The organism is Pseudomonas sp. F01002 (genome assembly GCF_004402115.1).
Classification (GTDB): Bacteria; Pseudomonadota; Gammaproteobacteria; order Pseudomonadales; family Pseudomonadaceae; genus Aquipseudomonas; species Aquipseudomonas frigoris.
On record NZ_SOPU01000003.1, the window covers coordinates 93,300 to 139,723 of the forward strand.

39 protein-coding genes and 1 pseudogene are annotated in these 46,424 nt (G+C 58.7%); 32 read left to right on the forward strand and 8 right to left on the reverse strand.

Annotated elements, in window-relative coordinates:
* Positions 1-1,102 (forward strand): annotated as a pseudogene (gene ltrA, locus E3W21_RS01060) (group II intron reverse transcriptase/maturase); the annotation flags it as partial.
* Positions 1,103-1,390: 288 nt separating this feature from the next.
* Here the strand turns inward: ltrA and suhB are convergent.
* Positions 1,391-2,206, reverse strand: coding sequence for an inositol-phosphate phosphatase (gene suhB, locus E3W21_RS01070; protein ID WP_008147729.1), 816 nt, complete (start codon positions 2,204-2,206; stop codon positions 1,391-1,393).
* Between the two features lie 146 nt (positions 2,207-2,352).
* Here suhB and trmJ point away from each other — a divergent pair, with 146 nt between their 5' ends.
* The 21 genes from trmJ to E3W21_RS01175 all read left to right on the forward strand — a co-directional run bounded on the left by trmJ (position 2,353) and on the right by E3W21_RS01175 (position 21,235).
* Positions 2,353-3,123: a tRNA (cytosine(32)/uridine(32)-2'-O)-methyltransferase TrmJ gene (gene trmJ, locus E3W21_RS01075; protein WP_010457884.1), complete on the forward strand. Its 771-nt coding sequence runs from the start codon at positions 2,353-2,355 to the stop codon at positions 3,121-3,123.
* A gap of 2 nt (positions 3,124-3,125) precedes the next feature.
* On the forward strand, positions 3,126-3,902 hold the full coding sequence (gene cysE / locus E3W21_RS01080; RefSeq protein ID WP_134417297.1) for a serine O-acetyltransferase: 777 nt from the start codon (positions 3,126-3,128) through the stop codon (positions 3,900-3,902).
* A 237-nt stretch (positions 3,903-4,139) separates the two neighbouring features.
* On the forward strand, positions 4,140-4,631 hold the full coding sequence (gene iscR, locus E3W21_RS01085) for a Fe-S cluster assembly transcriptional regulator IscR (RefSeq protein ID WP_007903581.1): 492 nt from the start codon (positions 4,140-4,142) through the stop codon (positions 4,629-4,631).
* Positions 4,632-4,681: 50 nt separating this feature from the next.
* Positions 4,682-5,896: an IscS subfamily cysteine desulfurase gene (locus tag E3W21_RS01090; RefSeq protein ID WP_074873944.1), complete on the forward strand. Its 1,215-nt coding sequence runs from the start codon at positions 4,682-4,684 to the stop codon at positions 5,894-5,896.
* A gap of 84 nt (positions 5,897-5,980) precedes the next feature.
* Positions 5,981-6,367: a Fe-S cluster assembly scaffold IscU gene (gene iscU, locus E3W21_RS01095; protein WP_003443374.1), complete on the forward strand. Its 387-nt coding sequence runs from the start codon at positions 5,981-5,983 to the stop codon at positions 6,365-6,367.
* Positions 6,368-6,401: 34 nt separating this feature from the next.
* A complete protein-coding gene (gene iscA / locus E3W21_RS01100) occupies positions 6,402-6,725 on the forward strand; it encodes an iron-sulfur cluster assembly protein IscA (RefSeq protein WP_007903589.1) in 324 nt (107 codons plus the stop codon).
* Between the two features lie 8 nt (positions 6,726-6,733).
* Positions 6,734-7,255 (forward strand): co-chaperone HscB, encoded by a 522-nt coding sequence (hscB, locus tag E3W21_RS01105; RefSeq protein WP_008070981.1) that lies wholly within the window; start codon positions 6,734-6,736, stop codon positions 7,253-7,255.
* Between the two features lie 51 nt (positions 7,256-7,306).
* Complete coding sequence (hscA, locus tag E3W21_RS01110) at positions 7,307-9,169, forward strand: Fe-S protein assembly chaperone HscA (protein WP_134417299.1); 1,863 nt, start codon at positions 7,307-7,309, stop codon at positions 9,167-9,169.
* A gap of 2 nt (positions 9,170-9,171) precedes the next feature.
* Positions 9,172-9,513, forward strand: a complete 342-nt coding sequence (gene fdx, locus E3W21_RS01115; protein WP_033061467.1) for an ISC system 2Fe-2S type ferredoxin — start codon at positions 9,172-9,174, stop codon at positions 9,511-9,513.
* A 14-nt stretch (positions 9,514-9,527) separates the two neighbouring features.
* On the forward strand, positions 9,528-9,728 hold the full coding sequence (gene iscX / locus E3W21_RS01120; protein WP_116581898.1) for a Fe-S cluster assembly protein IscX: 201 nt from the start codon (positions 9,528-9,530) through the stop codon (positions 9,726-9,728).
* A 204-nt stretch (positions 9,729-9,932) separates the two neighbouring features.
* Entirely contained in the window at positions 9,933-10,358 is a 426-nt protein-coding gene (gene ndk / locus E3W21_RS01125; RefSeq protein WP_007916882.1) for a nucleoside-diphosphate kinase, read from the forward strand.
* A 28-nt stretch (positions 10,359-10,386) separates the two neighbouring features.
* Positions 10,387-11,535, forward strand: a complete 1,149-nt coding sequence (gene rlmN, locus E3W21_RS01130; protein WP_033061468.1) for a 23S rRNA (adenine(2503)-C(2))-methyltransferase RlmN — start codon at positions 10,387-10,389, stop codon at positions 11,533-11,535.
* 12 nt (positions 11,536-11,547) lie between these two features.
* Positions 11,548-12,306: a type IV pilus biogenesis/stability protein PilW gene (gene pilW, locus E3W21_RS01135; RefSeq protein ID WP_134417301.1), complete on the forward strand. Its 759-nt coding sequence runs from the start codon at positions 11,548-11,550 to the stop codon at positions 12,304-12,306.
* The gene (locus tag E3W21_RS01140) at positions 12,306-13,331 is read left to right on the forward strand and encodes a RodZ family helix-turn-helix domain-containing protein (protein ID WP_134417303.1); all 1,026 of its coding nucleotides are present in this window, start codon (positions 12,306-12,308) and stop codon (positions 13,329-13,331) included. Before pilW ends, E3W21_RS01140 begins: the two co-directional genes overlap by 1 nt.
* 3 nt (positions 13,332-13,334) lie before the next feature.
* Positions 13,335-14,444, forward strand: a complete 1,110-nt coding sequence (gene ispG, locus E3W21_RS01145) for a flavodoxin-dependent (E)-4-hydroxy-3-methylbut-2-enyl-diphosphate synthase (RefSeq protein ID WP_008147751.1) — start codon at positions 13,335-13,337, stop codon at positions 14,442-14,444.
* Positions 14,445-14,468: 24 nt separating this feature from the next.
* On the forward strand, positions 14,469-15,758 hold the full coding sequence (gene hisS, locus E3W21_RS01150) for a histidine--tRNA ligase (protein WP_134417305.1): 1,290 nt from the start codon (positions 14,469-14,471) through the stop codon (positions 15,756-15,758).
* Between the two features lie 40 nt (positions 15,759-15,798).
* Positions 15,799-16,440 carry a tetratricopeptide repeat protein gene (locus tag E3W21_RS01155; protein WP_129438184.1) on the forward strand — a complete coding sequence of 214 codons (642 nt, stop codon included), beginning with the start codon at positions 15,799-15,801 and terminating at the stop codon, positions 16,438-16,440.
* The gene (gene bamB / locus E3W21_RS01160) at positions 16,433-17,584 is read left to right on the forward strand and encodes an outer membrane protein assembly factor BamB (RefSeq protein ID WP_134417307.1); all 1,152 of its coding nucleotides are present in this window, start codon (positions 16,433-16,435) and stop codon (positions 17,582-17,584) included. The genes E3W21_RS01155 and bamB overlap by 8 nt, the downstream gene beginning before the upstream one ends.
* A gap of 140 nt (positions 17,585-17,724) precedes the next feature.
* Positions 17,725-19,194, forward strand: coding sequence for a ribosome biogenesis GTPase Der (gene der / locus E3W21_RS01165; RefSeq protein WP_129438180.1), 1,470 nt, complete (start codon positions 17,725-17,727; stop codon positions 19,192-19,194).
* A gap of 113 nt (positions 19,195-19,307) precedes the next feature.
* Complete coding sequence (locus E3W21_RS01170; RefSeq protein WP_134417309.1) at positions 19,308-20,456, forward strand: pyridoxal phosphate-dependent aminotransferase; 1,149 nt, start codon at positions 19,308-19,310, stop codon at positions 20,454-20,456.
* Positions 20,444-21,235 (forward strand): amidohydrolase, encoded by a 792-nt coding sequence (locus E3W21_RS01175; RefSeq protein WP_134417311.1) that lies wholly within the window; start codon positions 20,444-20,446, stop codon positions 21,233-21,235. The genes E3W21_RS01170 and E3W21_RS01175 overlap by 13 nt, the downstream gene beginning before the upstream one ends.
* Positions 21,236-21,440: 205 nt before the next feature.
* Here E3W21_RS01175 and leuA read toward each other — a convergent pair whose 3' ends face one another.
* A complete protein-coding gene (leuA, locus tag E3W21_RS01180) occupies positions 21,441-23,120 on the reverse strand; it encodes a 2-isopropylmalate synthase (protein ID WP_129438174.1) in 1,680 nt (559 codons plus the stop codon).
* 398 nt (positions 23,121-23,518) lie between these two features.
* Between leuA and E3W21_RS01185 the strand changes: the two genes are divergently transcribed.
* On the forward strand, positions 23,519-23,875 hold the full coding sequence (locus E3W21_RS01185) for a hypothetical protein (protein WP_129438172.1): 357 nt from the start codon (positions 23,519-23,521) through the stop codon (positions 23,873-23,875).
* A 136-nt stretch (positions 23,876-24,011) separates the two neighbouring features.
* On the opposite strand, the gene E3W21_RS01190 is transcribed toward E3W21_RS01185, so the two are convergent.
* Together E3W21_RS01190 and xseA are read right to left on the reverse strand one after the other, a co-directional pair.
* Entirely contained in the window at positions 24,012-24,833 is an 822-nt protein-coding gene (locus tag E3W21_RS01190; protein ID WP_134417313.1) for a peptidoglycan DD-metalloendopeptidase family protein, read from the reverse strand.
* A gap of 3 nt (positions 24,834-24,836) precedes the next feature.
* Complete coding sequence (gene xseA, locus E3W21_RS01195; RefSeq protein ID WP_033061484.1) at positions 24,837-26,216, reverse strand: exodeoxyribonuclease VII large subunit; 1,380 nt, start codon at positions 26,214-26,216, stop codon at positions 24,837-24,839.
* A 147-nt stretch (positions 26,217-26,363) separates the two neighbouring features.
* Here xseA and E3W21_RS01200 point away from each other — a divergent pair, with 147 nt between their 5' ends.
* The 4 genes from E3W21_RS01200 (at position 26,364) to guaA (ending at position 31,208) form a co-directional block, all read left to right on the forward strand.
* Positions 26,364-27,131 carry a sulfite exporter TauE/SafE family protein gene (locus E3W21_RS01200; RefSeq protein ID WP_134417315.1) on the forward strand — a complete coding sequence of 256 codons (768 nt, stop codon included), beginning with the start codon at positions 26,364-26,366 and terminating at the stop codon, positions 27,129-27,131.
* 162 nt (positions 27,132-27,293) lie between these two features.
* On the forward strand, positions 27,294-27,842 hold the full coding sequence (locus E3W21_RS01205; RefSeq protein ID WP_129438159.1) for a sugar ABC transporter ATPase: 549 nt from the start codon (positions 27,294-27,296) through the stop codon (positions 27,840-27,842).
* A 225-nt stretch (positions 27,843-28,067) separates the two neighbouring features.
* Complete coding sequence (gene guaB / locus E3W21_RS01210) at positions 28,068-29,537, forward strand: IMP dehydrogenase (RefSeq protein WP_123368331.1); 1,470 nt, start codon at positions 28,068-28,070, stop codon at positions 29,535-29,537.
* A gap of 93 nt (positions 29,538-29,630) precedes the next feature.
* Positions 29,631-31,208, forward strand: a complete 1,578-nt coding sequence (gene guaA / locus E3W21_RS01215; protein ID WP_134417317.1) for a glutamine-hydrolyzing GMP synthase — start codon at positions 29,631-29,633, stop codon at positions 31,206-31,208.
* A 79-nt stretch (positions 31,209-31,287) separates the two neighbouring features.
* Here guaA and E3W21_RS01220 read toward each other — a convergent pair whose 3' ends face one another.
* The 3 genes from E3W21_RS01220 to treR all read right to left on the reverse strand — a co-directional run bounded on the left by E3W21_RS01220 (position 31,288) and on the right by treR (position 38,398).
* Positions 31,288-34,365: a membrane-targeted effector domain-containing toxin gene (locus E3W21_RS01220; protein ID WP_134417319.1), complete on the reverse strand. Its 3,078-nt coding sequence runs from the start codon at positions 34,363-34,365 to the stop codon at positions 31,288-31,290.
* Between the two features lie 108 nt (positions 34,366-34,473).
* A complete protein-coding gene (locus E3W21_RS01225; protein WP_134417321.1) occupies positions 34,474-37,560 on the reverse strand; it encodes a membrane-targeted effector domain-containing toxin in 3,087 nt (1,028 codons plus the stop codon).
* A gap of 133 nt (positions 37,561-37,693) precedes the next feature.
* Entirely contained in the window at positions 37,694-38,398 is a 705-nt protein-coding gene (gene treR / locus E3W21_RS01230) for a trehalose operon repressor (protein WP_134417323.1), read from the reverse strand.
* Positions 38,399-38,635: 237 nt separating this feature from the next.
* Between treR and treP the strand changes: the two genes are divergently transcribed.
* The 5 genes from treP to E3W21_RS01255 all read left to right on the forward strand — a co-directional run bounded on the left by treP (position 38,636) and on the right by E3W21_RS01255 (position 46,059).
* Positions 38,636-40,078 (forward strand): PTS system trehalose-specific EIIBC component, encoded by a 1,443-nt coding sequence (treP, locus tag E3W21_RS01235; protein WP_129438150.1) that lies wholly within the window; start codon positions 38,636-38,638, stop codon positions 40,076-40,078.
* A gap of 114 nt (positions 40,079-40,192) precedes the next feature.
* A complete protein-coding gene (gene treC / locus E3W21_RS01240) occupies positions 40,193-41,839 on the forward strand; it encodes an alpha,alpha-phosphotrehalase (RefSeq protein ID WP_129438148.1) in 1,647 nt (548 codons plus the stop codon).
* Between the two features lie 106 nt (positions 41,840-41,945).
* Positions 41,946-43,169, forward strand: coding sequence for a carbohydrate porin (locus tag E3W21_RS01245; protein ID WP_129438146.1), 1,224 nt, complete (start codon positions 41,946-41,948; stop codon positions 43,167-43,169).
* 62 nt (positions 43,170-43,231) lie between these two features.
* On the forward strand, positions 43,232-45,766 hold the full coding sequence (gene ptsP, locus E3W21_RS01250) for a phosphoenolpyruvate--protein phosphotransferase (RefSeq protein WP_134417325.1): 2,535 nt from the start codon (positions 43,232-43,234) through the stop codon (positions 45,764-45,766).
* Between the two features lie 2 nt (positions 45,767-45,768).
* The gene (locus E3W21_RS01255) at positions 45,769-46,059 is read left to right on the forward strand and encodes a PTS transporter subunit EIIB (protein WP_134417327.1); all 291 of its coding nucleotides are present in this window, start codon (positions 45,769-45,771) and stop codon (positions 46,057-46,059) included.
* Positions 46,060-46,137: 78 nt separating this feature from the next.
* Here E3W21_RS01255 and E3W21_RS01260 read toward each other — a convergent pair.
* Positions 46,138-46,424, reverse strand: a 287-nt coding sequence (locus E3W21_RS01260; protein WP_134417976.1) for a hypothetical protein, incomplete at its 5' end; no start/stop codon positions are given.

Here is a 46,424-nt window from a genome sequence, read left to right on the forward strand (position 1 = left end):
GGGCGGCGATTCGTGAACAGCTTCTTTCGAGAGCCTACCGGCCCAGTCCGGTAAAGCGTGTAGTCATTCCCAAACCTGACGGCGGTGAGCGCGAGTTGGGTATCCCAACGGTCACCGACCGCTTGATCCAGCAAGCGTTGCTGCAAGTGTTGCAGCCTCTGCTTGATCCAACCTTCAGTGAGCACAGCTACGGTTTTCGTCCGGGGCGCTGTGCGCAGGACGCCGTTTTGGCGGCTCAGCGTTACGTGTCCTCGGGGCGCAAGGTGGTCGTGGATGTTGACCTGGAAAAATTCTTCGACCGGGTCGATCACGACATTCTGATCGACCGTTTACGCAAGCGGATTGCGGATCGGGCGGTTATCCGGCTGATTCGCGCCTATCTGGATGCGGGAACGCTGATCAATGGCGTGGTCGAGAAAAGCCGCTGCGGGGCGCCGCAAGGCGGCCCACGCTGTCGCCGTTGCTGGCGAATGTGCTGCTGGACGAAGTGGACCGAGAGCTTGAGCGCAGGGGACATTGTTTTGTGCGCTATGCCGATGATGCGAACGTGTATGTTCGCAGTCAGAAGGCGGGGCAGCGGGTAATGGCCCTGCTGAGGCAGCTGTACGAAAAGCTGCACTTGAGCGTCAACGAGAACAAGAGTGCGGTGGCGAGTGCGTTCGGCCGCAAGTTTCTGGGCTACGAGTTGTGGTCGGGCCGCGGTGAGGTCAAACGTGCTGCGTCCTATAAAGCGCAGAAGCAGTTCAAGCAACGAATACGCTGGTACACCTGACGCTCATGTGGCCGTAGCTTGCAGCTGATTGTCGACGACCTGCGACCTTACATTTTGGGTTGGAAAGCTTACTTCGGGTTGTCGCAAACTCCAGCCGTCTGGTGTGAGCTGGACGAATGGATACGGCACCGACTGCGAGCGATCCAGCTTAAACAATGGAAGCGCGGAACGACGACGTATCGTGAGCTGCGAGCACTTGGCGCGAGTAACCAGGTGGCGCAGAAGGTGGCAGGAAACACCTGCCGCTGGTGGCATAACAGTCGTCTGGAGCTGAACCGCGTGCTTACTATTGCGTGGTTCGACAGGCTGGGATTAGTACGTCTCTCATAACCTCAATCTCTCGAACCGCCCGGTGCGGACCCGCATGCCGGGTGGTGTGGCAGGGGCGCGGCCTGTGACGGCCGTCCCCTATGCCGATGCCTGCGATTTATGTACCGCCGCTAATCCCTTGTGGGAGCGGGCTTGCTCGCGAAGGCGATGTAATATTCAGCATTTATGTTGGATGACGCACCGCTTTCGCGAGCAAGCCCGCTCCCACATTGGACCTGTGGTGTTTTCGGCGATTGGATTTCAGGCATAAAAAAAGCACCCCGAGGGGTGCCTTTTCTGGCTGCTCGCTTAGCGTTTCAGCGAGGCCGGCAGGTGCGGCTGGATGGCCGTCAGTACTGCTTTGAAGCATTTGGTGTTACCGGCAACGACGTGGCCTTTCTCAAGGAAGTCGTGACCGCCGGTGAAGTCGCTCACCAGGCCGCCTGCTTCCTGAATCAGCAGGGCGCCTGCAGCCATGTCCCACTCGGACAGGCCTGACTCCCAGAATGCGTCGAAACGGCCGGCCGCTACGTAAGCCAGGTCCAGGCTCGCCGAGCCAGCGCGGCGGATGCCGGCAGTCTGACCAACCAGGGCGCGGAACATGCCCAGGTAGTTGTCGAGGTTGTCCATCTGGTCATCGCGGAACGGGAAGCCGGTACCCAGCAGAGCGCCGTCCAGGCTGGTGCGGCCGCTGACGCGCAGACGACGACCGTTCAGTTGAGCGCCGCGACCACGGCTGGCGGTGAATTCTTCCTGGCGAACCGGGTCCAGAACAACAGCGTGTTCAAGGCGGCCGCGGTATTTGCAGGCGATGCTGACAGCGAAGTGAGGAATGCCGCGCAGGAAGTTGGTGGTGCCGTCCAGTGGATCGATGATCCACAGGTATTCTTCGCCTTCGCCGCTACCCGGGTGCATGCCGGTTTCTTCGCCGAGAATGCCGTGGGTAGGGTAGGCCTTGCGCAGCGCGTCGATGATTTTCTGTTCGGCGGCGCGATCCACCTCGGATACGTAATCCTTGGCGTCTTTTTCGTCGACCTTGATGGTATCCAGGCGCTCGATGGAGCGGAAGATCAATTCACTGGCGCTGCGGGCGGCGCGCAGCGCGATATTCAGCATGGGCTGCATGGATTTGTCACCTAAGGTTGTTAAAGAAAGCCGGGCATTCTATCAGAAAGTTTCTACAGGTGAAGGTCAGTGTTCGCTTTCATAGCTTAACGGTAGGTTGAGCTGTAAGATTCTGCTCCCCATTAACGTGTTCGAGAGCGCCTCCCTTGCTGCATAACATTCGTGTCGTCCTGGTCAATACCAGCCATCCCGGCAACATCGGCGGGGCTGCGCGTGCCATGAAGAACATGGGCCTGTCGCGGCTGGTGCTGGTCGAACCGCGGTTGTTCCCGCATCACGAAGCCGATGCTCGTGCTTCCGGTGCCGGTGACATCCTTGAAAACGCGCAAGTCGTCGCCACCTTGGAAGATGCCTTGGTTGGCTGCAATCTGGTGCTCGGCACCAGCGCCCGTGACCGTCGCATTCCCTGGCCGTTGCTCGATCCCCGCGAATGCGGAGTGAAAGTGGTCGAGGAGGCCGCGTCGGGTGCCGAGATTGCCTTGGTCTTTGGTCGTGAAGATTCCGGTCTGACCAATGAAGAGCTGCAGCGATGTCATTATCACGTGCACATCCCATCAGACCCTGAGTTCAGTTCGCTGAACCTTGGGGCGGCGGTGCAGGTGTTGAGTTATGAAGTGCGCATGTCCTGGCTCGCGGCCCAAGGCCAGCCGAGCAAGGTCGAGAAGGATGAAGTGGCGTCCACCAAAAGTGGTGAGCTGGCGACTATGGATGAGCTGGAGCGATTCTATGAGCACCTGGAGCAAACCCTGGTGGCCATTGAATTCCTCGATCCGGAAAAGCCGCGGCACTTGATGGCGCGCCTGCGCCGGTTGTACGGACGCAGCTCGGTCAGCCGGGCGGAAATGAATATATTGCGTGGCATCCTCACGGAAACCCAGAAAGCGGCCCGTGGTGAGCTTCTTAAGCGGAAGGATTAAAAATGTTCGAGCGTTTGCGTGAAGATATCCAGAGTGTTTTCCATCGTGATCCGGCAGCGCGCAACGCCTTTGAAGTTCTGACGTGCTACCCGGGCATGCACGCCATCTGGATCCATCGCCTGTCGTCGGCTCTGTGGGGTATGGGCTGGAAGTGGCTGGCGAGACTGGTGTCGAACTTCGGTCGCTGGTTGACCGGGATTGAGATCCATCCGGGCGCCAAGGTAGGTCGTCGCTTCTTTATTGACCATGGCATGGGCATCGTCATCGGTGAAACCGCTGAGATCGGCAACGACGTCACCCTTTATCAGGGCGTGACCCTGGGCGGCACCAGTTGGAACAAGGGCAAGCGTCACCCGACTCTGGAAGATGGTGTAGTGGTAGGGGCGGGCGCCAAGGTGCTTGGCCCGTTCACGGTCGGCGCCGGGGCCAAGGTCGGTTCCAATGCCGTGGTCACCAAGGCGGTTCCGGCGGGTGCGACGGTGGTCGGCATTCCGGGGCGGATCATCGTCAAGTCTGACGATGAGCAGGACGCCAAGCGTAAGGCCATGGCCGAGAAAATCGGTTTCGATGCCTACGGTGTCGGCGAAGATATGCCGGACCCGGTAGCGCGTGCGATTGGCCAATTGCTGGATCACTTGCAGGCGGTCGATGGTCGTCTGGAGGGGATGTGCGGGGCGTTGAAGGATCTGGGCAGTAATTACTGTGCCAAGGATCTGCCTGAGCTGCGTGAAGAAGACTTTGCCTGTGTGAAGGACAAGGATCAGAGTCAGGCCAGTTAAACCGAGTTGGCCCCTTCGCGAGCAAGCCCGCTCCCACAGGATGCTCATCGTCCTTGTGGGAGCGGGCTTGCTCGCGAAGAACGATAACGCGGTACTGCTGGCTGTAAGCGGCCCGCCTTTGCTATGATGCGGCCGCTCTTTTGCGGGTAATCCTGACTAAAGTACTAGGTCTTATAGTTGACTTAAATACTCGGGAATTGCATACTCGCCCCATTCTGAACTCCGTGGTAATTGTCCATGCGACTGACTACAAAAGGCCGATACGCCGTAACCGCCATGCTTGACCTGGCGTTGCACGCGCAGCACGGGCCGGTGTCCCTGGCCGATATCTCCGAGCGCCAAGGCATCTCCCTGTCCTACCTCGAACAGCTCTTCGCCAAATTGCGCCGCAGCAATCTGGTGTCCAGCGTCCGTGGTCCAGGCGGCGGCTATCAGCTGTCGCGCGACATGCAGGGTATCCAGGTCGCCCAGGTGATCGATGCGGTTAACGAATCGGTCGATGCCACCAAATGCCAGGGCCAGGGCGATTGCCATCAAGGCGACACCTGTCTGACCCACCACTTGTGGTGCGATCTGAGCCTGCAGATTCACGAGTTTCTGAGCGGTATCAGCTTGGCTGACCTTGTCACTCGCCGTGAGGTACAAGAAGTAGCCCAGCGTCAGGATCAGCGCCGTTGCAACAGCAAAGCGCCGCGCCTGGACAAGATTGAAGCGTCCGCCGTCGAATGACAGCCAAAGAGCTAGCGGCACGCCAGCCAGCCTGATTTAGGAGATAGTCCATGAAATTGCCGATTTACCTTGATTACTCTGCGACCACCCCGGTTGATCCGCGTGTAGCGCAAAAGATGAGTGAATGCCTGCTGGTCGACGGAAACTTCGGTAACCCGGCGTCCCGTTCCCACGTGTTCGGCTGGAAAGCTGAAGAGTCCGTCGAAAACGCTCGTCGTCAGGTCGCTGACCTGGTCAATGCCGACCCGCGTGAAATCGTTTGGACCTCCGGTGCCACCGAGTCCGACAACCTGGCAATCAAGGGTGCGGCGCATTTCTATGCCACCAAAGGCAAACACCTGATCACCACCAAGATTGAGCACAAGGCTGTCCTCGACACCATGCGCCAACTGGAACGTGAAGGCTTCGAAGTCACCTACATCGAGCCGCGCACTGATGGTCTGGTCACCCCAGAGATGATCGAAGCTGCCCTGCGCGACGACACCATCCTGGTTTCGGTCATGCACGTGAACAACGAAATCGGCACCATCAACGACATCGCAGCCATCGGCGAACTGACCCGTTCCAAGGGCATCCTGTTCCACGTCGACGCTGCTCAGTCCACCGGCAAGGTCGATATCGACCTGTCGAAGCTGAAAGTCGACATGATGTCGTTCTCTGCCCATAAAACCTACGGCCCTAAAGGCATCGGCGCACTGTACGTGAGCCGCAAGCCGCGTGTTCGCATCGAAGCGACCATGCACGGCGGCGGTCACGAACGCGGTATGCGTTCGGGCACTCTGGCGACCCACCAGATCGTTGGCATGGGCGAAGCCTTCCGCGTAGCCAAGGAAGACATGGTTGCCGAGAACATCCGCATCAAGGCCCTGAGTGACCGCTTCTTCAAACAGGTCGAAGGCCTGGAAGAGCTGTACATCAATGGCAGCATGACCGCCCGCGTACCGCACAACCTGAACCTGAGCTTCAACTACGTTGAAGGCGAGTCGCTGATCATGGCGCTCAAGGATCTGGCGGTTTCGTCCGGTTCGGCCTGCACCTCGGCTTCCCTTGAGCCTTCGTACGTACTGCGCGCCCTGGGCCGCAACGACGAACTGGCACACAGCTCGATTCGCTTCACCTTCGGCCGTTTCACCACCGAAGAAGAAATCGACTACGCCGCGCAGAAAGTCTGCGAGGCCGTTACCAAGCTGCGCACTCTGTCGCCGCTGTGGGACATGTACAAAGACGGTGTCGACATTTCGAAAATCGAGTGGGCGGCACACTGATTTCAAGTCGCCGCAAACCGGCCCTGTAAGACGCAGGTTTTCAGGGCTTAAGAGCGACTCTCTGATGAGTGAGGATTAAGAATCATGGCTTACAGCGAAAAGGTCATCGACCACTACGAGAACCCGCGCAACGTCGGCAAGATGGACGCGGAAGACCCTGATGTCGGCACCGGCATGGTCGGCGCTCCGGCGTGCGGCGACGTGATGCGTCTGCAGATCAAGGTCAACGAGCAAGGCATCATCGAAGACGCCAAGTTCAAGACCTACGGTTGCGGTTCGGCTATCGCCTCCAGCTCCCTGGCGACCGAGTGGATGAAAGGCAAGACTCTGGATGAAGCAGAGACCATCAAAAACACTCAGCTGGCTGAAGAACTGGCTCTGCCGCCAGTAAAAATTCACTGCTCCGTACTTGCTGAAGACGCTATCAAAGCGGCCGTTCGCGACTACAAGCAGAAGAAAGGCTTGATCTGACTTTCAAGTTTTGGCGACGAGTAAGGAGTCACCGATGGCTATCAGCATGACAGAAGCGGCTGCTCAACACGTGCGACGCTCCCTCAACGGGCGCGGCAAAGGTGAAGGGATTCGTCTGGGTGTTCGCACCACGGGCTGTTCCGGCCTTGCCTACGTGCTGGAGTTTGTCGACGAGGTGGTTGCAGAGGATCAGGTGTTCGAAAGTCACGGCGAGAAAGTGATCATCGACCCGAAAAGCCTGGCCTACCTGGACGGCACCGAACTCGATTTCGTCAAGGAAGGGTTGAACGAAGGCTTCAAGTTCAACAACCCCAACGTGCGCGGTGAATGTGGCTGCGGCGAAAGCTTCAACATCTGAGGCTGCGCGTGGGTACTCCTTGTCATTTCGCTTTATTTGAGCTGAAACCGAGCTTCCGTCTGGATCTCGATCAGTTGGCCACGCGCTACCGTGAGTTGGCGCGCGGTGTTCATCCGGACCGCTTTGCAGACGCTTCCGAGCGCGAGCAGCGGCTGGCGCTAGAGCAATCCGCGAGCCTCAACGAGGCCTACCAGACGCTCAAAAGTCCCCCAAAGCGCGCGCGTTACTTGCTCGCCATGGGCGGTCGCGAGCTGCCGCTGGAGGTCACGGTGCATGATCCGGAGTTTCTTCTGCAGCAGATGGAGCTGCGTGAAGAGCTCGAAGATCTGCAAGACAGCGCCGACCTGGCGGGTGTTGCAGTGTTCAAGCGTCGCCTGAAGACTGCGCAGGATGAACTGAACGAAAGCTTCGCAGCCTGTTGGGATGATGCAGCGCAACGTGAACAGGCCGAACGCCTGATGCGGCGCATGCAGTTCCTCGACAAGCTCACCTACGAAGTGCGCCAGTTAGAAGAGCGCCTCGACGATTAACCCAGTGCCGCTCCGGTCGCACGCCTGATATACAGATAAGTCCTGATAACGATGGCCCTACTGCAGATCGCCGAACCCGGCCAAAGTCCTCAACCGCACCAGCGTCGTCTGGCTGTGGGGATCGACTTGGGCACTACCAATTCGCTGGTCGCTGCATTGCGCAGTGGTCTTTCCGAGCCTCTGGCTGACGCTGACGGGCAGGTCATCCTGCCGTCTGCCGTGCGCTATCACGCTGATCGCGTCGAAGTCGGCGAGTCGGCCAAGCTGGCTGCCGCCACTGACCCTTTGAACACCGTGCTGTCGGTCAAGCGCTTGATGGGTCGTGGTCTCTCCGACGTCAAGCAATTGGGCGATCAACTGCCGTACCGCTTTGTCGGCGGCGAATCGCACATGCCGTTCATCGACACGATTCAGGGCCCGAAAAGCCCGGTCGAAGTTTCCGCCGATATCCTGAAAGTGCTGCGTCAGCGCGCCGAAGCGACGTTGGGTGGCGAACTGGTAGGCGCGGTGATCACCGTTCCGGCCTATTTCGACGATGCTCAGCGTCAAGCCACCAAGGATGCCGCCAAACTGGCCGGTCTTAATGTGCTGCGTCTGCTCAATGAGCCGACTGCCGCTGCTGTGGCTTACGGTCTGGATCAGCACGCTGAAGGCCTGGTCGCTATTTATGACCTGGGTGGCGGCACCTTTGATATTTCGATTCTGCGCCTGACTGGCGGTGTGTTTGAAGTTTTGGCTACCGGCGGCGACAGTGCGCTGGGCGGCGATGACTTCGACCACGCAATCGCTGGCTGGATCATCGATAGCGCCGGTCTGTCCGCCGACCTCGATCCGGGTGCGCAACGCCATCTGCTGCAAACCGCTTGTGCGGCCAAAGAAGCCCTGACCAATACCTCGACCGTTGAAGTCGCTTATGGCGACTGGAAAGCCGAGCTGACCCGTGAAGCCTTCAATGCGCTGATCGAGCCGATGGTTGCTCGCAGCCTGAAAGCCTGTCGCCGCGCTGTGCGTGATTCCGGCATCGAGCTGGAAGAAGTGCATGCCGTGGTCATGGTCGGTGGTTCGACTCGTGTGCCTCGCGTCCGCGAAGCCGTCGCAGAAGCCTTCGGTCGCGAGCCGTTGACCGAAATCGATCCGGATCAAGTGGTGGCCATTGGTGCCGCGATCCAGGCCGATACCCTGGCTGGCAACAAGCGTGATGGCGATGAGTTGCTGTTGCTTGACGTGATTCCGTTGTCCCTGGGGCTGGAAACCATGGGCGGACTGATGGAGAAGGTGATTCCACGCAACACCACCATCCCTGTCGCCCGAGCTCAGGACTTCACGACTTATAAAGATGGCCAGTCGGCCATGGCGATCCACGTATTGCAGGGTGAGCGCGAGCTGATCAGCGACTGCCGCTCCCTGGCACGCTTCGAATTGCGCGGCATTCCGGCGATGGTGGCCGGTGCGGCGAAGATTCGCGTGACCTTCCAGGTCGATGCCGACGGTCTGCTCAGTGTATCTGCCCGCGAACTGGGCTCGGGCATTGAGGCCAGCATCCAGGTCAAGCCGTCCTACGGTCTGACGGATGGCGAAATCGCCAAAATGCTCAAGGACTCGTTCCAGCACGCCAACGACGACAAGGTCGCCCGGGTGTTGCGTGAACAGCAGGTCGATGCCCAGCGCCTGATCGAAGCGGTGCAGGGCGCCCTCGATGTCGATGGCGAGCGTTTGCTCGACGCCGAAGAGCGCATGGTCATCGAATTGCAGATGCAGGAACTGACCGAATTGATGAAAGGTACTGATGGTTACGCCATCGAGCAGCAGACCAAGCGTCTGTCGCAAGTGACCGATGCCTTTGCTGCCCGCCGCCTGGACTCTACGGTGAAAGCCGCGCTGGCGGGGCGCAACCTGAATGAGATTGAGGAATAACGATGCCGCAGGTCATTTTTCTGCCACACGAGAAGTTCTGCCCGGAAGGTATGGTTGTGGAGGCTGAGCCTGGCACATCCATTCTCGAGCTGGCCCACGAGCACCATATCGAGATGGAAAGCGCCTGTGGCGGCGTCTGCGCCTGCACCACCTGTCATTGCATCATTCGTGAAGGCTTTGACTCGCTGGAAGAAGCGGATGAGCTGGAAGAAGACTTTCTTGATCGTGCCTGGGGTCTGGAGGCGCAATCGCGTCTAGGCTGTCAGGCGATCGTCGGGAATGAAGACCTGACTGTCGAAATTCCGAAATACTCGGTCAACCATGCGGCTGAAGCGCCGCACTGATTCAAGGAACTGAAATGAGTCTGAAATGGGTTGATGTGCTGGAAATCGCGATCCAGCTGGCTGAATCCAAGCCGGATGTGGACCCGCGTTACGTGAACTTCGTCGATCTGCACAAGTGGGTGCTGGCATTGCCGGAGTTCAGTGATGATCCGACCCGCGGTGGCGAGAAGGTGCTTGAAGCCATTCAGGCCGCCTGGATCGAAGAAGCAGAGTAGGAGCTGACGAGCGAAGCGAGGCTGCGATCTTTTCCGATGCCACTTGAATCTCAAGTGCAAGACCAGGATCAAAGGATCGCAGCCTTCGGCAGCTCCTACAGAAGGCGGAGGGTCGCGACCTGTAAGCCGTTAGGCAATACCAAAGAACCCGCGTATAATTCGCGGGTTTAATTTTTCGCAAATTACCGTTTCTGGAGTTACACCATGGCTGTTCAACGTACTTTCTCCATCATCAAGCCTGACGCTGTTGCAAAAAACGTTATCGGCGAGATCACCACTCGTTTCGAAAAAGCTGGCCTGCGCGTTGTAGCTTCGAAACTGAAGCAACTGTCCAAAGCTGAAGCTGAAGGCTTCTACGCTGAGCACAGCGCTCGTGGTTTCTTCGGCGACCTGGTTGCTTTCATGATCTCCGGTCCGGTTGTCGTTCAGGTTCTGGAAGGCGAAAACGCTATCGCTCTGAACCGTGAGCTGATGGGCGCTACCAACCCTAAAGAAGCTGCTGCCGGTACCATCCGCGCTGACTTCGCTGATTCCATCGACGCCAACGCTGTACACGGTTCGGACTCCGAAGCCGCTGCTGCTCGCGAAATCTCGTACTTCTTCGCAGCTACTGAAGTAACCACTCGCTAAGCATTGGCTTAAGAGTGAAGGTGAATCCATGACTACATCGACTGTAAAAACCAACCTGCTGGGTCTGACTCAGCTGGAAATGGAAAAATTCTTCGACTCAATCGGGGAGAAGCGTTTCCGTGCCGGTCAGGTAATGAAATGGATTCACCACCTTGGCGTCGATGATTTCGACGCCATGACGAACGTCAGCAAGGCCTTGCGCGACAAGCTCAAGGTTATTGCCGAGGTTCGCGGTCCTGAAGTTGTCAGCGAGGACATCTCCACCGACGGCACCCGCAAGTGGGTGGTGCGCGTGGCGTCCGGTAGCTGCGTCGAGACCGTGTACATTCCCCAGGGCAAACGCGGCACTTTGTGCGTTTCGTCCCAGGCAGGCTGTGCCCTGGATTGCAGTTTCTGCTCCACCGGCAAGCAAGGATTCAACAGCAACCTCACTGCCGCCGAAGTCATCGGCCAGGTGTGGATTGCCAATAAATCGTTCGGCAGCATCCCGGCGACCGCCGACCGTGCCATCACCAACGTGGTGATGATGGGCATGGGTGAGCCGCTGCTGAACTTCGACAACGTCGTGGCCGCCATGCATCTGATGATGGATGACCTGGGCTACGGGATCTCCAAGCGCCGCGTTACCCTGTCTACCTCGGGTGTGGTGCCGATGATCGATGAGCTGTCCAAGCACATCGACGTCTCCCTGGCGTTGTCCCTGCACGCACCGAACGACGCATTGCGTAACCAATTGGTGCCGATCAACAAGAAGTATCCGCTTAAGATGCTGCTCGAGTCGTGCCAGCGCTACATGTCGTCCCTGGGCGAGAAGCGCGTGCTGACCATTGAGTACACCTTGCTCAAGGACATCAACGACAAGGTCGAACACGCGGTCGAAATGATCGAGTTGCTCAAGAACATCCCGTGCAAGATCAACCTGATTCCGTTCAACCCGTTCCCGCATTCCGGTTACGAGCGCCCGAGCAACAACGCGATTCGTCGTTTCCAGGATCAGCTTCACCATGCCGGCTTCAATGTCACCGTACGCACCACCCGCGGTGAAGACATCGATGCTGCGTGTGGCCAATTGGTAGGGCAGGTGCTGGATCGCACCCGTCGCAGCGAGCGTTATATCGCCGTGCGTGAGTTAAGCGCCGAAAACGATATCGCGCAGAACGCTGCGAACAATAATTAAGAGAGGATCTCTATGTCCCTGCGCTTAGCGCTGCTTTTGCTGTTGGCCAGCCTGTGTGCTGGTTGTGTCCTGTCGGGCGATTTCAACCCGATGAAGACCAGCAAGGGCCGCGATGAGGCGCGCGTTGCCTATGTGCAGCTGGGCTTGGGGTACTTGCAACAGGGTATGACCGAACGGGCGAAAGTACCGTTGAAGAAAGCGCTGGACCTGGATGACTCGGATCCGGATGCCAACGCTGCGTTGGGCCTGGTATTCCAGGCCGAGATGGAGCCGGAGCTGGCGGATCAGCATTTTCGCAAGGCGCTGTCTTCCCGCCCCAACGATGCGCGAATCCTGAACAACTACGGCAGTTTTCTTTTCGAAGAAAAACGTTACAAAGAGGCGTACGAGCGCTTTGAACAGGCCGCCGCCGATACCTTGTATCCTGAGCGCTCACGGGTGTTCGAGAACCTCGGCATGACCGCTTCGAAGCTGGGGCAGTGCGATCTGGCGCAGCAGCAGCTGGAAAAATCCCTGCGTTTGAATCGCCAACAGCCACGTGCATTGCTGGAAATGGCTGAGTTGTCCTTCGAAGACAGGCATTATGTGCCCGCGCGTGACTATTACGATCGTTTTAGCCTGCTCACCGAGCAAAATGCACGTAGTCTATTGCTCGGCGTTCGGCTGGCAAAAGTGTTTGATGATCGCGACAAGGCCGCCAGTTTTGGCCTGCAACTAAAACGACTCTATCCCGGTACGCCGGAATATCAGCAATACCTGTCGGAGCAATGATGAAAGCGGCGCATCCCGAAGTTGTAGCAGCGAATCGCGTTAATCCCGGTGAGACCTTGCGCCAGGCCCGCGAAAGCAATGGCTGGTCGCTGGCCGAAGTGGCCCTCAAGCTCAACCTCACCGTCAATTCCCTGAGCAATCTGGAAGCCGGCGCTTTCGACAAGCTGCCTGGGCATACCTTTGCTCGCGGTTATATTCGCGCCTACGCGAAATTGCTCGGCATGGATCAAACCGTACTGGTCCAACAGTTCGACCAATCCACCGGCACCGACTCCCAGGGCAGCAACGTTCATAGCCTGGGACGTATCGAAGAGCCGGTTCGGGTTTCCCACACCATTTTGCGAGTTGTCAGCCTGCTGTTGCTGTTGGCAGTGATTGGTGGTGGTTTTGTCTGGTGGCAGGATCAAACCTCATTGCGCACCAAAGACCTGACTAGCCTGAGCCCGGAACACGTTGAAGTCGAAGGCGCTGACGGCACCACCCAGATCCATCCGCTGGACGAGCCGGAAGACCAGGCCGTCGCGGAAGGTCAGGCTGAAGGCTCGACGTCGCTGGCGTTGCCACAAGCCGAAAATTCCTCTGAAGCACCGGCCGAAGCTGAAGCGACCGCGCCTCCGACTGCACCTGCTGCGCCAGCGCCCGTTGCACCGACGCACAACACCGCTCCGGTTGTCGCGGCTCTGACCACGCCATCCCCGACTGCTCCTGTTGTATCAGCCCCGCCTGCGAGCGCCTCGGTTACTCCGACCATTCCCGCTCCAGCAGCGGCTGCTCCGGTTGCCGGCCAGGGTCAGGTTCAACTGCAATTCACTGCTGATTGCTGGACGCAAGTGACCGATGGCACCGGCAAGGTGCTGTTGAGCGGTCTCAAGCGCAAAGGCGAAAACGTTTCCGTGAGCGGCAAGCCACCGTTTTCCGTGCGTCTGGGGTTCGCCCGTGGCGCGCAGGTCAGCTACAACGGGCAGGTGGTTGATGTCGCTCCGTTCACCAGTGGCGAGACTGCTCGCCTGAAGTTGGGTCAATAAGTCATGCACGGCGAATCTCCAATCAAACGTCGCGAATCCCGCAAGATCTGGGTCGGTAACGTGCCCGTTGGCGGCGATGCGCCTATCGCTGTGCAGAGCATGACCAACAGCGACACCAATGACGTCGCCGCCACCGTGGCCCAGATCAATCGTCTGGAAGCGGCTGGCGTCGATATCGTGCGAATTTCCGTGCCCGACATGGATGCCGCTGAAGCCTTCGGCAAGATCAAGAAACTGGTCAAAGTGCCTTTGGTTGCCGACATCCACTTCGACTACAAGATTGCTCTGCGCGTAGCCGAACTGGGCGTTGACTGCCTGCGAATCAACCCGGGCAACATCGGTCGCGAAGACCGCGTGCGTGCGGTAGTCGATGCCGCCCGTGATCGCGGGATTCCGATCCGCATCGGCGTGAACGCCGGTTCCCTGGAAAAAGACCTGCAAAAGAAATACGGCGAGCCGACCCCGGCTGCGCTGGTTGAATCTGCCCTGCGTCACGTCGAGCACCTTGAACGCCTGAATTTCCAGGACTTCAAGGTCAGCGTGAAAGCTTCTGACGTGTTCATGGCCGTCGCCGCTTACCGCTTGCTGGCCAAGGAAATCGTCCAGCCGCTACACCTGGGCATCACCGAAGCCGGTGGTTTGCGTTCAGGCACGGTGAAATCCGCCGTGGGCCTCGGTATGCTGCTCGCCGAAGGGATTGGCGATACTATTCGCATCTCGTTGGCGGCCGACCCGGTTGAGGAAGTGAAAGTCGGCTACGACATTCTCAAATCCCTGCATCTGCGTTCCCGTGGCATCAACTTCATCGCCTGCCCGAGCTGCTCGCGGCAGAACTTCGATGTGGTCAAAACCATGAACGAGCTGGAAGGGCGCCTCGAAGACCTGCTGGTGCCGCTGGATGTCGCGGTCATCGGTTGCGTGGTCAACGGGCCGGGTGAAGCCAAGGAAGCCCATATCGGCTTGACCGGCGGCACGCCAAACCTGATTTACATCGACGGCAAGCCGTCGCAGAAACTGACGAATGACAATCTGGTGGATGAGCTTGAACGCTTGATCCGCCAGAAAGCGGCCGAAAAGGTCGAAGCCGACGCGGCAGTAATCGCCCGCGGCTAAGTCGAACGAATTTAAGGATTTATAGTGAGCAAGTCTCTGCAAGCCATACGTGGCATGAACGACATCCTGCCCGAGCAGACTCCCCTGTGGCGTCATTTCGAGGGCACCGTCTCGCGTTTGCTGGATAACTACGGTTACAAGCAGATCCGCATGCCGATCGTCGAGTTCACCGAGCTGTTCAAGCGCTCGATCGGTGAAGTGACCGACATCGTCGAAAAAGAGATGTACACCTTCGACGACCGCAACGGCGACTCCCTGACCCTGCGCCCCGAAGGCACAGCGGCCTGCGTGCGTGCGGTGCTCGAGCACGGCATCACCGGCGGTGGCCAGGTGCAGAAACTCTGGTACATCGGCCCGATGTTCCGCCACGAACGTCCGCAGAAAGGCCGTTATCGCCAGTTCCACCAGATTGGTTGCGAAGTCTTCAACCTCGACGGTCCGGACATCGATGCCGAGCTGATCGTACTGACCTGGCGCCTGTGGGGCGAGCTGGGCATTCGTTCTGCGGTCAAGCTCGAACTCAACAGCCTGGGCACTGCCGAGTCCCGCGGTCGTTATCGCGAAGCGCTGGTCGAGTTCCTTTCGGCCCGCCTGGACAAGCTGGACGAAGACAGCCAGCGTCGCCTGAAGACCAACCCGCTGCGGGTTCTTGATACCAAGAACGCCGACACTCAAGCGGTCCTGGTCGACGCGCCGAAAATGGCCGACTACCTCGACGAAGAATCCCGCGTGCACTTCGAGGGCCTCAAGGTTCGCCTGGACGCCGCCGGCATTCCTTACGTGATCAACCCGAAGCTGGTTCGCGGGTTGGATTACTACAGCAAGACCGTTTTCGAATGGGTCACCGATCAGTTGGGCGCCCAAGGCACCGTGTGTGCCGGTGGTCGTTATGACGGTCTAGTAGAGCAGATGGGCGGCAAGCCGACGCCGGGCGTTGGTTTCGCCATGGGCATAGAGCGCCTGGTGCTGTTGCTTGAAACCCTGGAGCAGATCCCGGAAGAGATTTCCCGTCAGGTCGACGTTTACCTCTGCGCCTTCGGTGAGGCCGCCGAGCTGGCCGGTCTGGCCCTGAGTGAACGTGTTCGTGATCAGTTGCCCAACCTGCGCCTGCAAGTGAATGCCGGCGCCGGCAGCTTCAAAAGCCAGTTCAAGAAAGCCGACAAGAGCGGTGCGTTGTACGCGCTGATCCTCGGTGACGACGAAATGGCCCAGCAAGTGGTAGGTTTCAAACCCCTGCGTGGCCAGGGCGAGCAACAAAGCATTGCCTGGGATGCGCTTGCTGCACACCTGGCCACCTGCGTCGTGCAGGGTTGAAGCTGTCAAACAGCCGATTTAGCGATTAAGGAGTATTGGGGTGTCGAGTACCGAAGACGAACATCTGGCGGATTTGAAGGACTGGTGGACACGCAACGGCAAGCCCCTGGTCACTGGCGGCCTGTTGGCGCTGGTCATCGTGTTCGGCTGGCAGGCTTTTCACAAGTATCAGAGCAATCAGTCGCAAGGCGCCTCGATGCTTTATCAGCAACTGCTGGAAACCACGCTGACGCCAGACGGCAAGCCTGATGCCGCCCGTGTTGCGGACCTGGCCGGCAAGCTCAACAGCGAGTTCGGCGGTAGCGCTTACGCGCAGTACGGCAGCCTGTTCGTGGCAAAAGTTGCGGTCGACAGCGGCAAGCTGGATGACGCAGCCAGCGAGCTGAAAGCCATCGTCGCCAAACCGGCCAACCCGGCGCTGGGCGAAATTGCTCGTCAGCGCCTGGCGCAGGTGCTGGCCGCGCAGAACAAGGCCGATGAAGCCCTGAAACTGCTCGAAGGCGATGCCGATAAAGCATTCCTGGCCACTCGCGAAGAACTCAAAGGCGACCTGCTGGTGCAGTTGGGTCGTACCGACGAAGCGAACACGGCGTATCAAAAAGCCAAGGCGGCACTGTCGGATGAAGCGGCAGTGGGTGGCCTACAAATCAAGCTGGACGACCTGGCCAAAGGGGATGCGTGACGTGATTCGTTGGAAACATGCAGCATTGCTGGCTCTGGCCATATTGGCCGCGGGTTGCAGCAGCAACAGCAAAAAAGAACTGCCACCGGCCGAGTTGACCGACTTCAAAGAAGAAGTGGTTCTGCACAAGCAGTGGAGTCGTTCGATCGGTGACGGTCAGGGCGAATCGTACAACATGCTGGTTCCGGCGATCGATGGCGATACCATCTATGCCGCCGACGTCACCGGTGTGGTGATGGCGATGGATCGCAACAATGGCGACGTCAAATGGAAGAAAGATCTCGAACTGCCTGTTTCCGGCGCTGTCGGCGTCAGTTACGGCCTGCTCCTGATCGGTACGATCAAGGGTGAAATCGTTGCCCTGGACGCCATCAACGGTGAAGAGAAATGGCGCGCTCGCGTGTCCAGTGAAGTCCTCGCACCGCCGGCCAACAACGGTGATGTCGTTGTCGTTCAGACTCAGGATGACCGTCTGATCGGTCTGGATGCCGCTACCGGCACCCAGCGCTGGTTGTATGACAGCACTCCGGCGGTATTGACCCTGCGCGGCACCAGTGCGCCGATCGTCACCAACCGCCTCGCGGTGGCTGGCCTGTCGACCGGTAAAGTGGTCGCTCTCGATATTTCCAACGGCGTGCCGGTGTGGGAACAACGTGTAGCGATTCCACAAGGTCGTTCGGAATTGGAGCGCGTTGTCGATATCGACGGCGGCCTGCTGCTGTCCGGCGGTACGCTGTATGTCGCCAGCTATCAGGGTCGCGTTGCGGCACTGGATCTGGAAAGCGGTCGTCAGCTCTGGCAGCGTGATGCTTCCAGCTATGCCGGTGTCGCCCAGGGTTTTGGCAGCGTCTACGTGAGCCTGTCTTCGGGCACCGTTGAAGGCGTCGACGAACGTTCCACCACAGCCTTGTGGAGCAACGATTCGCTGGCCCGTCGTCAACTGTCGGCTCCGGAAGTGTTCTCCAGCTACGTTGCCGTCGGTGATATGGAAGGTTACCTGCATCTGCTGAGCCAGGTGGACGGTCGTTTCGTCGGCCGCGAGCGAATCGACAGCGACGGCCTGCGTGCCCGTCCGCTGGTGGTGGGTGACACGATTTATGTGTATGGCAACAGTGGCAAACTGGAAGCCCTGACCATTAAGTAAAGGTTTGACTATGCTTGGGGTTAGTTCCCCAAGCGGCCCCGTTTTGCGGGGCTCGCAGCGCTTACAGGCGCTACCCCGAGCACCAGCCGCTGCCTAGCAGCGGCTTTTGTATTTTCTGAAATAACGAAGTGGAGAGCCGCATGGTTCCCGTAATCGCCCTGGTGGGCCGACCGAACGTCGGCAAGTCCACCTTGTTCAACCGCCTGACCAGGACTCGCGACGCCATCGTCGGCGACTTGTCCGGTCTGACCCGTGATCGCCAATACGGTGAGGCCAAGTGGCAAGGGCGTTCCTACATTCTGGTCGACACCGGCGGTATCTCCGGTGACGAGCACGGTATGGACGAAAAAATGGCCGAGCAGTCGCTGCTGGCCATTGAAGAAGCGGATGTCGTTCTGTTCCTGGTAGATGCCAAGGCCGGTTTCACCGCCGCCGACCAGATGATCGCCGAGCATTTGCGCAAACGTAACAAGCGTTCTTACGTGGTTGCCAACAAGGTCGACAACATCGACCCTGAAATGGCCCGCGCTGAATTTGCCCCGTTGGGCATGGGCCACGCGATTCCGATCGCCGGTGCGCATGGTCGTGGCATCACCCAGATGCTTGAAATCGCTCTGAGCTCCTTCCCGAAAGACGAAGAAGAGCCGGAAGATGGTGAAGAGGAGATCGTTGCCGAAGGCGAGGAAGCCAAGCGCATTCCTGGCCCAAGCGAAAAAGACGGGATCAAGATCGCGATCATCGGCCGCCCGAACGTCGGCAAGTCGACCCTGGTCAATCGCATGCTCGGTGAAGACCGGGTAATCGTTTATGACGAGCCCGGCACCACCCGCGACAGTATCTACATCCCGTTCGAGCGTAACGACGAGAAGTACACGCTGATCGACACCGCCGGTGTGCGCAAGCGCGGCAAGATCCACGAAGAAGTTGAAAAATTCTCCGTGGTCAAAACCCTGCAAGCGATCAAAGACGCCAACGTGGTGATCTTCGTGATGGACGCTCGTGAAGGCGTGGTCGATCACGATCTCAACCTGCTGGGCTTCGCCATTGAGTCGGGTCGTGCGCTGGTGATCGCGATCAACAAGTGGGACGGCATGACGCCGAGCGAGCGCGACTTCGTGAAGGTCGAGCTGCAACGTCGACTGTTCTTCGTTGACTACGCCGACATTCACTTCATCTCGGCCCTTCACGGCACCGGCGTGGGCAACCTCTACGCCTCCGTACAGAACTCGTTCAAGTCTGCGGTCACCCGCTGGCCAACCAACCGCCTGACCACGATTCTGGAAGATGCAGTTGGTGAGCACGCGCCACCGATGGTCAACAACCGTCGGATCAAGCTGCGTTATGCCCACTTGGGTGGTGCTAACCCGCCGATCATCGTGATTCACGGTAACCAGATCGAGAAAGTGCCGAAGTCTTACGTGCGCTATCTGGAAAACACTTATCGTCGTGTCTTGAAGCTGGTCGGTACGCCGATCCGCATCGAGTTCAAGGGCGGCGAGAACCCGTACGAAGGCAACAAGAACTCGCTCACCGACCGTCAGGTCAACAAGAAGCGTCGGATGATGTCGCACCACAAGAAAGCCGACAAAAAGCGCCGCGACAAGCGCTGATTCAGGCAAGCGGAAGAGGGCGCCCATGGCGCCCTTTTTCATGCCTGCCGTTTGGGCTATTCTCGGGCTCTCCCGCGCCGCCGTAGAGCCGGGTGTAGAGCAGGGAATCACCGATGATCACCAGTAAGCTGCCGAATGTCGGCATCACTATCTTCACTCAGATGTCTCAGCTCGCGGCGCAAACCGGGGCGCTGAATCTGTCCCAGGGTTTTCCCGATTTCGATGCCCCGCAGGCGCTGTGCGATTCGGTCGGTCGGCATATCGCCAATGGCCACAACCAGTATTCGCCGATGACCGGCCTTCCTGCATTGCGTCAGCAGATTGCGGCGAAGATCGCCCGCAGCTACGGCGTCAATGTTGATGCTGACCATGAAGTGACAGTCACGCCCGGTGCAACCCAGGCGATCTTTTGCGCCATTCAAGCGGTTATCCACAGCGGCGACGAAGTGATCGTGTTCGATCCGGCCTACGACAGTTATGAACCCTCAGTTGAGCTGGCCGGTGGTCGTTGCGTTCATGTGCAGTTGGGCCTGAATGACTTCGCCATCGACTTTCAGAAGCTCGGTGAAGCCATTACGCCGCGCACGAGGATGATCATCCTCAACACCCCACATAACCCAAGCGGCGCGCTGATCAGTCGTGCCGAGCTGGATCAGTTGGCGGCGTTGATTCGCGACCGCGACATCTATGTCATCAGCGATGAGGTCTACGAACACCTGGTGTTCGATGGCGTGCCCCACGTCAGCGTGCTGAATCACGAAGAGCTGTATCAGCGTGCATTTGTGGTCAGCTCCTTCGGCAAGACCTATCACGTCACTGGCTGGAAAACCGGCTACGTGGTCGCACCGCCCGCCCTCACCGCCGAGCTGCGCAAGGTTCACCAATACGTCAGTTTTTGCGGCGTGACGCCACTTCAATATGCCTTGGCCGACTACATGGCCGAGCACCCGGAACACGTCGAAGAACTGCCGGCTTTCTATCAGGCCAAGCGCGATCTGTTCTGCGATCTGTTGGCGCCTTCGCGCTTCAGTTTCACCCGAGTGGCCGGCACGTATTTCCAGTTGGTCGATTACTCGCAGATCCGCCCGGACCTCAATGATGTCGAGATGGCGTTGTGGATGACCCGCGAACATGGCGTGGCGAGCATCCCGATCTCGGTGTTCTACCAGACTCCGCCCGAAGGCCAGCGCCTGGTGCGCCTGTGCTTCGCCAAACGCGAGGAGACCCTGCGTGAAGCAGCGGCAAAACTATGCGTGATCTGAGTGCACTGCCCAATCTGAACATCGCGCTGATCCAGACCACCCTGGCCTGGCACGATCGTCAGGCCAATCTGGAGCATTTCGAGCCTTTGCTGGAACAGGCTCGTGGGGCGGATCTGATCATCCTGCCGGAAATGTTCACCACCGGTTTCTCGATGGAGTCCGAGACCCTCGCCGAGTATGAAAACGGTCCCACCAGCAAATGGCTGCGGGTTCAGGCAGCGAAACTGGATGCGGTGATCACCGGCAGCGTGATCGTCCAGGCAGCTGACGGCAGCCATCGCAATCGCCTGTTGTGGGCGAGGCCGGACGGGGAGGTGTGGCACTACGACAAGCGCCATCTGTTCCGCATGGCCGGCGAGCACAACCACTTCACCCCCGGCGAGCGACAGGTGCAGTTCGAACTCAAGGGCTGGCGAGTGCGTCCACTGATTTGCTACGACCTGCGCTTCCCGGTCTGGAGCCGCGATGCTCAGGACACCGATTTGCTGCTGTACACCGCCAACTGGCCGGGGGCACGGCGTCAGCACTGGAACCGTTTGCTGCCAGCGCGGGCGATCGAAAACCTTTGCTATGTGGCGGCGGTGAATCGCGTTGGTACTGACGGCAAAGGTTTTGCTTACACCGGTGACAGCCAGGTGCTGGACTTCCAGGGTGAGACGTTACTCAGTGCGGGCGAAGCCGATGGCGTGTTTCAGGTCGTTCTGAACGCTGCAGATCTTCAGGCTTATCGAACACGCTTTCCAGCGAACCTGGATGCCGATACCTTCGAGTTCACCTGAGATCTCGGCGGCCTGAACCGGCCTTTTCGCGAGCAAGCCCGCTCCCACAGTTGATCAATGTGAGCACAGATTATGTGTACACCCAAATCCACTGTGGGAGCGGGCTTGCTCGCGAAGAGGCCGGGACAGGCAGCGCAAAAACAGCAGGCAAACAAAAAGGCCCCGAGGTTCGCACCTCGGGGCCTTTTGCGTTTCAGCGATGACTTTACGCCGCTTTCGCTTCCGGCTGGCTCAGCGAGCGGTTAAGCGCGCTGAACAGGGCCTTGAAGCTGGCGGTGGTGATGTTTTCATCGATACCAACGCCGTGCACCGCACGTTCACCATTCACACGCAGCTCGATGTAGGCCGCAGCCTTGGCATTGGTGCCCGAACCGATGGCGTGTTCGTTGTAGTCCATGATCTCAACCGGAATCGGCAGACCGGCCACCAGCGCTTCCAGGGCGCCGTTGCCCTTGCCACGCCAGTGCAGGTTGGTTTCGCCCTGACCTTTACCAGAGACTTCCACTTCGACGGCGCTGTGACCGTTTTCTTCCTGCAGGCGATGGCTGACCAGCGCGTACGGGGTGTTGGCCTGCAAGTACTCGCTGTGCAGCAGCGCGTGGATCTGCTGAGCCGTCATCTCGAGGCCCAGGCGATCGGTTTCACGCTGCACAACCTGGCTGAACTCGATCTGCATGCGACGCGGCAAGCTGATGCCGTATTCCTGTTCCAGCAGGTAAGCGATACCGCCCTTGCCCGACTGGCTGTTGACGCGGATCACCGCCTCGTAGCTGCGGCCGATGTCGGCCGGGTCGATCGGCAAGTACGGCACTTCCCACAGAGTGTCCGGTTTCTGCTGGGCGAAGCCCTTGCGGATCGCGTCCTGGTGGGAGCCGGAGAACGCGGTGTGAACCAGGTCGCCGACGTACGGGTGGCGTGGGTGCACCTGGATCTGGTTGCATTCTTCGACGACTTTGCGCACGCCGTCGATGTCGGAGAAATCCAGCTCAGGGTGAATGCCCTGGGTGTAGAGGTTCAGCGCCACAGTCACGAGGTCGACGTTACCGGTGCGTTCGCCGTTGCCGAACAGGCAGCCTTCGACACGGTCGGCGCCGGCCATCAGGCCCAGCTCGGTGGCGGCAACACCCGTGCCACGGTCGTTGTGGGTGTGCAGGCTGATGATCACGCTGTCACGACGGTTGATGTGACGGCCGAACCATTCGATCTGGTCGGCATAGATGTTCGGGGTCGCGCATTCGACGGTGGCTGGCAGGTTGAGAATCACCTTGTGCTCAGGCGTCGGGTTCCAGACTTCGATGACTGCGTCGCAGACTTCTTTGGCGAACTCGAGCTCGGTGGCGCTGAAGGTTTCTGGCGAGTATTCGAAGGTCCACTCGGTGTTTGGCTGCTGGGCGGCATATTTGACGAACAGCTTGGCCGCGTTCACGGCGATGGCCTTGACCCCTTCCTTGTCCTGATTGAAGACAATGCGACGGAAGGAAGGGGAGGTGGCGTTGTACAGGTGAACGATGGCTTTTTTCGCCCCGCGCAGGGATTCGAAGGTGCGCTCGATCAAATCTTCACGGCCCTGGGTCAGCACCTGAATGGTGGTGTCGTCCGGGATGTGGTTGCCTTCGATCAGGGTGCGCACGAAGTCGAAGTCGGTTTGCGAAGCCGCCGGGAACGACGCTTCGATTTCTTTAACGCCGACCGACACCAGGGTTTTCCAGAAACGCAGCTTCTTGACCGCGTCCATTGGCTCGATCAGCGACTGGTTCCCGTCACGAAGGTCGGAGCTGCACCAGATCGGCGCGGCGGTAATGGTCTTCGACGGCCAAGTGCGGTCCGGGATGTCGATGGTCGGGAACGCGCGGTATTTCGAAGACGGGTCTTTGAGCATGCTCATCGGGAAATCCTTATTGTGTGGGCCGAAAAAAGGCGGCCTGCCGGTGGATCAAATGTTCTGGGGATTAAGCGTAGGACGAGGCATCGCGATTCAGCCTGGCAGTCGTGCACTGACAAGGCACAGGCTGCGGTGCTGGCGAAGCTGAATGAGGGTGTGAGAGGTTTTCATGCCTTCAACCCTAACCGCGAGGGTGAAGGATGGCAAGCGGTCGAAAAAAATTGAGAGGAATCCTCGAAAAGTCGTGGTTATCGAGATTTTATTGCGGTGAAGAGTGGTGATTGTTTTTATGTTTGCGCGAGGTTTGAGCGATGCGCAATTGAAGGCTTTCGGTGATGGGGCGTGTCAGCGCGGCTATTCTTAAAGCCTCACCAAGGACTACTGGCAGGCAGGAGTCGGCAATGAACGAGTCGGATTGGAAGCTTTATAGTGCGCTGCGTCCGTTGGCCCATGAGCGGCTATGCATCCGGATCATGGAGGAGGTCGAGCGCATAGTGCTGGATAAAAGCCTGGTGGCTTATGAGCGGATTGAAGCCAGTGAAGAAAGGCTGAAGGCCGGTCAACAGGAACTGTATTGGGCGTTCGGCGTGTTCAGGCACTCACGCAATGAGGCGCCTGCTCACTTGCTGGGGCTGTGTACTCATGAGTTGGTCAGCGCTGAAGAGTTGGCGGGCTTCTCGGCGGAAACTCAGACCTGGATCAAAGAGTGCCTGGCGCACAGGGAAATCCATGGGATTGAGGACCTTGAGGCGGAATAAGCGGCGCCAATGAGACCGCCTTCGCGAGCAAGCCCGCTCCCACATTTGATCGGCGTGAACACATATTCTGTGCACGCTGAAAATCTAATGTGGGAGCGGGCTTGCTCGCGAAGGGGCCATCAGCCTCAACAACTATTTATGGCTGAAACGCCCCAATGAAAATCGCCGGATCCACCCGCGCATCATTCAGGCTGATGTTCCAATGCATATGCGGCCCGGTCGCGCGCCCGGTGGAACCGACTTTCCCGACCACTCCACCACGGGCCAATTGCTGGCCAACCTTCACGTCAATTTTCGACATGTGGCAGAACATGCTGATAAACCCCTGCCCATGGTCGACAAACACCGTGTTGCCGTTAAAAAAGTAGTTACCGATCAGGATCACCTTACCGGCTGCCGGGGTCTTGATCGGCGTACCGGCAGGCACGGCGAAATCCAGGCCGGCGTGAGGATTACGCTCTTCGCCATTGAAGAAGCGGCGCACGCCGAACTTGCTCGATAGCGGGCCGTTGACCGGTTTGTCCAGCAGCAGGTTGCTCGGGGTGTTCGGGCTGAAGCTGCGGTAAGCCTGGATCTGTTCGGCCAACTCACCCTCGATGCGCTTGAGATTCTCCGGGTTCGGATTGACCTGCTGCGTGTTCTTCAACGTGATGTGCTGTTCCGGGTATTTCTTGTTACCTACGTTGAAGTTCAGAGTGCGACCACCACTGCTGACCTGCTGCGTGCCCGGTTTAACCGTCAGCGGCACACCTACAATCGCCAGCCAGTTGTTCTGTTCCTTGACCACCAATACGGGTTTGCCTAGATAACTGGCCTTCGGCGCCTGCGAAGAGACACCCAGATCCACCACGGCCACGCCGCCCGGCACCGGTTTGTTCAACAGGCGGGTGATGTAACTGTCGGCGTGGGCATTGAAGGTCAGGCACAGCAACAGCAGCGGAGCTAAAAAACGCGGCATGGATCAATCCAGTAAAGAAAGGGTGACAGGCGTCAGGTGATTGTCTTCGACCCGCACTTGCAGTTCGCCTTCGCCAAGTCTGGCTTTCAGGCGCTGACCGTTGTGGGTTTGCGCGGCGTTGCGGATCGCGTTGCCGCGTTCGTCCAGCAAAATGCTGTAGCCACGGCCAAGGGTCGCCAAAGGGCTGACCACATGCAGCGTCTGCATCTGGCTTTGCAGTTGCAGGCGACGGGATTTGAGCCCTTCGCGCATGGCACGGGGCAGACGTTCGGCAAGGCTGTCGAGGCGCTGACGGAGCATCGCCAGTTGCCGTCCCGGATGTTGCCCGGCGAGGCGGGTTTCCAGGCGGATCAACCGTTCGCGACGGGTATTGAGGCTGCGCTCGAACGCGCGGCGCATGCGCATGTCCAGATCATCCAGGCGTTGCGCTTGCTGGCGCAGACGTTCGCCGGGATGGCGTAGGCGGCGGGACATGCCTTCCAGGCGCAGACGGTCACGCATCAAGCGGTCGCGGATACGCATCACCAGACGTCGATGCAGGCTTTCGACCCGACGGACCAGGTCACTGGAATCCGGCGCGAGCAGTTCGGCAGCGGCGGAAGGCGTCGGGGCACGGACGTCGGCCACGAAGTCGCTGATCGATACGTCGGTTTCATGGCCGACGGCGCTGACAATCGGCGTCACGCAGGCATCCACGGCGCGGGCTACGGCTTCTTCGTTGAAGCACCAGAGGTCTTCCAGCGAGCCGCCGCCACGGGCCAGGATCAACGCGTCGAAACCACGGGCGTCCGCCAGTTTCAATGCGCGGACAATCTGCGCAGTGGCTTCGCGGCCCTGCACGGCAGTGGGGATCAGCGTCAGTTGGATCTGCGGTGCACGGCGGCGGAATACGCTGATGATGTCGCGAATCACCGCGCCGGTGGGCGAGCTGATGATGCCGATGCGTTGTGGATGCGCTGGCAGCGGCACTTTGCGTTCGGCGCTGAACAGGCCTTCGGCGCTGAGTTTTTCCTTCAACGCATCGAACGCCAGACGCAGCGCACCGTCACCGGCCGGCTCCACGGTATCGAGGATCAACTGATAGTCGCCGCGGCCCTCGAACAGCGAAACCTTGCCGCGGACCTTCACCGCCAAGCCATCCTTCAATGCCTGACGAACCCGCGCCGCGTTCTGCCGGAACAGTGCGCAACGCACCTGGGCACCGCTGTCCTTGAGGGTGAAATACACGTGACCGGACGCCGGGCGGGCGAGGTTGGAGATTTCGCCTTCGACCCAGATGTTGCTGAACACGTCTTCGAGCAACACCCGCGCGCGGCCGTTGAGCTGGCTGACAGTCAGGACTTCACGGTCCAGGCCGAGTCTTGCAAAGGGATCTTTAATCATGGGGCGCATGATAAAGGCAATGCGTTCCGCCTGACACCCCGCACACTTGTAGGAGCTGCCGAAGGCTGCGATCTTTTGACCTTGATTTTTAAGATCAAAAGATCGCAGCCTGCGGGAGCTCCTACGGTAATCAGGGAAGACGTGCAGATGAGCGTGCTTGAGTTGTTGAACCAATGGCCATTCGGCGCTACTGACTGGCTGGTAATCGCGTTGGGCATTGCCCTGGCCTACATCGTGTTCGGTATTGCCGGTTTCGGCACCGCGTTGGTGGCGGGGCCGATTCTGATTCTGTTCATGCCGCTGTCGAAGATCGTGCCGCTGTTGGTGCTGCTGGATTTCGTCGCGGCGTTCGGCAATCTGCTGCCTTCGCGACGGGATGTGGCGAAGCCCGAGTTGCTGCGGCTGCTGCCGTGCATGGCGGTGGGCTGCACGCTAGGGGTTATTTTTCTACTGAATCTGAAATCCGATGTGTTGTTGCTGTTGATGGGGCTGTTTATCAGCACCTACGCGATTTACAGCTTGTGGGTCAAAACCCGTCCGACGCAATTGTCCGCCGCTTGGGCCGTGCCGATGGGCACCGTGGGCGGGATGTTCGGGGCATTGTTTGGCAGTGGTGGCTTTTTATATGCGATCTATTTGAACAGTCGCCTGCCCAAAGAGGCAGCCCGGGCGACCCAGAGTGCGCTGATCAGTTGCAGCACGGTGGTGCGCTTGAGCCTGTTTGCTGTCGCGGGTGTGTATGCCGAGCTACCCTTGTTGGTATTGGCGCTGTGTTTATTGCCGGCCATGGCATTGGGGCTGTGGATCGGCCGGCGGTTGACCATGAGATTATCCCGCGAGGCGTTTGTGCGGCTGGTGACCTGGTTGGTGCTGGCCAGCGGAATTGCCTTGATCGGACGTTATTTGAGTGCTTGACCTGAGTGTGTCAGGGATTAAGCTGCCGGCCGCAAACCCTGTGGGAGCGAGCTTGCTCGCGATAGCGAACTGGCAGTCGATATCATCGTTGACTGAAAGATTGCCATCGCGAGCAAGCTCGCTCCCACAAGGGTGATCACTCAGGATTTGCAGGGCTGTGCCATGAATTCGCAAAGCATTATTGTCCCGAAAATCTCCACACTGCCGGTGCACGAACCCCGGGCCCGGGCGGTCGTGCGTTGGCTGGTGCGCAAGAACATCGTCAAAGAAGAACTGACCACCTGTGGCCGCACTGGCAACCGCATGGCGCATGCCATCGGCGACGGTGCCCGCGCTGTCGTGCTGCATCCTGAAGCGCTGCCGTTCGGCGAACCGATCAATGGCCTGGAAATCATCACCAAGCGCTGCATCTATACGCCGGCCAAGGGTTTCCTTGAAGAGGCGGGTTGCGCCGAGTGCCGCAAGGAAGTCGGCGAAGCGCTGTTCGACAGCCTGGAAGACTGGATGCCGGGGCGCACCGATAACTTCACTTGTCCGGAGTGCGGGCATGAAGATGACATCAACGGCTTTCTTTTCCTGCAGGATTGCGGCTTTTCCAACCTGGGCTTTATCTTCAACAACTGGGCCGAGGCCGGGTTCAAACAGAGCTTTATCGACGAATTTGCCGATTGGCTCGATCAGCCTGTCAGTTGGGTCAAGGTCGAACTGTGAATGCGATACCCGTGTAGGAGCTGCCGAAGGCTGCGATCTTTTGATCTTGAAATTTTTAGCCGCGCCGAAAATCAAGATCAAAAGATCGCAGCCTTCGGCAGCTCCTACGCGGCAATAACCCCCGTATATCAGTAATGCTAATAATAGACAGAGTTTTACATTGAACCCGAAGGGGTGTCTGACTATAATGGCGCGCTTCCATTTTCCCGCTCGGGAGCCCCCGCGATGCTGCGTATCAGCCAAGAAGCTCTGACATTCGACGACATTCTCCTAGTGCCCGGTTATTCCGAGGTGCTTCCTAACGAAGTCAGTCTCAAGACCCGCCTAACCCGTGGCATCGAGCTGAATATTCCTCTGGTTTCTGCCGCCATGGACACCGTTACTGAAGCCCGTCTGGCAATTGCCATGGCTCAGGAAGGTGGCATCGGCATTATCCACAAGAACATGACCATCGAGCAGCAAGCTGCCGAAGTGCGCAAGGTCAAGCGTTATGAGGCCGGCGTGGTCAAGGACCCGATCACCATCGAGGCTGACGCCACGGTTCGTGAACTGTTCGAACTGACCCGCATGCACAACATCTCCGGCGTTCCGGTTTTGCACGATGGCGACCTGGTCGGCATCGTCACTTCCCGTGACGTGCGTTTCGAAAACCGTCTGGACGCCACCGTACGTGAAGTGATGACGCCTAAAGAGCGCCTGGTCACGGTCAAGGAAGGCGCCGACAAGAACGACGTCCGCGAGTTGTTGCACAAAAACCGCATCGAACGCGTGCTGATCGTCGACGACAAATTTGCCCTCAAAGGCATGATGACCGTCAACGACATCGAAAAAGCCAAGGCTTACCCGCTGGCCAGCAAGGACGACCAAGGTCGTCTGCGTGTTGGCGCTGCTGTCGGTACCGGTAAAGACACCGGTGATCGCGTAGCTGCTCTGGTCAATGCCGGCGTTGACGTGGTGGTGGTCGATACCGCTCACGGTCACTCCAAAGGTGTGATCGACCGCGTTCGCTGGGTCAAACAGAATTTCCCTGAAGTGCAGGTCATCGGCGGCAACATCGCCACCGGCGCTGCCGCCAAGGCTTTGGCCGAAGCGGGCGCCGACGCCGTCAAGGTCGGTATCGGCCCGGGCTCGATCTGCACCACCCGTATCGTCGCCGGTGTCGGCGTCCCGCAAATCAGCGCCATCGCCAACGTCGCCGCTGCCCTTGAAGGCACTGGCGTTCCGTTGATCGCCGACGGCGGCATCCGTTTCTCCGGTGACTTGTCCAAGGCCATCGTTGCCGGTGCTTCCTGCGTGATGATGGGCTCGATGTTCGCTGGTACTGAAGAAGCACCCGGCGAGATCGAACTGTTCCAGGGTCGTTCGTACAAGGCTTACCGTGGCATGGGTTCGCTGGGCGCCATGTCCCAGGCTCAAGGCTCCTCCGACCGCTACTTCCAGGACTCCTCGGCAGGCGCCGAGAAACTGGTTCCGGAAGGGATCGAAGGGCGTGTTCCTTACAAGGGCACCCTGAGCGCCATCATCCATCAACTGATGGGCGGCCTGCGTTCCTCGATGGGTTACACCGGCAGTGCCGACATCGAAGAAATGCGCACCAAGCCTGAGTTCGTGCGGATCACCGGCGCTGGCATGGCCGAATCCCACGTTCACGACGTACAGATCACCAAAGAAGCGCCAAACTACCGCGTAGGTTGAGCCTTCCAGCAAAAAGTTAAGTAACCGGGGCTGTTTTCAGCCCCGAGTTGTTTCTGATTCTCTTCACCGAACTGCATAGACGAGACTGACCACATGGCCCTCGACATTCACGCTCACCGCATCCTGATCCTCGACTTCGGTTCCCAGTACACCCAGCTGATCGCCCGCCGCGTGCGTGAAATCGGCGTGTACTGCGAACTGCATCCGTTCGATATGGATGAAGACGCGATTCGCGAATTCGCTCCAAAAGGCGTCATTCTCGCCGGCGGCCCCGAGTCCGTACACGAAGCCAACAGCCCTCGCTGCCCGCAAGCCGTATTCGACCTGGGCGTACCGGTCTTCGGTATCTGCTACGGCATGCAGACCATGGCTGAACAGCTGGGTGGCAAGGTCGAAGGTTCCGAGCTGCGTGAGTTCGGTTACGCCCGTGTCGACGTGGTCGGCAAAAGCCGCCTGCTCGACGGCATCGAAGACCATATCGACGCCGACGGCCTGTTCGGCCTCGACGTCTGGATGAGCCACGGTGACAAGGTCACCAAGATGCCTCAGGAATTCCACATCCTGGCCAGTACCCCAAGCTGCCCGATCGCTGGCATGTTCGACGATTCTCGTGGCTACTACGGCGTGCAGTTCCACCCGGAAGTGACCCACACCAAGCAGGGCGGTCGCATCCTGTCGCGCTTTATCCTCGACATCTGCGGCTGCGAAGCCTTGTGGACGCCTTCGAAGATTGCTGAAGACGCCATCGCCAACATTCGCGCCCAGGTCGGCACTGACAACGTACTGCTCGGCCTGTCCGGCGGTGTGGATTCCTCGGTGGTTGCCGCGCTGCTGCACAAAGCCATCGGCGACCAGCTGACCTGCGTCTTCGTCGACAACGGCCTGCTGCGTCTGCACGAAGGCGAGCAAGTGATGGCCATGTTCGCCGAGAACATGGGCGTCAAGGTGATCCGCGCCAACGCCGAAGACCAGTTCCTGAACAACCTAGCTGGCGAAAGCGATCCAGAGAAGAAGCGCAAGATCATCGGCCGGACCTTCATCGACGTATTCGATGCCCAGTCCAACAAGCTGGACAACATCAAGTACCTCGCCCAAGGCACCATCTACCCGGACGTGATCGAGTCGGCTGGCGCCAAAAGCGGCAAGGCTCACGTGATCAAGTCGCACCACAACGTGGGCGGCCTGCCGGAAGAAATGAACCTCAAGCTGGTTGAACCCCTGCGCGAGCTATTCAAGGACGAAGTCCGTCGTCTGGGCCTGGAACTCGGCCTGCCGTACGACATGGTCTACCGTCACCCGTTCCCGGGTCCGGGCCTGGGCGTGCGGATTCTCGGTGAAGTGAAGAAGGAATACGCCGACCTGCTGCGTCGCGCCGACCACATCTTCATCGAAGAACTGCGTAAAGCGGACTGGTACCACAAAGTCAGCCAGGCATTCGTGGTGTTCCAGCCGGTGAAATCGGTTGGAGTGGTCGGCGATGGCCGTCGTTACGCCTGGGTAGTTGCCCTGCGTGCCGTGGAAACCATCGACTTCATGACCGCTCGTTGGGCGCACCTGCCTTACGAACTGCTGGAAACCGTCAGCGGCCGGATCATCAACGAAATCGAAGGCATCTCCCGCGTCACTTACGACGTGTCGAGCAAGCCGCCAGCGACCATTGAGTGGGAATAATCCCGCGCTAGCCTTGATGGCTTGATCGCAGGTAACTGAAAAGGCCGTGTGAACACTGTTCACACGGCCTTTTTGCATTTTAGACGCCGGGCAGTCGGACGGGGGTCATGCCCATTCTGTGCAGTGCTGAACTCAAGGCGTCAAGGGTTTGAAAGCGTCGGCCGTTGATCTGCCAGGCATCCCGTTCGATGTAGTACCCATTTGCATCATGCTTGATGGGCGTTCGAACGAGTTTGCCACGGGTGATGATGCCGTTGTTGGTGATGACTCTGTTGGTGAGGGTTCTGCTGCGGTGAACCAGAAAGGGTTCACCGGTACTGGTGCTGAGGGTGTAAGTGCCCGGCCTGGGCAGGCCATCCTCCAGCCTTTGCGCCAGGACCACGCTTTTCGGCGTCGGGATTTGCAGTAACAAGTCATTTTTGGCAAAACGGGCCGCGTACCCCGGGCCGGGCCCGTCGGCCACCCCCGGGTCGACCTTGATACTGCCGAGCTCATCCGGGCTCACGCTTTCAATACGCAGCCCGATGCTGCCTTCAAGTTCGCTGACACCCTCCACGCCGGCATAGGTATTGGCGTGGCTGTTCCCGACCAACGCCACCCAGCGATGCGCGCCTCTGGCTGTCTGGTCGGCGCCGATGACTTGTCGGGCGAAAAAGTTCATCATTTTTTGCCGAAAATCAATACTTGCCGGTGCAATACCGGTGCTGCGGTAACTGGCCAGGCAGTCGATGGCCTGAACGCGTATGTTATTTTTTTGTGCTGTCCTGACCACCTGCTCAAAGGTGAATTGTTCGCTGGGGTCAGTCGAAAAACCTGCGTCAAGGTCCTTGAGGTAGCTTTCCAGATCCTCGGACATCACTCCAGTGCGATTGAACACATCCAGGTCAGCCTGATGGAAATCGGTCAGCAGATGCTCCATGTACAGGGTTTTGACTTTTTGTTTGCGCAGCACGCTCATATTCTCGATCAGAAACTGTTTGCTGCCCACGCTGGAGTGACTTTCACCGATGACCAGGCTCTGTGACCGCTTGAAAAGAGTCTTGATGATGTCCTTGGTCTTTGCATTCGCGATGAACGATGGAATGGTCGGTCTGGGTCGTAGCGGCGGTTGCGAGTAGAAGGTCACGGCGTCGTCGTGCAGCGTTCGGCGCAGTCTCTTGAAGGCTTCCAGCTCATTGTTCGGATTGTTGAGTTTGATAAAACCGTCCTTCAAATCCCCCTTCGCGGCCATACCCTTGGCCGCCTGTTCGAGGGCTGGCTTGATGTCCTGCGGAACATCGTATGCAGTCGCCGGGGCATCGAAGTCCGGGAGTGACGGCTCGGCCCTGGCAAATAGATCGGAAAACTTGCCACCTCCCGCCAGGCCGGGACGCGTGAGGGCCGTCCATTCACCCAGTTCATTCAGGCGCACCGGTATGTTGCGAAAAAAAGAGTAGGGATTGACTGGGTCGACGATTGTCCAGGACTGCAGTTCATTGCTGTAACGCACCTGAAAAAAACGGTCGTCGATAGCAATGTAGTTACCGCCGGTTGCGGGTTGATAAATGCCCTGAAATTTACCTTCATCACTCACCGGGAAGTCGCCGTCGAGAACCTCATTGGTTTCAAAGGGCGCCAGTATGTCCATATCGGAGGGGCCGGTAGCATCGGCGTCGACGGAGAGGGAGGGCATCGTGGGTGTTTCTACTTCTGTCTTGGACGCTTCCCCGGAGGCAAGCGCCTCTTCTGTCTCGGCGGCCTCTGCAATCTCGGCGGCCTCTGCCAGTTCAGCTGCGCCACGCAGAAATGGCAAATTAAACAGCACATCCACACTGCCAAAAATGGCAGCTTTGACAGCCGCCTTGCGTTCCATTGGAGTAGTGCCGTTGATGGCCTGGTCGATGTGAAGCCCTACATTGGCGATGCCAGCGCCGATGACGACAAGCGCTGCCGGCCATGCAAGGGCGGCCATCGGCCCGAAGGTGTGGTTGAAGGCATTGAGATAGCCTATCCACAGCTTTTTCCTGATCTCGCCATTGGTGTGCAGCAGGAAGTCGGCGTCGCTGCGCATGCGCTCATGGGTCGATTGGTTCAGGTGGGTGAACGCATCACCGGAAATCTTTTCGCCTCGGTAGTGCAACAGATGATAGTCGGCGACGTTATGTTCGCTGGGCAAATCGTCATACGCATGGGTGAGTCCGACATTATCAATTGGCGTTTCTTCAAACGCGTGGATGATCAGGCCGATGCCGCTAAAGTTGGCGAGCTTATGTCCCAGTGAGGTTGGCCTTTCCTGAAGAATGTCGCGCTCCTCCTGTTTGAAGTGCATCAGCATGCGTTCGCGGCCTTCAGCGTCCTTGACCTCATCGACCAGCCATTGGTGCAACTCCTCGACATTGTTAAAGCAGTAAAATCCTCTGGGTTGGCCCGGAATGTAAAGAATGTTCAGGTCACTGTCGTCGGTGATGCTCAGGATATCTGTCGACTCGAAGTGGTCAATGCAAAACTTGCGAGTGGATAAACCGTGCCCCGTGGGAACTTCGTCCATCAGCATTTGGCGGGTGAACGGTCGGTTCACATTTCCGACGACAGCCCTGAGCACGATAGTGAAGTGTTCGCGTGTCAGGTGTCCCTTCTCGTAGTCGTCGATGGCCTTGGCGATGAAGGTGCACTTGGCCAGTGCGCGGAAGTTGGCGCTGTGTTTTTCCCAGAACGCCGTGACAGCCGTCTTGTAACGGTCGCTGAAGTTGATGTCCCAGAAGGCTTTCAGCGCATCCTTGGCGTGCAGGCGAATTTCGTTGGTTTCGTCGTAGTTTTCGGCATTGCCATCGGCGCGATAGAAGCCGCTGTCGGCGTCCAGAAGGTCAGCGTTATCCTGGTCGTGCACACTGAAACGCTGTATGACCAGTTGCGGGAAGGTCATCGACTCCCTGGGTTTTTCAAACACGTGTTGCCAACCGGTAAAGGTCTTCGAACTGCTTTGCGCGGCGCGGAATCGGTGCCAGTAGACCTTGTCGGGCTCGATGTCGGTGATGTTGTGCTGGAGCAGAATATCTTTGGCGACCTGATACGCCATGGCGTACATATCGGGACAATCGGTAATCAGATCGGGAATCAGGGCCTCGAGCGCCAAGGCATCGGCGGCGTCGGGCAGGAATGTGTCTTGAGTATCGTCCATGATGTTTTCCTTGAATTGAGTGAGTGCAATTGCTGCTACAAAACGGGTCAAGTGGGAATACGCGTTGCCAGCCTCAGGCCTGAGTCGTTAAGGGAGCGGGACAGCGCGTCAATGCTGGGGAAAGGCACGCCGTTTTGCGGCCAGGAGGGCCGGTGTATTACATAGTTGCCATTGACTAATCGCTGGACGGGCGTACGGGTGATCTGTTTTTCTCTGTTTTTCTCTGTTTTGGTGGAGCAGGGTGTAGTCGCCAGCGTTCTTTTTGAACAGGTACTTGCCGGGTAAATTGAGAAGTTTTTCCGTTTGCCGCTCGGTTCTGATTACCGGTGGCGCTTCAATTTGTAGGCGAAGGTCTGCATAAAACATCTCGGAAATACCGCGCATTGTTTCGTGCTGGAGGATGGGGCCACGATCGATCTCGATCTCGATGCCGGGATCCAGGGTAATGCCCAGGCTTTGGCCAGGATCGACCTCTTCTATTCGCAAGCCGATCCCCCCCCGCAGCTCACTGATGCCTGCCATCCCCCGGAAGGTATTGGTATTTTCCACTCCCGTTAAAACCACCCATTTCCCAGGATGGTTCAACGTGGTATCAGCCTGCATGATCTGGTTCGTCAGGCTGTTGCTCATCATTTGCTCTTCAATCAGCCGGTCGGCGACTGGTTTTTTAAGCGTTACCGAGTTATCGATTGCCTGGACCCGGATATTGTTCTGTTTTGCGCTCTTGATCAGTTCCAGTTCGTTGAAACGTCCGGCAGGGTCCTGGCTGATACTGATCAGGTAGTTTTTCAGATCTTCGGACATGTCCCCCGACTCGAAAAAGCTATTCAGATCCTGCTGGGCAAAATCGTTGAGCAAGCCTCGCATGTAAATCGTGTTCACCCCCCGTTGAGCGAACTCGTGCATGTTTTCAATCATGAAGCGCAGGCTGGTGATGCGGTCCAGGGTTTCACCCACGACCAACCCTTGGGTCACCTCGAACACTCGCTTAATCAGTTCGGCAATGCTCATGGGCTCGTCGACGGTAAATAACATTGGCCGAGGTGGCAGTTCGCTCCACTTCAACTCATTGAAGAACCGACCGGCGTTGCGCTTCAGATCTGCCAGTTTGCGGCTGAAGTAAGGTGCGTAAGAATCTTCTACTGTGAGTATTTTGTTGATGCGCATCACGCGCACATGAGTGCGTTGCAGATTCAAAGCCCATCCTCTGAGCTCTCGCTTGAATTGAGGATCCGCATCGTATGGCGTTTCCAGGGTGCGAAGGCGCGCCGGTGCGCGGGCTCCTGTCGAGGTACCTGCCTGTGGTTGAGGCGCTGCCCCATCGGAGGTGTTTGCTGTTTGCGCGGAATCGCCGTTGCTCGGTCCGGGTTTCGGTGTCGCTGGTTTGGAGAGGTTTTTACCACCACCCCTCAAACCGCCGCGCAAGATCATTTCCCACTCGTTTTCTTCATTCAGGCGAACTGGAATGTTGCGGTAAAACGAATAGGGATTGGTTGGGTCGATGATTGCCCAGCACTTCAGTTGGTTGTTGTAGCTCACCTGGAAAAAACGATCGTCCATGGCAATGTAATTGCCGCCGCTATCGGGTTGATAGATACCCTTGTACTTACCGTCGTCACTGACCGGGAAATAACCGTCAAGCACCTCATTGGTGTCAAACGGGGCGAGGATCTGGGCATCGGTCGGACCCGCTTCGGCGATCGGCACAGGCAGCCCGGGTGGTGGCGTCAGTTCAGTTTCTGTCTTGGTCGCAAGCGCCTCTTGCGTCTCGGCGGACTCTCCAAGCTCGGCAGCGTCTGCCAGTTCAGCGGCACCCCACAGGAACGGCAAATTGAACAGGGCATCCACACTGCCAAATATTGCAGCGGTGACGGCGGCCTTGCGCTCCATCGGAGTGGGGGCGTTGATGGCCTGGTCGATCTGCAATCCGACATTGGCGATGCCGGCACCGATAACCACCAGCGCCGCCGGCCATGCGAGCGCGGCCATTGGCCCGAAGGTGTGGTTGAAGGCGTTGAGATAGCCAATCCATAGTTTTTTCCTGATCTCGCCGTTGGAGCGCAGGAGGAAATTGGCGTCGCTGAGCATGCGCTCGTGGGTGGACTGACTGAGATGGCTGAAGGCATCACCGACGATTTTTTCGCCACGGTAGTGCAGCAAATGATAATCCGCGACGTCATGTTCGCCGGGCAAAACGTCATAGGCATGGGTGAGGCCGACGTTATCAATCGGCGTTTCCTCGAACGCGTGGATGATCAGGCCAATGCCGGTGAAGTTCGCGAGCTTGTGCCCCAGCGAGGTCGGCCGTTCCTGCAAAATGTCGCGCTCTTGCTGTTTGAAGTGCATGAACATGCGTTCACGGCCTTCGGCGTCCTTGACCTCATCGACCAGCCATTGGTGCAACTCCTCGACCTTGTTGAAGCAGTAAAACCCCCTGGGTTCTCCCGGAAGGTAGAGGATGTTCAGGTCGTGCTCGTCGGTAAAGCTGAGGATGTCGGTCGACTCGAATTGATCGATGCAGAATTTGCGGATGGTCAGACCGCTTCCCGGTTGCGCCTCGTCCGTCAGCATTGTTCGAGTCAGTGGCCGGCTAGCGTTGCTGGCGGCGGCTCGCATGACCAGGGTGGGTTGATCACCGGACAAATAGCCGCTCTCATAGCTTTCAATGGCTTTGGCGATGAAAGTGCATTTGGCCATGGCTCGAAAATCGGCACTGTGCTGTTCCCAGAACGTGGCGATGGCAGTCTTGTAGCGGTCGCTGAAGTTTATGTCCCAGAAGGCTTTCAGCGCATCCCTGGCGTGCAGACGGACTTCATTGGTTTCATCGTAGTTTCCGGCATTGCCATCGGCGCAATAGAAGCCGCTGTCAGCATCCAGAAGGTCAGCGTTGTCCTGGTCGTGCACACTGAAACGCTGTATGACCAGTTGCGGGAAGGTCATCGACTCCCTGGGTTTTTCAAATACGTGCTGCCAGCCGGTGAAGGTCTTCGAGCTGCTTTGCGCGGCACGGAATCGGTGCCAGTAGATCTTGTCGGGTTCGATGTCGGTGATGTTGTGCTGGAGCAGAATGTCTTTGGCAACCTGATACGCCATGGCGTACATATCGGGACAATCGGCAATCAGATCGGGGATCAGGGCCGCGAGCGCCAACACATCGGCAGCGTCGGGCAGGGTGATTTCTTGAGTATCGTCCATGATGTTTTCTTGAGAGGTGGTTGGGGCGCTCACTATCTCAAGGGGCATCGGTTCCATCTATAAGGCACGGGGTAGCTGGCGGTGGTCAGTTGCTGACGGAAGACGTAGGAGATCGCGAGTACCAGAGTCAGGCTCAGCGTCGTGCAATGTCAGAAAAGTAAAACTTGTCCAGCGTATGCCGTGATTCGGTGTACTCGAACTGCCGACCATCCTGCAGAAACGTCTGGTTGCTGACCACGATCACATGGCTCTGGCCGTCGAGGTCCAGGTGTTGCTGGTCGTCCTTGCTTCGCGGCACCGCTTCGATGGTGCGCTGGGCGTAGCTGATCTGCAGCTGCAGGGTTTGCTCGATGAAGGCGTAGATCGAGTGCTCGGCGATGTCGCGGGACAGGCCGGGAATCACATCGCTGACGAAATGGTTGATATCCAGGATCACGCGTTTGCCGTCGATCCGCCGTACGCGCTTGATCCGCGTGATCAGGCTGCCTTCTTCGGCCTTGATGTGTTCGAGCAGCGGGCCGTCGAGCGGGACCTGAGCGAACTCGACCACTTCGGTGCTGACGTCGTTGCCCAGGCGCGGGTAGGTCTCCTGGAAACTCACGATGCCGCCCAACTGGAATTCGATCGGGTTGGTCGACAGCACGAACGTGCCTTTGCCGTGGACCTTCTGAGCGAAACCGCGCTCCTGCAATTGCTCGATGGCCTTGCGCACAGTGCCGCGGCTGGCCTGATAGCTGTCCATCAGTTCGGTTTCAGAAGGCAACCGCGCGCCGCGTTCCAGACGTTCGGTCGTGATGCTGGCAAGCAGATCGCTGTAGATCTGGTTGTATTTACTCATGGGGATGGCTCTGTACCGCGCTGTGCTCAAGGTTTCGAACCTTAAGGGCAGGGTAGGGGTTTGTCCATGCGGCGTTAGGTTTCTTTGACTTTTGAGGTAGGAAATGTCGCCGCCGGTCGGGTTCAGGATAAACAAAATCAAACTCGTCTGTACGAGTTGTTGCTTTAACTCGTACAGACGAGTACTTTTCGTTTCGGCGTGCTGCCAATAACAAAAAACTACAGCGCAAGGACAATCATGAGCCACGACTATCCGAATATCGCCAGCGAGCTGCTGCAAAGCCTCGGTGGCAGCGCCAACCTCGAGCAGGCCGCGCACTGCGTCACCCGCCTGCGCCTGGCCCTCAAGGACCCGAGCCTGGTCGACAGCGCCACGTTGAACCAGATCGATCTGGTCAAAGGCTCGTTCTTCACCGGCGGCCTGTTCCAGGTGGTCATCGGCCCCGGTGAAGTCGAAAAGGTTTACGCAGAGCTACGCCGTCAAACCGGTCTTGCGGCTTCAACCATCGCCGACGTTAAACAAAAAAGCGCCGACAAGATCAACGCGATGCAGCGCCTGGTGCGGGTGTTTTCCGACGTCTTCATGCCAATCCTCCCGGCGTTGATCATTGCGGGCCTGCTGATGGGCATCAACAACCTGATCGGCGCCAAGGGCATGTTCATCGAGGGCAAGACCCTGCTGGACGCCTATCCGAAGCTTGACGGGCTCTGGAGCCTGATCAACCTCATGGCCAACACCTCGTTTGTGTTCCTCCCGGCGCTGGTGGGCTGGTCGGCGGCCAAACGGTTTGGCGGCAGCGAAATCCTTGGCATCGTGCTCGGCCTGATGCTTGTCCACCCCGACCTGCTCAATGCCTGGAACTACGGCAAAGCGGTGGCCGGGCTGGACGGGCAGAGCCTGCCGTACTTCGACATCCTGGGGTTGTTCCAGATCGAGAAGGTCGGTTACCAAGGGCAGATCCTGCCGATCCTGATGGCGGCTTATGTGATGAGCGTCATCGAGAAATGGCTGCGGGCGCGGGTGCCAAACGCGGTGCAATTGCTGGTGGTGCCGATCACTACCATCGTTGTGACCGGCGTGCTGGCGCTGGCGGTGATCGGCCCGGTGACCCGTCATCTGGGGATTCTCATCACCGAAGGCGTGGTCATGCTGTTCGACCTGGCGCCGATGGTCGGCGGGGCGATTTTCGGTTTGCTCTACGCGCCGCTGGTGATCACCGGCATGCACCACATGTTTCTCGCGGTCGACTTGCAGCTGATCTCCACCCAGGGCGGCACCTTCATCTGGCCGATGATCGTCATGTCTAACCTTGCCCAGGGCAGCGCGGCACTGGCGGTGTTCTACATGACCCGCAACGTGCGGGATAAAAGCATGGCCTCGACCTCGGCGATTTCCGCTTATTTCGGCATCACCGAACCGGCCATGTTCGGGGTCAACCTGCGCTACAAATTTCCGTTCTACGCAGCCCTGATCGGTTCGGCCCTGGGCTGCATTTTCCTGTCGCTGAACAAGGTCCAGGCCTCGGCAATCGGCGTCGGCGGCTTGCCCGGTTTTATCTCGATCATTCCGCAGTTCATTCCGATGTTCGTGATCGGGATGGTGATTGCCATGGTCGTGCCGTTTGTTCTGACCTGTGGGTTGAGCATGAAGATTGTTCGGCCTGGCTATCGGGTCGCCTGATAGATCGCTATCGCGAGCAAGCTCGCACACATTGGAATGCGATCAACTGTGGGAGCGAGCTTGCTCGCGATGAGGCCCTCAAGGCCCGTACAAAACTTATTGAAGGAATCCGCCATGCAAGACTGGCAACGTTCGGTGATCTACCAGATCTACCCGAAGAGTTTTCACAGCCACGCCGGCAACCCCACGGGTGATTTGCTTGGCGTTGTCGCCAAGCTCGATTACCTGCACTGGCTGGGTGTCGATTGCCTGTGGATCACGCCGTTCCTGCGCTCGCCCCAGCGCGACAACGGCTACGACATCAGCGACTACTACGCCATCGACCCGAGCTACGGGACCATGGCCGATTGCGAGTTGCTGATCGCCGAAGCCGGCAAGCGCGGGATCAAGTTGATGCTCGATATCGTGGTCAACCACACCTCCATCGAGAACACCTGGTTCCAGCAAGCCCGCAGCAGCCTCGACAACCCGTACCGGGATTTCTATATCTGGCGCGACCAGCCGAACAACTGGGAATCCAAGTTCGGCGGTTCGGCCTGGGAGTATGAAGCCCAGACCGGTCAGTATTACCTGCACCTGTTCGATCACACTCAGGCCGACCTGAACTGGGATAACCCAAAGGTGCGTGCCGAAGTCTTCAAGATGATGTGTTTCTGGCGCGACAAGGGAGTAGGCGGGTTCCGTCTGGACGTCATCAACCTGATCTCCAAACCGGCGGACTTCCCCGAGGACAACACCGACGGTCGACGTTTCTACACCGATGGCCCGAACGTGCATGAGTACTTGCAGCAAATGCACCGCGAAGTCTTCGAAGGCCATGACCTGATTAACGTCGGCGAGATGTCCTCCACCAGCCTGGAACACTGCATCCGCTACTCGCGACCGGACTCGAAAGAGCTGTCGATGACCTTCAACTTCCATCACCTGAAGGTCGATTACCCGAACCTGCAGAAGTGGATTCGTGCCGACTTCGACTTCCTCGAACTCAAGCGCATTCTCTCCGACTGGCAAACCGGCATGCAGGCCGGCGGTGGCTGGAATGCGCTGTTCTGGTGTAACCATGACCAGCCACGGGTGGTCTCGCGGTTTGGCCATGACGGCGAGTATCGGGTGCTCTCGGCGAAGATGCTCGGCACAGCGCTGCATTTCCTCCAGGGCACGCCGTTCGTGTACCAGGGCGAGGAACTGGGCATGACCAATCCGGGCTTCGATCACATTGATCAGTACCGCGATGTCGAGACGCTGAACATCTTCCGGCTCAAGCGCGAGGCGGGTGCGAGCGATGCCGACAACATGGCGGCGATCATGCAGAAGTCCCGGGACAACGGCCGTACGCCGATGCACTGGAACGCCGAGCCCAACGCGGGTTTCAGCGCTGTCGAGCCGTGGATCGGGGTGCCGGCGAACGCCGAGCAGATCAACGTTGCCGCTCAGCTCGATGATCCGGATTCGGTGCTGCATCACTACCGTCAGTTGATCGCCTTGCGTCGCACTGAGGCGCTGATGTCCGATGGTATCTACCGGCAACTGTTGCCCGAGCACACGCAAATCTGGGCGTACGTGCGTGAGGGTAGGGGTGAACGGTTGCTGGTGCTGAACAACTTCTACGGCACGCCATGCGAAGTCGACCTTCCGGAGGAAGTGATCAGCGAAACCATGGCCCAACGTCTGGTCATCAGTAATTACCCGGACAGTCCGGTGCGAAATAGTCAGGTCCTCCTACGGCCTTATGAGTCGTTCGTGCTGCATATGACCGACTGATCGACCGCAAAAAAACACCGACTCAAAAAAATACGCAGAACGCTGCGCGGGGGAGTTTTGCGCGCCGATTTTGCCGCTGCACACAATAAAAATAATGGGGTAGCTCTTGAAAACAACAATAAATCGCAGCCTTGTAGTGGCGGGCGTGTGCCTGGCTTTGCCTCTTTCGGCCCAGGCGCTGGAGTTCGCCGGTTACTTGCGTAGCGGCGTCGGCACCTCGGTCAATAGCGATAAACAGCAGTGCTTCCAGCTGCCGGGCGCGCAGACCAAATACCGCTTGGGCAACGAATGTGAGCAGTACGCCGAACTGGAATTGCGCCAGGATCTTTACACCCTGGATGACGGTTCGGTGCTGAGCGTCGACGGCATGGCGTCGTTGTACAACCAGTACGACAAGGACCTGACGTTCAACGGTGACAACGGCTCGGTGCGCCTGCCGCAGGCGTACGCGCAATGGTCGAACATGCCCAGCCTCAACGGCGGTTCGCTGTGGGCCGGCCGGCGTTATTACAAACGGAACGATATTCACATTTCCGACTTCTACTACTGGAACCAGAGCGCCACCGGCGGCGGTATCGAGGACGTGCTGATCGGCGATCTGAAATACAGCTACGCCTTCTCGCGCAAGGACAACCTGTACCAGAAGGACTACATCAACCGTCACGACTTCAACGTCGCCGGTTTCAACACCAATCCTGGCGGTGAGTTGGAGTTCGGGCTGAGTTACATCGACAAACCCGACAGCCGCGACGCTCACCGTGGCTGGGCGATCACCACCCAGCATGTGCAGAAAGGCTTTTTGGGCGGCAAGAACAAACTGGCTTTCCAGTACGGCGAAGGTCCCGGCACCGGGTTGGGTTATACCGGTAACGTGAAGCTGGACGACAGCAACAAAAGTTACCGGGTGGTGGAATTCTTCGACTGGCAAGTGACGCCGCGATTTGGCGGGCAAGTCGAGGCGGTTTACCAGAAAGACATTCGCCAGGACGGCAGTGATCAGAACTGGATTTCCCTGGGCGTTCGCCCGACCTATGCGATCACCGAGCAGTTCAAACTGGTGACCGAACTGGGTCACGACCAGGTCGAAGCCCCGGGCGGCACGCGCAAGCTGAGCAAGTTCACCTTCGCTCCGACCTGGTCGCCCAAAGGTCCGGAATTCTGGGCACGCCCCGAGGTGCGTTTGTATTACACCTATGCGAGCTGGAACGAGGCGGCCAAACGGGCGGCCAATGAACTGGCGAAGGGGTCGGCGTTGTCCGACACCGGCGCCTTCGGCACGGCGCGACACGGTTCGAATGTCGGATTGCAGGTCGAGTACTGGTGGAAATAAGCGATGCTGTCGGAGCCTCGCGCTCCATCGGCACTTCAAAGAACAAAACAGCAGGTGACGTCATGGCCACACCCCAACAATTGCAATTGCACGCGCCCCTGTCCGGCGTATTGATGCCACTGGACCTCGTGCCCGATCCGGTGTTTTCCAGCCGCGTGATAGGCGATGGCCTGTGCATCGATCCGACTTCAACGACGTTGTGCGCGCCGCTGGCAGGGGTTGTCAGCAATGTGCAGGCCAGCGGGCATGCAGTCAGCATCACCGACGAAAACGGCGTGCAGGTGTTGATGCACATTGGCCTCGACACGGTGAACCTGGCGGGAAAGGGTTTCACGCGGTTGGTGGAGGAGGGCGAGCAGGTTGACGTCGGGCAGTCGCTGATCGAGTTCGATGCCGATTTTGTTGCATTGAATGCCCGCAGCCTGCTGACGTTGATGCTGGTGGTCAGCGGCGAGCCCTTCACTTGGCTGACGCCGGAAACGGGTTTGGTAGACAGTGGCCAGCCGCTACTGAGTTTGCAGCCCATCGAGCAGGCAACGGATGAGCCAGTGCCGGAACAGGGCGAAGCACTGTTTTCCAAACCAGTGACACTGGCCAATCCGAACGGTTTACACGCTCGACCGGCAGCGGTGTTCGCCCAGGCGGCGAAAGGTTTTTCGGCGAGCATTTACCTGCATAAACAGCAGGAAAGTGCGGACGCGAAATCCCTGGTGGCGATCATGGCGTTGCAGACGGGGCACGGTGATGTTGTGCAAGTCAGCGCGGCCGGTCCGGATGCTGAAGCGGCGATCAAGACGCTGGCCGAACTGCTGGTGAGTGGATGCGGTGAAACGGTGGCGACCTCGGCGCAGGTTGAGGCGAAGGCGATTGAGGCCTCATCGCTGACGGTGTTGCGTGGGGTGTGCGCATCGGCAGGATCGGCGTTTGGCCAAGTGGTGCAGATAGCCGAACAACCCCTGGAAGTGAATGAACTCGGCGCCACACCGCTGGTTGAGCGTGATCATCTGTCCCGCGGCTTGGCCGAGGCGTTGGTGGCCCTGCAACAGTTGCGTGATAACTCCATTGGCAGCGCGCAGGCAGACATCTTCAAGGCTCACCAGGAACTGCTCGAAGACCCGGGTTTGTTGGAAGTGGCTCACGTGCTGATCGACGAAGGCAAAAGCGCCGGATTTGCTTGGCGCGCGGCCACCGAGTCGGCGGCAACCTTGTTCAAAAGCCTGGGCAATGCCTTGCTGGCGGAGCGGGCGGCGGACCTGGCCGATGTCGGCCAGCGAGTGCTCAAGCTGATCCTTGGCGTACAGGATCAGGCGATGGAGCTGCCTGAAGGGGCGATCCTGATCGCCGAACAACTGACGCCGTCACAGACCGCCGGGCTCGATACCCGCAAGGTACTGGGTTTCGCCACGGTCGGTGGCGGCGCTACCAGCCACGTCGCGATCCTCGCGCGTGCGTCCGGTTTGCCGGCGATCTGCGGGTTGCCCGTTCAGGTGCTGGGGCTGGCCAATGGCACTCAAGTGTTGCTCGACGCCGACAAGGGCGAGCTGCATCTGGACCCGGATCTGGCGGCCATCGAGCAACTGCAAGCCAATCGCCAGCGCCAGCAGAAGCGCCATCAACATGAGTTGGCGCACGCTGCGCTGGCGGCTTGTACCCGCGATGGACACCACGTTGAAGTGACGGCCAACATCGCCTCGCTGGCTGAAGCGGAGCAGGCCATGGCACTGGGAGGCGAGGGCGTCGGATTGCTGCGTTCGGAGTTTCTTTATCTGGATCGCAATCATGCGCCGAGCCATGACGAACAGGCATCCACCTACAGCGCCATCGCCCGCGCCCTGGGGCCGGCGCGCAATCTGGTGGTGCGCACACTGGATGTCGGCGGCGACAAACCGTTGGCCTACGTGCCGATGGACAGCGAAACCAACCCGTTCCTCGGTATGCGCGGAATTCGTTTGTGTCTGGAGCGCCCGCAGCTGTTGCGCGATCAGTTCAAAGCGATCCTGAGCAGCGCCGGGCTGGCCCGTCTTCACATCATGTTGCCCATGGTCGCGCAGCTGTCGGAGTTGCGACGGGCCCGGCAGCTGCTTGAGGAAGAGGCGCTGGCATTGGGCCTCACAGAATTGCCGAAGCTGGGGATCATGATCGAAGTGCCGGCAGCGGCCCTGATGGCCGACCTGTTTGCGCCTGAAGTGGATTTCTTCTCGATCGGCACCAACGACCTGACCCAATACACCCTGGCCATGGACCGCGATCACCCGCGCCTGGCCAGTCAGGCCGACAGCTTTCATCCGTCGGTGCTGCGTTTGATTGCCAGCACCGTGAAGGCCGCCCACGCCCATGGCAAATGGGTCGGTGTGTGTGGCGCCATGGCTTCGGAAACGCTGGCGGTGCCGTTGTTGCTGGGACTTGGGGTGGATGAACTGTCGGTGAGCGTGCCGCTGATTCCGGCGATCAAAGCGGCGGTTCGCGAAGTGGATCTGGGGGACTGCCAGGCCATCGCCCAACAGGTGCTGGGCCTGGAAAGCGCTGAGCAAGTGCGTGAGGCGTTGCGGCTGTATCACGAGGCAACGGTCGATACTTCACTGGTACTGGAGAACTGAGCATGTTCGAGAAAATGCAGCGGGCGTTCTGGAAAGCGTTGACCCCGGACCTGATCGTGGATGAGCCGAAAGTGGTTGCTCAGCCTGTTTCTGGTCTGGCCCCGGATATCGTCGCCGCACTGGGCGGAGTGGATAACCTCAAGTCGCAGCAGCCGGTGGCACTGACCCGTGTTCGGGTGGAGTTGCGGGATGTGGGGCGGATGGATCGGCAGGCATTAAATGTGGCAGGTGTACCGGGAGTCATGAGGCTGGATGACGGGGTGGTGCATCTGATCACTGGTCTCCAGGCATAAACACAACCCTGTGGGAGCGAGCTTGCTCGCGATGCTTTTGGCGTTCCCGAAAATGCCATCGCGAGCAAGCGTCCGGCACTACTCCGAAGGCCGAGCCTTCAATCGTCGCCCTAACACATCCAGCACATCACACCCATCCCGTAACGGAATGGCACAGAGCAAAGCAAAATCACTAAGAATGAAGGGCTGACACTCGATCGAACCGCGCATGGACAAGTTCTCCATCACTTGGGTGACGGCGCGAATTCGGTAGCTGGCAGCGTCATACAAAACATCCAGCGGCGCTTGAGTGTCGACGAACAGGGTTGGCATGTCGTCGCAATTGCTGGTGAGCGCCATGAAGCGGTTTTGGGGATGGGGGGGGG

What these genes read in the sequence shown, in the direction of transcription:
- E3W21_RS01200 (WP_134417315.1), top strand. Translation starts at nt 26,364, where the DNA reads ATGAGCGTGCTTGAGTTGTTGAACCAATGGCCATTCGGCGCTACTGAC.
- pilW (WP_134417301.1), top strand. Translation starts at nt 11,548, where the DNA reads ATGTCCCTGCGCTTAGCGCTGCTTTTGCTGTTGGCCAGCCTGTGTGCT.
- iscA (WP_007903589.1), top strand. Translation starts at nt 6,402, where the DNA reads ATGGCTATCAGCATGACAGAAGCGGCTGCTCAACACGTGCGACGCTCC.
- E3W21_RS01255 (WP_134417327.1), top strand. Translation starts at nt 45,769, where the DNA reads ATGTTCGAGAAAATGCAGCGGGCGTTCTGGAAAGCGTTGACCCCGGAC.
- E3W21_RS01170 (WP_134417309.1), top strand. Translation starts at nt 19,308, where the DNA reads ATGATCACCAGTAAGCTGCCGAATGTCGGCATCACTATCTTCACTCAG.
- E3W21_RS01205 (WP_129438159.1), top strand. Translation starts at nt 27,294, where the DNA reads ATGAATTCGCAAAGCATTATTGTCCCGAAAATCTCCACACTGCCGGTG.
- E3W21_RS01185 (WP_129438172.1), top strand. Translation starts at nt 23,519, where the DNA reads ATGAACGAGTCGGATTGGAAGCTTTATAGTGCGCTGCGTCCGTTGGCC.
- iscX (WP_116581898.1), top strand. Translation starts at nt 9,528, where the DNA reads ATGAGTCTGAAATGGGTTGATGTGCTGGAAATCGCGATCCAGCTGGCT.
- ndk (WP_007916882.1), top strand. Translation starts at nt 9,933, where the DNA reads ATGGCTGTTCAACGTACTTTCTCCATCATCAAGCCTGACGCTGTTGCA.
- ispG (WP_008147751.1), top strand. Translation starts at nt 13,335, where the DNA reads ATGCACGGCGAATCTCCAATCAAACGTCGCGAATCCCGCAAGATCTGG.
- iscR (WP_007903581.1), top strand. Translation starts at nt 4,140, where the DNA reads ATGCGACTGACTACAAAAGGCCGATACGCCGTAACCGCCATGCTTGAC.
- E3W21_RS01090 (WP_074873944.1), top strand. Translation starts at nt 4,682, where the DNA reads ATGAAATTGCCGATTTACCTTGATTACTCTGCGACCACCCCGGTTGAT.
- cysE (WP_134417297.1), top strand. Translation starts at nt 3,126, where the DNA reads ATGTTCGAGCGTTTGCGTGAAGATATCCAGAGTGTTTTCCATCGTGAT.
- fdx (WP_033061467.1), top strand. Translation starts at nt 9,172, where the DNA reads ATGCCGCAGGTCATTTTTCTGCCACACGAGAAGTTCTGCCCGGAAGGT.
- der (WP_129438180.1), top strand. Translation starts at nt 17,725, where the DNA reads ATGGTTCCCGTAATCGCCCTGGTGGGCCGACCGAACGTCGGCAAGTCC.
- leuA (WP_129438174.1), bottom strand. Translation starts at nt 23,120, where the DNA reads ATGAGCATGCTCAAAGACCCGTCTTCGAAATACCGCGCGTTCCCGACC.
- guaA (WP_134417317.1), top strand. Translation starts at nt 29,631, where the DNA reads ATGGCCCTCGACATTCACGCTCACCGCATCCTGATCCTCGACTTCGGT.
- guaB (WP_123368331.1), top strand. Translation starts at nt 28,068, where the DNA reads ATGCTGCGTATCAGCCAAGAAGCTCTGACATTCGACGACATTCTCCTA.
- rlmN (WP_033061468.1), top strand. Translation starts at nt 10,387, where the DNA reads ATGACTACATCGACTGTAAAAACCAACCTGCTGGGTCTGACTCAGCTG.
- treC (WP_129438148.1), top strand. Translation starts at nt 40,193, where the DNA reads ATGCAAGACTGGCAACGTTCGGTGATCTACCAGATCTACCCGAAGAGT.
- E3W21_RS01140 (WP_134417303.1), top strand. Translation starts at nt 12,306, where the DNA reads ATGAAAGCGGCGCATCCCGAAGTTGTAGCAGCGAATCGCGTTAATCCC.
- ptsP (WP_134417325.1), top strand. Translation starts at nt 43,232, where the DNA reads ATGGCCACACCCCAACAATTGCAATTGCACGCGCCCCTGTCCGGCGTA.
- bamB (WP_134417307.1), top strand. Translation starts at nt 16,433, where the DNA reads ATGCGTGACGTGATTCGTTGGAAACATGCAGCATTGCTGGCTCTGGCC.
- xseA (WP_033061484.1), bottom strand. Translation starts at nt 26,216, where the DNA reads ATGATTAAAGATCCCTTTGCAAGACTCGGCCTGGACCGTGAAGTCCTG.
- treP (WP_129438150.1), top strand. Translation starts at nt 38,636, where the DNA reads ATGAGCCACGACTATCCGAATATCGCCAGCGAGCTGCTGCAAAGCCTC.
- E3W21_RS01190 (WP_134417313.1), bottom strand. Translation starts at nt 24,833, where the DNA reads ATGCCGCGTTTTTTAGCTCCGCTGCTGTTGCTGTGCCTGACCTTCAAT.
- iscU (WP_003443374.1), top strand. Translation starts at nt 5,981, where the DNA reads ATGGCTTACAGCGAAAAGGTCATCGACCACTACGAGAACCCGCGCAAC.
- hscA (WP_134417299.1), top strand. Translation starts at nt 7,307, where the DNA reads ATGGCCCTACTGCAGATCGCCGAACCCGGCCAAAGTCCTCAACCGCAC.
- E3W21_RS01225 (WP_134417321.1), bottom strand. Translation starts at nt 37,560, where the DNA reads ATGGACGATACTCAAGAAATCACCCTGCCCGACGCTGCCGATGTGTTG.
- E3W21_RS01175 (WP_134417311.1), top strand. Translation starts at nt 20,444, where the DNA reads ATGCGTGATCTGAGTGCACTGCCCAATCTGAACATCGCGCTGATCCAG.
- suhB (WP_008147729.1), bottom strand. Translation starts at nt 2,206, where the DNA reads ATGCAGCCCATGCTGAATATCGCGCTGCGCGCCGCCCGCAGCGCCAGT.
- E3W21_RS01220 (WP_134417319.1), bottom strand. Translation starts at nt 34,365, where the DNA reads ATGGACGATACTCAAGACACATTCCTGCCCGACGCCGCCGATGCCTTG.
- treR (WP_134417323.1), bottom strand. Translation starts at nt 38,398, where the DNA reads ATGAGTAAATACAACCAGATCTACAGCGATCTGCTTGCCAGCATCACG.